The 56,229-nt window shown below is 62.5% G+C and carries 52 protein-coding genes, 2 tRNA genes and 1 pseudogene (1 of these 55 only partly in view); 29 read left to right on the top strand and 26 right to left on the bottom strand.

The window, feature by feature from the left end; translation table 11 throughout:
• On the bottom strand, positions 1-411 hold the 5' end (the start) of the coding sequence (gene ggt, locus AC1Q6J_RS18580) for a gamma-glutamyltransferase (RefSeq protein ID WP_492280680.1). It extends 1,338 nt beyond the left edge of the window; only the first 411 of its 1,749 coding nucleotides appear in the window; its start codon is at positions 409-411; its stop codon lies beyond the left edge, outside the window.
• A 147-nt stretch (positions 412-558) separates the two neighbouring features.
• Between ggt and AC1Q6J_RS18575 the strand changes: the two genes are divergently transcribed.
• Positions 559-1,974 (top strand): MFS transporter, encoded by a 1,416-nt coding sequence (locus AC1Q6J_RS18575; RefSeq protein ID WP_492280679.1) that lies wholly within the window; start codon positions 559-561, stop codon positions 1,972-1,974.
• On the opposite strand, the gene purH is transcribed toward AC1Q6J_RS18575, so the two are convergent.
• The 3 genes from purH to AC1Q6J_RS18560 form a co-directional block, all read right to left on the bottom strand.
• Entirely contained in the window at positions 1,971-3,563 is a 1,593-nt protein-coding gene (purH, locus tag AC1Q6J_RS18570; RefSeq protein WP_492280678.1) for a bifunctional phosphoribosylaminoimidazolecarboxamide formyltransferase/IMP cyclohydrolase, read from the bottom strand. The genes AC1Q6J_RS18575 and purH overlap by 4 nt on opposite strands.
• Positions 3,564-3,714: 151 nt before the next feature.
• Positions 3,715-5,469: a heparinase II/III family protein gene (locus AC1Q6J_RS18565; protein ID WP_492280677.1), complete on the bottom strand. Its 1,755-nt coding sequence runs from the start codon at positions 5,467-5,469 to the stop codon at positions 3,715-3,717.
• Positions 5,470-5,726: 257 nt separating this feature from the next.
• Positions 5,727-7,076: an RsmB/NOP family class I SAM-dependent RNA methyltransferase gene (locus tag AC1Q6J_RS18560; RefSeq protein ID WP_492280676.1), complete on the bottom strand. Its 1,350-nt coding sequence runs from the start codon at positions 7,074-7,076 to the stop codon at positions 5,727-5,729.
• Positions 7,077-7,328: 252 nt separating this feature from the next.
• On the opposite strand from AC1Q6J_RS18560, the gene AC1Q6J_RS18555 reads away from it, so the two are divergent.
• On the top strand, positions 7,329-7,550 hold the full coding sequence (locus AC1Q6J_RS18555) for a DUF1674 domain-containing protein (protein ID WP_492280675.1): 222 nt from the start codon (positions 7,329-7,331) through the stop codon (positions 7,548-7,550).
• Between the two features lie 71 nt (positions 7,551-7,621).
• The gene (locus AC1Q6J_RS18550) at positions 7,622-8,209 is read left to right on the top strand and encodes a thermonuclease family protein (RefSeq protein ID WP_492280674.1); all 588 of its coding nucleotides are present in this window, start codon (positions 7,622-7,624) and stop codon (positions 8,207-8,209) included.
• Between the two features lie 59 nt (positions 8,210-8,268).
• Here the strand turns inward: AC1Q6J_RS18550 and AC1Q6J_RS18545 are convergent, their stop codons facing one another.
• The 6 genes from AC1Q6J_RS18545 to tsaD form a co-directional block, all read right to left on the bottom strand.
• Complete coding sequence (locus AC1Q6J_RS18545) at positions 8,269-8,781, bottom strand: L,D-transpeptidase (RefSeq protein WP_492280673.1); 513 nt, start codon at positions 8,779-8,781, stop codon at positions 8,269-8,271.
• Between the two features lie 389 nt (positions 8,782-9,170).
• Positions 9,171-11,123: an acetate--CoA ligase gene (gene acs, locus AC1Q6J_RS18540; protein WP_492280672.1), complete on the bottom strand. Its 1,953-nt coding sequence runs from the start codon at positions 11,121-11,123 to the stop codon at positions 9,171-9,173.
• A gap of 167 nt (positions 11,124-11,290) precedes the next feature.
• Complete coding sequence (locus AC1Q6J_RS18535) at positions 11,291-11,962, bottom strand: class I SAM-dependent methyltransferase (RefSeq protein WP_492280671.1); 672 nt, start codon at positions 11,960-11,962, stop codon at positions 11,291-11,293.
• Positions 11,959-12,372 (bottom strand): EVE domain-containing protein, encoded by a 414-nt coding sequence (locus tag AC1Q6J_RS18530; protein WP_492280670.1) that lies wholly within the window; start codon positions 12,370-12,372, stop codon positions 11,959-11,961. The genes AC1Q6J_RS18535 and AC1Q6J_RS18530 overlap by 4 nt, the downstream gene beginning before the upstream one ends.
• Positions 12,373-12,383: 11 nt before the next feature.
• On the bottom strand, positions 12,384-13,364 hold the full coding sequence (locus AC1Q6J_RS18525; RefSeq protein WP_492280669.1) for an NAD(P)H-dependent glycerol-3-phosphate dehydrogenase: 981 nt from the start codon (positions 13,362-13,364) through the stop codon (positions 12,384-12,386).
• Between the two features lie 62 nt (positions 13,365-13,426).
• Complete coding sequence (gene tsaD / locus AC1Q6J_RS18520) at positions 13,427-14,509, bottom strand: tRNA (adenosine(37)-N6)-threonylcarbamoyltransferase complex transferase subunit TsaD (RefSeq protein ID WP_492280668.1); 1,083 nt, start codon at positions 14,507-14,509, stop codon at positions 13,427-13,429.
• Between the two features lie 354 nt (positions 14,510-14,863).
• Here tsaD and AC1Q6J_RS18515 point away from each other — a divergent pair, with 354 nt between their 5' ends.
• From AC1Q6J_RS18515 to AC1Q6J_RS18500, 4 genes are all read left to right on the top strand, one after another.
• Positions 14,864-15,595 (top strand): uroporphyrinogen-III synthase, encoded by a 732-nt coding sequence (locus AC1Q6J_RS18515; RefSeq protein WP_492280667.1) that lies wholly within the window; start codon positions 14,864-14,866, stop codon positions 15,593-15,595.
• 102 nt (positions 15,596-15,697) lie between these two features.
• Entirely contained in the window at positions 15,698-16,945 is a 1,248-nt protein-coding gene (locus tag AC1Q6J_RS18510) for a COG4223 family protein (protein ID WP_492280666.1), read from the top strand.
• 8 nt (positions 16,946-16,953) lie between these two features.
• A complete protein-coding gene (locus tag AC1Q6J_RS18505) occupies positions 16,954-18,639 on the top strand; it encodes a heme biosynthesis protein HemY (protein ID WP_492280665.1) in 1,686 nt (561 codons plus the stop codon).
• Between the two features lie 129 nt (positions 18,640-18,768).
• Positions 18,769-18,844, top strand: a tRNA-Thr gene (locus AC1Q6J_RS18500).
• A gap of 46 nt (positions 18,845-18,890) precedes the next feature.
• On the opposite strand, the gene AC1Q6J_RS18495 is transcribed toward AC1Q6J_RS18500, so the two are convergent.
• The 4 genes from AC1Q6J_RS18495 to AC1Q6J_RS18480 all read right to left on the bottom strand — a co-directional run bounded on the left by AC1Q6J_RS18495 (position 18,891) and on the right by AC1Q6J_RS18480 (position 22,074).
• Positions 18,891-20,189, bottom strand: a complete 1,299-nt coding sequence (locus tag AC1Q6J_RS18495) for a glycosyltransferase family 2 protein (RefSeq protein ID WP_492280664.1) — start codon at positions 20,187-20,189, stop codon at positions 18,891-18,893.
• Positions 20,183-20,719 (bottom strand): dTDP-4-dehydrorhamnose 3,5-epimerase family protein, encoded by a 537-nt coding sequence (locus tag AC1Q6J_RS18490; RefSeq protein ID WP_492280663.1) that lies wholly within the window; start codon positions 20,717-20,719, stop codon positions 20,183-20,185. Before AC1Q6J_RS18490 ends, AC1Q6J_RS18495 begins: the two co-directional genes overlap by 7 nt.
• Before the next feature lie 121 nt (positions 20,720-20,840).
• Positions 20,841-21,611: an enoyl-CoA hydratase gene (locus AC1Q6J_RS18485; RefSeq protein ID WP_492280662.1), complete on the bottom strand. Its 771-nt coding sequence runs from the start codon at positions 21,609-21,611 to the stop codon at positions 20,841-20,843.
• Positions 21,612-21,639: 28 nt separating this feature from the next.
• Positions 21,640-22,074: a MarR family winged helix-turn-helix transcriptional regulator gene (locus AC1Q6J_RS18480; protein WP_492280661.1), complete on the bottom strand. Its 435-nt coding sequence runs from the start codon at positions 22,072-22,074 to the stop codon at positions 21,640-21,642.
• Between the two features lie 173 nt (positions 22,075-22,247).
• Here AC1Q6J_RS18480 and AC1Q6J_RS18475 point away from each other — a divergent pair, with 173 nt between their 5' ends.
• The 9 genes from AC1Q6J_RS18475 to AC1Q6J_RS18435 all read left to right on the top strand — a co-directional run bounded on the left by AC1Q6J_RS18475 (position 22,248) and on the right by AC1Q6J_RS18435 (position 32,263).
• A complete protein-coding gene (locus tag AC1Q6J_RS18475) occupies positions 22,248-23,639 on the top strand; it encodes a cytochrome P450 (RefSeq protein ID WP_492280660.1) in 1,392 nt (463 codons plus the stop codon).
• A 233-nt stretch (positions 23,640-23,872) separates the two neighbouring features.
• Positions 23,873-25,009, top strand: coding sequence for a TRAP transporter substrate-binding protein (locus tag AC1Q6J_RS18470; protein WP_492280659.1), 1,137 nt, complete (start codon positions 23,873-23,875; stop codon positions 25,007-25,009).
• Positions 25,010-25,117: 108 nt separating this feature from the next.
• Positions 25,118-25,786: a TRAP transporter small permease subunit gene (locus AC1Q6J_RS18465; protein ID WP_492280658.1), complete on the top strand. Its 669-nt coding sequence runs from the start codon at positions 25,118-25,120 to the stop codon at positions 25,784-25,786.
• Positions 25,783-27,642, top strand: a complete 1,860-nt coding sequence (locus AC1Q6J_RS18460) for a TRAP transporter large permease (RefSeq protein ID WP_492280657.1) — start codon at positions 25,783-25,785, stop codon at positions 27,640-27,642. Before AC1Q6J_RS18465 ends, AC1Q6J_RS18460 begins: the two co-directional genes overlap by 4 nt.
• A 133-nt stretch (positions 27,643-27,775) precedes the next feature.
• Positions 27,776-29,185 carry an adenylate/guanylate cyclase domain-containing protein gene (locus AC1Q6J_RS18455; protein ID WP_492280656.1) on the top strand — a complete coding sequence of 470 codons (1,410 nt, stop codon included), beginning with the start codon at positions 27,776-27,778 and terminating at the stop codon, positions 29,183-29,185.
• A gap of 234 nt (positions 29,186-29,419) precedes the next feature.
• Positions 29,420-29,899, top strand: coding sequence for a tellurite resistance TerB family protein (locus AC1Q6J_RS18450; RefSeq protein ID WP_492280655.1), 480 nt, complete (start codon positions 29,420-29,422; stop codon positions 29,897-29,899).
• A gap of 70 nt (positions 29,900-29,969) precedes the next feature.
• The gene (locus AC1Q6J_RS18445) at positions 29,970-30,746 is read left to right on the top strand and encodes an SDR family NAD(P)-dependent oxidoreductase (RefSeq protein WP_492280654.1); all 777 of its coding nucleotides are present in this window, start codon (positions 29,970-29,972) and stop codon (positions 30,744-30,746) included.
• 199 nt (positions 30,747-30,945) lie between these two features.
• The gene (locus AC1Q6J_RS18440; protein ID WP_492280653.1) at positions 30,946-31,734 is read left to right on the top strand and encodes a glutamine amidotransferase; all 789 of its coding nucleotides are present in this window, start codon (positions 30,946-30,948) and stop codon (positions 31,732-31,734) included.
• 1 nt (position 31,735) lies between these two features.
• Positions 31,736-32,263 carry a nuclear transport factor 2 family protein gene (locus tag AC1Q6J_RS18435; RefSeq protein ID WP_492280652.1) on the top strand — a complete coding sequence of 176 codons (528 nt, stop codon included), beginning with the start codon at positions 31,736-31,738 and terminating at the stop codon, positions 32,261-32,263.
• On the opposite strand, the gene AC1Q6J_RS18430 is transcribed toward AC1Q6J_RS18435, so the two are convergent.
• Together AC1Q6J_RS18430 and AC1Q6J_RS18425 are read right to left on the bottom strand one after the other, a co-directional pair.
• On the bottom strand, positions 32,235-33,458 hold the full coding sequence (locus tag AC1Q6J_RS18430; protein ID WP_492280651.1) for a bifunctional alpha/beta hydrolase/OsmC family protein: 1,224 nt from the start codon (positions 33,456-33,458) through the stop codon (positions 32,235-32,237). The genes AC1Q6J_RS18435 and AC1Q6J_RS18430 overlap by 29 nt on opposite strands.
• Before the next feature lie 215 nt (positions 33,459-33,673).
• A tRNA-Ala gene (locus AC1Q6J_RS18425) sits at positions 33,674-33,749 on the bottom strand.
• 344 nt (positions 33,750-34,093) lie between these two features.
• Here AC1Q6J_RS18425 and AC1Q6J_RS18420 point away from each other — a divergent pair.
• Genes AC1Q6J_RS18420 through folD form a run of 3 tightly spaced genes read left to right on the top strand, consistent with a single transcriptional unit; the run spans position 34,094 to position 35,646 of the window.
• Complete coding sequence (locus AC1Q6J_RS18420) at positions 34,094-34,384, top strand: YggT family protein (RefSeq protein ID WP_492280650.1); 291 nt, start codon at positions 34,094-34,096, stop codon at positions 34,382-34,384.
• A gap of 40 nt (positions 34,385-34,424) precedes the next feature.
• A complete protein-coding gene (locus AC1Q6J_RS18415) occupies positions 34,425-34,748 on the top strand; it encodes a DUF167 domain-containing protein (protein WP_492280649.1) in 324 nt (107 codons plus the stop codon).
• A 13-nt stretch (positions 34,749-34,761) separates the two neighbouring features.
• Positions 34,762-35,646, top strand: a complete 885-nt coding sequence (folD, locus tag AC1Q6J_RS18410) for a bifunctional methylenetetrahydrofolate dehydrogenase/methenyltetrahydrofolate cyclohydrolase FolD (protein WP_492280648.1) — start codon at positions 34,762-34,764, stop codon at positions 35,644-35,646.
• A 166-nt stretch (positions 35,647-35,812) separates the two neighbouring features.
• On the opposite strand, the gene AC1Q6J_RS18405 is transcribed toward folD, so the two are convergent.
• The 3 genes from AC1Q6J_RS18405 to AC1Q6J_RS18395 all read right to left on the bottom strand — a co-directional run bounded on the left by AC1Q6J_RS18405 (position 35,813) and on the right by AC1Q6J_RS18395 (position 38,645).
• Positions 35,813-37,294, bottom strand: coding sequence for a M20 family peptidase (locus tag AC1Q6J_RS18405; RefSeq protein WP_492280647.1), 1,482 nt, complete (start codon positions 37,292-37,294; stop codon positions 35,813-35,815).
• Positions 37,295-37,324: 30 nt separating this feature from the next.
• Positions 37,325-37,855 (bottom strand): inorganic diphosphatase, encoded by a 531-nt coding sequence (ppa, locus tag AC1Q6J_RS18400; RefSeq protein ID WP_492280646.1) that lies wholly within the window; start codon positions 37,853-37,855, stop codon positions 37,325-37,327.
• A gap of 280 nt (positions 37,856-38,135) precedes the next feature.
• The gene (locus AC1Q6J_RS18395) at positions 38,136-38,645 is read right to left on the bottom strand and encodes a GNAT family N-acetyltransferase (RefSeq protein ID WP_492280645.1); all 510 of its coding nucleotides are present in this window, start codon (positions 38,643-38,645) and stop codon (positions 38,136-38,138) included.
• A gap of 168 nt (positions 38,646-38,813) precedes the next feature.
• On the opposite strand from AC1Q6J_RS18395, the gene AC1Q6J_RS18390 reads away from it, so the two are divergent.
• Together AC1Q6J_RS18390 and AC1Q6J_RS18385 are read left to right on the top strand one after the other, a co-directional pair.
• Positions 38,814-39,743: an alpha/beta hydrolase family protein gene (locus tag AC1Q6J_RS18390; protein ID WP_492280644.1), complete on the top strand. Its 930-nt coding sequence runs from the start codon at positions 38,814-38,816 to the stop codon at positions 39,741-39,743.
• A gap of 77 nt (positions 39,744-39,820) precedes the next feature.
• Positions 39,821-40,723 carry an HNH endonuclease gene (locus AC1Q6J_RS18385; protein WP_492280643.1) on the top strand — a complete coding sequence of 301 codons (903 nt, stop codon included), beginning with the start codon at positions 39,821-39,823 and terminating at the stop codon, positions 40,721-40,723.
• Positions 40,724-40,737: 14 nt separating this feature from the next.
• Here the strand turns inward: AC1Q6J_RS18385 and AC1Q6J_RS18380 are convergent, their stop codons facing one another.
• The 4 genes from AC1Q6J_RS18380 to AC1Q6J_RS18365 form a co-directional block, all read right to left on the bottom strand.
• On the bottom strand, positions 40,738-40,935 hold the full coding sequence (locus AC1Q6J_RS18380; protein WP_492280642.1) for a hypothetical protein: 198 nt from the start codon (positions 40,933-40,935) through the stop codon (positions 40,738-40,740).
• Positions 40,936-40,992: 57 nt separating this feature from the next.
• Complete coding sequence (locus tag AC1Q6J_RS18375; protein ID WP_492280641.1) at positions 40,993-42,234, bottom strand: flavin monoamine oxidase family protein; 1,242 nt, start codon at positions 42,232-42,234, stop codon at positions 40,993-40,995.
• Positions 42,235-42,357: 123 nt separating this feature from the next.
• Complete coding sequence (gene typA, locus AC1Q6J_RS18370; RefSeq protein WP_492280640.1) at positions 42,358-44,181, bottom strand: translational GTPase TypA; 1,824 nt, start codon at positions 44,179-44,181, stop codon at positions 42,358-42,360.
• Between the two features lie 330 nt (positions 44,182-44,511).
• Positions 44,512-45,972, bottom strand: a complete 1,461-nt coding sequence (locus tag AC1Q6J_RS18365) for a TAXI family TRAP transporter solute-binding subunit (protein ID WP_492280639.1) — start codon at positions 45,970-45,972, stop codon at positions 44,512-44,514.
• 178 nt (positions 45,973-46,150) lie between these two features.
• On the opposite strand from AC1Q6J_RS18365, the pseudogene AC1Q6J_RS18360 reads away from it, so the two are divergent.
• Positions 46,151-46,450 (top strand): annotated as a pseudogene (locus tag AC1Q6J_RS18360) (4a-hydroxytetrahydrobiopterin dehydratase); the annotation flags it as partial.
• A 120-nt stretch (positions 46,451-46,570) separates the two neighbouring features.
• Positions 46,571-46,948, top strand: a complete 378-nt coding sequence (locus AC1Q6J_RS18355) for a YkvA family protein (protein WP_492280638.1) — start codon at positions 46,571-46,573, stop codon at positions 46,946-46,948.
• Positions 46,949-47,153: 205 nt separating this feature from the next.
• On the opposite strand, the gene AC1Q6J_RS18350 is transcribed toward AC1Q6J_RS18355, so the two are convergent.
• Positions 47,154-48,128: an NADPH:quinone oxidoreductase family protein gene (locus AC1Q6J_RS18350; protein ID WP_492280713.1), complete on the bottom strand. Its 975-nt coding sequence runs from the start codon at positions 48,126-48,128 to the stop codon at positions 47,154-47,156.
• Positions 48,129-48,449: 321 nt separating this feature from the next.
• On the opposite strand from AC1Q6J_RS18350, the gene AC1Q6J_RS18345 reads away from it, so the two are divergent.
• The 3 genes from AC1Q6J_RS18345 to AC1Q6J_RS18335 all read left to right on the top strand — a co-directional run bounded on the left by AC1Q6J_RS18345 (position 48,450) and on the right by AC1Q6J_RS18335 (position 51,186).
• Positions 48,450-49,067 carry an invasion associated locus B family protein gene (locus tag AC1Q6J_RS18345; RefSeq protein WP_492280712.1) on the top strand — a complete coding sequence of 206 codons (618 nt, stop codon included), beginning with the start codon at positions 48,450-48,452 and terminating at the stop codon, positions 49,065-49,067.
• A 174-nt stretch (positions 49,068-49,241) separates the two neighbouring features.
• A complete protein-coding gene (gene rlmN / locus AC1Q6J_RS18340; protein ID WP_492280637.1) occupies positions 49,242-50,540 on the top strand; it encodes a 23S rRNA (adenine(2503)-C(2))-methyltransferase RlmN in 1,299 nt (432 codons plus the stop codon).
• A gap of 175 nt (positions 50,541-50,715) precedes the next feature.
• Positions 50,716-51,186, top strand: a complete 471-nt coding sequence (locus AC1Q6J_RS18335) for a hypothetical protein (RefSeq protein WP_492280636.1) — start codon at positions 50,716-50,718, stop codon at positions 51,184-51,186.
• On the opposite strand, the gene AC1Q6J_RS18330 is transcribed toward AC1Q6J_RS18335, so the two are convergent.
• Positions 51,187-51,798 carry a 2-hydroxychromene-2-carboxylate isomerase gene (locus AC1Q6J_RS18330; protein ID WP_492280635.1) on the bottom strand — a complete coding sequence of 204 codons (612 nt, stop codon included), beginning with the start codon at positions 51,796-51,798 and terminating at the stop codon, positions 51,187-51,189. It lies immediately after the preceding gene.
• A 131-nt stretch (positions 51,799-51,929) separates the two neighbouring features.
• Between AC1Q6J_RS18330 and AC1Q6J_RS18325 the strand changes: the two genes are divergently transcribed.
• From AC1Q6J_RS18325 to AC1Q6J_RS18315, 3 genes are all read left to right on the top strand, one after another.
• Positions 51,930-52,766: a phosphatase PAP2 family protein gene (locus AC1Q6J_RS18325; protein ID WP_492280634.1), complete on the top strand. Its 837-nt coding sequence runs from the start codon at positions 51,930-51,932 to the stop codon at positions 52,764-52,766.
• A gap of 226 nt (positions 52,767-52,992) precedes the next feature.
• On the top strand, positions 52,993-54,330 hold the full coding sequence (gene argG / locus AC1Q6J_RS18320; protein ID WP_492280633.1) for an argininosuccinate synthase: 1,338 nt from the start codon (positions 52,993-52,995) through the stop codon (positions 54,328-54,330).
• A gap of 1 nt (position 54,331) precedes the next feature.
• Positions 54,332-54,607, top strand: coding sequence for a hypothetical protein (locus AC1Q6J_RS18315; protein ID WP_492280632.1), 276 nt, complete (start codon positions 54,332-54,334; stop codon positions 54,605-54,607).
• A 254-nt stretch (positions 54,608-54,861) separates the two neighbouring features.
• On the opposite strand, the gene AC1Q6J_RS18310 is transcribed toward AC1Q6J_RS18315, so the two are convergent.
• Entirely contained in the window at positions 54,862-55,872 is a 1,011-nt protein-coding gene (locus tag AC1Q6J_RS18310) for an OmpA family protein (RefSeq protein WP_492280711.1), read from the bottom strand.
• Positions 55,873-56,229: the final 357 nt, after the last annotated feature.

The following is a 56,229-nucleotide window of genomic DNA, read 5'->3' as shown; positions in this document are numbered from 1 at the left end:
GTCCGGTTTGCCGTCGTCGCCCAGAAACATGTCGCGCGTGGCGGCGGCCGGGGCGCTTTCGCGATAGTCGATGGCGACATCTTCGTTGCTGCTTGCCAGATGAATCATCATGAAGCCGCCGCCGCCGAGATTGCCCGCGCGCGGATAGGTGACCGCCATGGCGAAGCCGGTGGCGACAGCGGCATCGACCGCGTTGCCGCCGCGCGCCAGAACATCGCGCCCGATAGCGGCCGCGATGCGCTCCTGTGCGACGACCATGCCGTTTTTCGCGGCAACCGGACGAACAGCTTCGAGCGCGGGCGGCGCATAGTATCCATGCCGCGAGTCCTGCGCGAACAACGGCAGCGTATGCGACAGGCCGATGACGCCGAGAGCAAGGGCGAGTACGCGGCGTTTGGTAAACAGGGCCATAAGCTTCTCCGGCAAACCGCGTCCATACGAGGCAAACTTCGGATTCAGGACACCAGGTAAAAACGCGGTGGCAATTGAACCGTCGCACTATATGGTTTTGCGGCGACGGCGGACAATGTCCGCGTTGATTCGGCAGGAAATTCGATCATGTCTCAAGCTGTTCCGGCGCATGACAGTCACGCAAACGTGTCGCCGCGGACTTATCCGCCGCGCTCGGCGGTTTTCGGCTGGATTTTGTTCGACTGGGCCGCGCAGCCTTACTTCACCCTGATCACCACATTCGTGTTCGCGCCCTACTTTGCCTCGCGCGTCGCCTCCGATCCGGTCTCGGGACAGGCGAGCTGGGGATATGCAACCGCAGCGGCGGGCCTCGTCATTGCCATGCTGTCGCCGGTACTCGGCGCAATTGCGGATGCCGGCGGCCGCCGCAAGCCGTGGATCGCGGCGTTCGGCGCGCTGCTTGTGATCGGTTCGTCGCTGATGTGGATCGGAAAACCAGGCGATCCATCGATCATCCTGCCGCTGCTGATTGCTTACGGGATCGCGACCATCGGCGTCGAGTTCGCAACGGTCTTCAACAACGCGATGATGCCGACACTGGTGCCGCCGGAACGGATTGGGCGGCTGTCAGGCACTGGATGGGCTACCGGCTATATCGGCGGAATTCTCAGTTTGGTTCTCGTACTCGGCTTCTTGGCGGCGAATCCGGTCACGGGCAAAACGCTGTTCGGCCTCACGCCGATCTTCGGTCTCGATCCTGCGACGTTTCAGGGTGACAGACTCACCGGGCCGCTGACGGCGGTATGGTTCATGATCTTCGTGTTGCCGATGTTTCTGTTCACGCCCGATCATGCGGCGAAGACGCCGGCGCGCGGTGCGGTGCGCGAAGGCCTGCGCGAACTGCGTGAGACACTGGCGCGATTGCCGAAAACACCGTCCATGCTGGCGTTTCTGATCGCCAACATGATCTACATGGATGGCCTCGTGTCGTTGTTCGCGTTCGGCGGCATCTACGCCGCAGGCACCTTCGGCTGGAACACGATCCAGATCGGCACCTTCGGCATTCTGCTGGCGATCTCCGGCACCATCGGTGCGTGGCTTGGAGGCCGGCTCGATGACAGGCTCGGACCGAAAACCGTCGTCGCGGGCAGCCTGGTCATTCTTCTGGGAGCGCTTGCCGCGATTCTGCTGATTGATCGCGATGCGATCTTCTTTATCCCGGTCACGCCGCCGGTGCCCAACGGTCCGCTCTTTGCTGCTCCCGCGGAGAAGGCATATCTCGCGCTCGGGTTTCTGATCGGCCTTGCCGCGGGTCCGATGCAGGCAGCCTCGCGCACCATGCTGATCAGGCTCGCTCCGAAGGATCGCATCACGCAATGCTTCGGACTGTTTGCCCTGACGGGAAAAGTCACATCGTTCTTTGGGCCGCTGCTGATCGGAATCGTGACGGATGTAGCCGACAGCCAGAAGGCCGGAATGGCCGTTCTGGTGCTGTTTTTCGTGAGCGGTCTGGCTCTTCTGATGCGGGTGAAGGCCCAGTCGGTTCGCGCGCTTCCGGCCTAGTGCTTGAAGTGCCGCGTGCCGGTGAAGACCATGGCGATACCATGGGCATCGGCGGCCTCGATCACCTCGTTGTCGCGCATCGAGCCGCCCGGCTGAACCACGGCCGTCGCACCGGCCTCGATTGCCACCAGCAAGCCGTCGGCGAACGGGAAGAACGCGTCGGACGCCACCACCGAGCCCTTGGTCATCGGCGCGGCCAATCCCAATTCCTTCGCGGCATCCTCAGCCTTGCGGGCTGCGATGCGCGCCGAATCCACCCGGCTCATCTGTCCCGCGCCGATGCCGACGGTCGCGAGATCCTTCGCGTAAATAATCGTGTTCGACTTGACATGCTTGGCGACCCGGAAGGCGAAGCGCAGATCGTTCAGCTCGGCGTCGGTTGGCGCTCGCTTGGTGACGGTCTTGAAGGTCATGTCATCAACCACCGCGTTGTCGCGGGTCTGAACCAGAAGACCACCCGCGACCGTCTTGGTGGTCAATCCCGCCGCGCGCGGATCGGGCAGGCCGCCAGCCAGCAGCAGACGCAGGTTCTTCCGCTTGCCGATGATGGCGATGGCTTCTTCGGTGGCGTCGGGCGCGATGATGACCTCGGTGAAGATTCCTGCGACGGCATTGGCTGCGTCGGCATCAAGCCTGCGGTTGAATGCGATGATCCCGCCGTAGGCCGAGGTTGAGTCACAAGCCAGCGCCTTGCGATAAGCTTCGGCGAGATCCTTGCCCTCCGCGACGCCGCACGGATTGGCGTGCTTGACGATGACGCAGGCCGCGGTGCGCTTCGCGTCGAACTCACCAATAGCCTCATAGGCAGCGTCGGTGTCGTTGATGTTGTTGTAGGACAGCTCCTTGCCCTGCAACTGGCGCGCGGTGGCGACGCCGAAGCGGCGATCGGGGGTTTTGTAGAATGACGCCTGCTGATGCGGGTTCTCGCCGTAGCGCAGCGCCTGGATCAGCTTGCCGCCGAAAGCGCGGAAGTCAGGTGCCTCGATCCTGAGCTGATCGGCGAACCAGTTCGAGATCGCTGCGTCATAGGCTGCGGTTCGTGCGTAGGCTTTCTGCGCGAGCTTTTTACGCAGGGTGAGCGTGGTCGCACCCTTGTTGGCGCTGAGTTCATCCAGCACCGCCTTATAGTCGGACACTTCGACGACAACGGCGACATCATGATGGTTTTTCGCCGCGGCGCGAATCATTGCCGGACCGCCGATGTCGATGTTTTCGATGCAATCGTCCTCGGAGGCACCTTTGTCCACCGTCGCTTCGAACGGATAGAGGTTGACCACCAGAAGATCGATCGGCGCGATGCCGTGGTCCTTCATGCTGCGGGCGTGATCGGCATTGTCGCGGATCGCGAGCAATCCGCCGTGGACGTTCGGATGCAGTGTCTTGACCCGCCCATCCATCATCTCGGGGAAACCCGTCAGGTCCGACACGTCCCGCACCTTGAGGCCGGCATCCGCAATGGCCTTGGCGGTGCCGCCGGTGGAGACGAGTTCGATCCCGTGACCGGCGAGCGCCCGGGCGAATTCGATCAGGCCGGATTTGTCGGAAACGGAGAGAAGTGCGCGCGCAACGCGGCGCGGGTGGTCAGCCATAAGGTGCGTCCTGGTTCGGATAGATGTTGTCCGCCGGGTAGCATGGTTTGCTGTCCGGCAAAACCTCCAATCCACGCACTTTTCGCAACGATTCTGCCGCTTTTACGTAACGTCCCGGCCCCGCCGAGACGACGTCACAGGGTTGGCGATCCTAGAGCGGCAATTCCGGCTCGCGTCTGGCGTCGCGGCGGGCATTGGTCACCGTGGCTGAGGCAGATGAGCGGGTGAAGCTCCAGCGGACGGTTGGCGAGTCCTTCCGGTTCTGGCGAATCACGATCTGGGCGGTGCGGCGCGGCCCGTCGGAGCCCGCCAGGAACACGCTGTCTTCAAGGTCGACCTTGTCGTTGACCGCCTCGAACGTCCACACGTCGCGGTTGGGTAAAACGAGCATCACGCCGCGGGCATCGGAAAGGCGGCTGGCCTTCACCGCCGGATGCAGATGAAACCGCAGCACGTAATCGTCGGGCTTGTTGCGTGTCGAGGAGCCGGATGCATTCAGCAGGGTGTCCTCGCCCTCGAGCCGGCTGCCGTCGTTGGACAGCGTCAGGCTGCGTTGATGTACAACGCCGAATTGACGCGCGTAAGCGTCATGAGACGTCGTCAATACAATCCCGTCATTGGCCGCCTCGCGAAACACGCCGACATTGGAAGGTCCGCTGACGATCGGTGCGCCTTGCAGCATCCGCTTCATCGCGGGCAATTCAATGAACTGGCACGACGAGGTCTCGTGACAGATCAGCGTCGAATGTGCCGCCGTCGAACGCGCGAAGGCGCGCCAGTTGTCGCGGCCGGTTGAGGGAATGCCGCAGTTGACGACGATGCGCCCGGTGCCGGACGACAGCTCGAACGACAGGCAGCCCGCATGGGCGTCGCGGCTCACCGCGGGCGGCGGCGGCGCGCCGGTGTCCATGATGACGGCGGTATTGCCGGCATCGAGGCGCTGGAAGCCCGAATGCGGCATGTTCGACATCGGAATGCCGTGGGTGTCGTCGTAGGCGAGCAATGTCGCGAGCAGGCCGGACGGCGCGCTGCTCATGCCGTTGAACAAAGCAAAACTGCCGTCGCCGTGCCGGAAGAAACGCAGCATCGGCATCATGCGGTCGATGGCGTTCAGCAATGCCGGCGGCGGGGCAATGTTGCGGGCGGCGAAAGTCTGGCGCAGCGGCAAGAGATCGGGCAGCAGTTCGATCAGCGCGCCGGGGTTACGTGAAATATGCCCGCCGTCGGGCAACAATTGCCGCTGCAATTCTTCCGACAGTTTGCGCGACGATGTGCGGATGTGCTTGGCCTGGTTGGCGAGACACAGCGACGCGTAACACAGCGCGATCAGCACCTGCAGGCGTGGCACGCCGTCCGGGATATCGACCATGGTGTAGCGCAGATAGCGAATCTCGCGGGTGAGACTGCGCAGGAAGCGGCGATAGAATTTTCCGTCGGCGTCGTTCAGCACCAGGGGCGCTTGCGACAGCAGCGAGATCACCCGCCGCGCCAGCACATCGGCGCGCCAGCCTACGCCGCGCTTGCGGATCGGCTTTGAAATCCAGTCGTCGATCAGGGCGCGGGCATTGGCGCGGGTGATGGCGGAATCCGCGGCGCGCAGATGGCGCAGCCAGCCGAATCCAAGCAGGTTGGCTTCCCAGTCTTCCGACGGCGGGTCGAGTTCGAAAATCGATCGGCCGTGCGACGTGACGATCTTTCCTGCGAAGACGAAACGCCCGGCGTAGATTTCGGAGGCGCGGGTGGCGTCGACGGTGCGAAGATCATTCGGCGCGATCAGCAGGCGATCGGTGCGGCCAGGCCAGAAGCGCGACAGTGCAACCGACTTGCCGCTGGCGCGTGCGAGTACGTTCCGCGCCGCGCGGCCAAGCAAAAGAGACGAGATGCGTCGTCGGTAAGCGACAGCCACGTGCGCCCTTGTCCTGAATCACGCCGGTCGCCCGATTAAAGGCCGCTGCCGAACGTGACCGTTCCCCACAAACGGAGCATTCCTCCCCGAAACTCACGCCGGCGATGAACACGCCATACCGTGAGGGAATCTCCGCGACTCTTTGTAGTCCGGAAATGCCTGTAAGGCACCCCCGGTGCAACCCCGGGATGCCCATTGACCCAGGCATGTGGATCAAGGCCGGTTTGCCGCGAATCAGATGCGGGTCAGGATTTGAATCAGGACTTGATGAGACGGGCTGCGTAGAAGCCGTCGAGGCCGCCGAGCCGCGAATCGGCATGGGCGAGATGCGAGGGCAGGGTGCGGATGTCGCCGTCCGCCGTAAGAATTTCGTCCAGTCCCGCCACTTCATCCCGCTCGACCGGCGCACGGCGCAGGCTTGATCCGGCTGCAAGGACGCTTGCGACGGCCTGTTCGCCTTCCTCGGGCTCAAGCGAACAGGTGCAATAAACCAGAGTTCCACCGGGCTTCAGCAGCGTGACCGCCTTTTGCAGCATGCGTTTTTGCACGGCGGCGAGCGCGCCGATGTCGGCTTCCTGTTTCAGCCATGCGACATCGGGATGACGCCGGATCGTCCCGGTCGCGGCGCAGGGCGCATCGATCAGCACGCCGTCGAACAGCTCGCCTGCCGGCGGCTGCCATTCGATCGCGTCCGCCACCGCGGTACCGGCCTCGAGGGAGAGCCGCGACAGATTCTCGCGCAGGCGCGCAATTCGGTTGGGCGACCGGTCGACCGCTGTGACCCGCGCGCCGGCATGGACCAGTTGCGCGGTCTTGCCGCCGGGCGCCGCGCACAGATCGGCGATGGTCTTGTCTTTAACGTCACCGAACAGCCGGGCCGGCAAGGCGGCAGCGGCATCCTGCACCCACCACTGGCCTTCGTTGAAACCGGGAAGCATGGTGACCGACCCATGCAGCAGCGTGCGCACGGTGCCGGTGGCCAGCGTCTCGCCATGCAGCCGCGTCGCCCAGCCGCCGGGATCGGATTTAACCGTGAGATCCAGCGCCGGTTCGACGCTGATGGCGGCAGCCATCGCGCGCGTCGTATCCTCGCCATAGGTTGCGATCCAGCGTGCGATCAGCCAGGGCGGCAGATCGAGCATCTGCGATTTGACTTCGTCGATCAGCGGCTGGCCTTCGCGCGCGCAGCGCCGCAGCACGGCGTTGACGAGGCCGGCATATTTCGCGGCGCGCCGGTCCGCCTGCACGAGTCGCACCGACAGATCGACGGCGGCGTGATCGGGAACATCCATCCACAGGATTTGCGTTGCGCCGATCAGCAATGCGCTCTGCACGCGCGGCGCATCGCTGGGGATACCGCGATCGAGCAGCCGCGAGAGGATGTGGCCAAGCGTGCCGAGCCGCCGCAGAATCGTTGCAACCAGCCGGCGCATCAGTGCGCGGTCACGATCGGCCAGCGTCTTCAATCCGGGATGGGCACCGGGGCCATCGAGCTGATCGTCGAGCATACGATGCTTGTGCAGCACACCGTCGAGAATATCGGCTGCGATCCTGCGCGCTGCGAGGCCGGGCACCTCGGTGGGCGGGACAAATCTCGAAGGCTTCATGCGTGAAAAAACATTCGCTGGCAGGAGGAACGCGACAAACGCCGCACCGGAGGTTATGTCGTGGCATCGGAATATGCCAAATGTAAGAATTGGTCCGTCTCTGAATCGTCTTGTCTGAAACATCCTGGGATAATGTGAGCTGGCTCACGGACAGGCCGCACAGCTGCGTCAGACTGCATCGGCCGCAGGGTCTTGATCGGATGCGTTGTCGGTTTAGATTGATTTCGGCCCTGACCACCGGGAGTGTCAGCCATGACCCATGATCCAATTCGTTCCGAACCTGTTGCTGCCGATCCGGTCGCTCCGCGTAAACCGTTGTCCCCACAGGCGCAGCGGGCACTCGCGGAAGCCGAGGAGCGGCGAACCAGGGCGCAGGACAGCAGCCCTCGCGCGAAAGAGGTTCAGGGCCCCAAGGGGCTGGAGCCGACCCGATACGGGGACTGGGAACACAAGGGACTTTGTTCGGATTTCTGACCGTAAGCAGGATTACGGATGCGCCGGTTCCGCTCTTGCGGACGAGGGTCTTTTGATCCTATTCTAGGCATATGTTCCTAGATCGATCGTTTCATCGAGCATCCCGGCATCCGCTCCACGGTTCACCGCCCTGGCTGCTTGGCTTGATCTTTGTCACCGGGATTGCGGCTGGAACCGTGATTCCCGTGCGAGACCATTTGCCATGGCACAGAGCGTCCACCGCGTCCGTGAATTCACCTGCGCCGAGTCCGGCGCCGCCGCCGGTGCCCTGGAGCCGTAACGGCAGTCCCGGCATGCGTCATTTCGTCGACGTGGTGCGCGTGATCGACGGCGACACGTTCGAGGCGCGAGTCCATCTGTGGCCGGGGCTGGAGATGATGACACGCGTCCGGCTTCGCGGCATCGATGCGCCGGAGATGAAGGGCGCGTGCGCCGAAGAATTCCGGATGGCGGAAGCGTCCAGCGAAGCGCTTCGCACGCTGCTCGCCGACGGCGATATTACGATCTTCAATATCGGCCCCGACAAGTACAACGGCCGCGTTGTCGCCGACGCCGCCACGCGGCGAACGCCAAGCGTGTCGGGAGCGTTGCTCACTTCAGGCCATGCGCGGCAATATCAGGGCGGCAAGCGCGGCGGCTGGTGCGCAGCGGCGAAATGACAGCAACAAAAAAGCCGCGTCATAACGCGGCTTTTTTGCATTTGTTGAAAACGAAAATCTCAGCGCGAGGTCACCACCACCGGCGTGCCGACCTCGACGCGCTCGAACAGATCGCTGATGTCCTGATTGTACATCCGCACGCAGCCGTAAGAGACATAACCGCCGACGGAGTTCGGACGATTGGTGCCGTGGATCGCGTATTCACCGCCGGCCAGCGTCATGGCGGCGACGCCCATCGGGTTCGACGGTGAGCCGCCGGGAATGACGTCCGGAATGCTCGGGTTGTCGCGCTTCACGTCCGCGGGCGGCGACCATGCCGGCTGACGATACTTTCCATCGATGCGGGTGGCGCCGGCCCACTGTTTGCCGGCCTTGCCGACGCCGACCGGATAGCGCAGCGCGCGTCCTTCACCAAGCACCAGATAGAGTTTGCGCTCGTTGGTCTTCACCACGATGGTGCCCGGCGCGTAGCCGTTGGGAGAAGCCACCACCGACGGTGCGGCTTGGGCCACAGTTCCTGACAGGCCGAAGGCCATGGCGACGGTGAGAGCCACCGCGAGTTGACGCAGCATTACAACCTCCAAAACACTTCCGAACGGCGCAGGCATCCGGGCATGGCCTCGGAACCCTCATGGAATTCGCCAGCTTGGGGCAGAGGCTTCAACAGGCGGTTTCCACGAACCCCACCGGCGGAACGAACGCGGCCTTAAGAAGAAAATTCCGGCGGCAAAGTAAATGCCCGGGAAACAACACCTGCACCCAAAGGCGCTGGGGACGGGTGACATTTTTGTGAGCGCGGCTTTTGATCGCCCAGCCAAGGGGGAAAGTCTCGCCCGCCGGTGACGGCGCCAGGAGTGCGGACGCGCCATGGCGCGCATGGGACGAAAAATTCGAGGCCGGCCCTGCGCGCCAGGAACGGCCTCGAATCAAATCATCGTCAAACGCGATACTCGCTGGCGGATCAGGCGCTGGCCTTCTTGTTCTGCCGATTGTGTACGAGATCATCGACCACCATCGGATCGGCCAGTGTCGAGGTGTCGCCGAGCGCGCCGGATTCATCTTCGGCGATCTTGCGCAGGATGCGGCGCATGATCTTGCCCGAGCGTGTTTTCGGCAGGCCCGGTGCGAACTGGATCAGGTCCGGCGATGCGATCGGTCCGATGTCCTTGCGCACCCATGCCACCAGCTCCTTGCGCAGCGTCTCGGTGGGCTCGACGCCTCTCATCAGCGTCACATAAGCGTAGATGCCCTGACCCTTGATGTCGTGCGGATAGCCGACAACGGCGGCTTCCGACACCGCGTCATGCGCGACCAGCGAGCTTTCGACTTCCGCCGTACCCATGCGGTGACCCGACACGTTGATGACGTCGTCGACGCGGCCGGTGATCCAGTAATAGCCGTCGGCATCGCGGCGGCAGCCGTCACCGGTGAAGTATTTGTTCTTGTAGGTCGAGAAGTAGGTCTGCTCGAAGCGCGCATGATCGCCGTAGACCGTGCGCATCTGGCCGGGCCACGACTTCGCGATGCAGAGATTGCCTTGCGCTTCGCCCTCGAGAACCTTGCCGTCGGCATCGACGATTTCCGGCACCACGCCGAAGAACGGCTTGGTCGCCGAACCCGGCTTCTGCGCGATGGCGCCCGGCAGCGGCGTGATCAGGATGCCGCCGGTCTCGGTCTGCCACCAGGTATCGACGATCGGACAGCGCGAGTTGCCGACCACGCGATAGTACCACTCCCACGCTTCCGGATTGATCGGCTCGCCCACCGAACCCAGCAGCCGCAAGCTTGCGCGCGAAGTCTTCTTCACCGGATCGTCGCCGGATTGCATCAATGCGCGGATTGCCGTCGGGGCGGTGTAGAAGATGTTGACCTTGTGCTTGTCGATGACATTCCAGAACCGGGAGTTGTCCGGATAGTTCGGAACGCCTTCGAACATCAGCGTGGTCGCGCCGTTGGCGAGCGGCCCGTAGAGGATGTAGCTGTGGCCGGTCACCCAGCCGACGTCGGCGGTACACCAGTAGATGTCGCCCTCGTGATAATCGAAGACGTATTGATGCGTCATCGATGCGAATGTGAGATAGCCGCCGGTGGTGTGCAGCACGCCCTTGGGCTGGCCGGTGGAACCCGATGTGTAGAGAATGAACAGCGGGTCTTCCGCGTTCATCGGCTCCACCGGACAATCGCTATCGACCATCGCAGCGGCTTCATGGTGCCAGACGTCGCGCACCGGATCCATATCGACCTTGCCGCCGGTGCGTTTCACGACGACGACCCAGTCGACGCCGCCGACCTTTGCGATGGCCTCGTCGAGGTTGGCCTTGAGCGGCACCTTCTTGCCGCCGCGCAAACCTTCGTCAGCGGTAATCACGACGTTGGATTTGCAGTCCTTGATACGCTGCGCGAGCGAGTCGGGCGAAAATCCGCCAAAGACAACCGAGTGGATCGCGCCGATCCGCGCGCAGGCCAGCATGGCGTAGGCCGCTTCCGGAATCATCGGCAGATAGATGGTGACACGGTCACCTTTCTTGACATTCCGCAGCCGCAGGATGTTCGCCATCTTGCAGACTTCGTCGTGCAGCTCACGATAGGTGATTTTCCTGGATTCAGACGGATCGTCGCCTTCCCAGATGATCGCGGTCTGGTCGCCGCGTGTCTCGAGATGGCGGTCGATGCAATTCCATGCGGCGTTCAGCACGCCGTCCTCGAACCATTTGATCGAGATATTGCCCGGCGCGAACGAGACGTTTTCGACCTTGGTGAAAGGCTCGATCCAGCCGAGGCGCTTCGAGGCTTCGTCAGCCCAGAAGCCGTTCGGGTCTTTCACCGAGCGCGCATACATCTCCCGGTACTTGGCGTCGTCGACAAAGGCGCGCTTCGCCCATTCCGGGGATACATCATAAATTTTCTCGGACATGATTTCCTCGTTCCCTCCAGGCCTGCGCCGGCGTCACGACATGCGCGCGGCTTGTTCTTGTTTTTTATATTATGCGCCTGTGCATACATCAGCGACAAGCCGCGGCAACTAGGACTTTTGTCGGACCTCCGATTTCCCGTGACATATGAAGGGGATGAAGAGCGTTTTTACACCGGTTGCAGCAAGGCCCATACGGAGGTTTGCTTGATTTCGGCGTCCTCGAGGTCGCGGGTGACCGGCACGCTGTAATCGGCGATCCGGCGCAATTTATCGCGGGGCAGGTAGCTGCGGCCCGGATCGCCGATCAGCACGGTTGCGCCGCGGGCGACGTGGCCGAGCAGAAAATCGAACGCGCGCTGCGCGGTGTCGCGTTCGTAAAAAATGTCACCGGCCAGGACGACATCCCAACCACCGCTATGCGGTGCCGCCAGCAGATCATCCTGACATGTCGACAGCGTGACGCCGTTCTCCGCAGCGTTCAGGGTTGCCGCCGCGCAGGCAAACGCATCGATGTCGGCGACGGTCACTGACGTCGCGCCGGCCTTCATGGCCGCGATGCCGACCAAGCCCGATCCGCTGGCGAGATCGAGCACCGCCTTGCCGCGCACCAGAGCTGCGTTGTCGAGCACATGGCGCGCCAGCGCCTGACCGCCGGCCCATGCGAAGGCCCAGAATGGCGGCGGCAGCCCGGCCTCGCCGATTTCTTCTTCGGTCTTATGCCAGAGGGGCACGGCTTCATCGGCCAAAAGCAGGGAAATCTCGGGCGTCAGCGGTACCGTGCGCAGCCGGGTGTTGGCGCGGATGAACGCGTCCTTGTCAGCGATGACGGGCGCGTTCACATTCCGCCCATCTTGCAGATCAGTTTCCACTCGTCGGGCTTCACGCTCTGTACCGACAGCCGTGAGTATTTGACGAGGTCCATGTCGGCGAGCTTCTTGTCGGCCTTGATGGTTTCCAGTGTCACCGGCTCTTTCAGCGGCTTGTCGGCCTTGATATCCACGCAGACGAACTTGGCGGTCTTGTCGGTCGGGTCGGGGTAGTGCTCGCGGATGACCTCGACGATGCCGACGATCTCCTTGCCCTCATTGGAGTGATAGTAAAAGGCGAGGTCGCCCTTCTTCATCTTCATGAGATTGGCTTTTGCGGTGTGGTTGCGCACGCCGGTCCAGGCTTCGCCCTTGGCGCCCTTGGCGACCTGCTGATCCCACGACCATGTGGAAGGTTCGGATTTTACGAGCCAGTACGCCATCACCGTTTCCTCTATCCCTCGGCCCTGAACGGCCGCGTCAGCAGCATCTCGATCGCTTCATCGATGGTCAGGGCGCCGCCGAGAACTGCCGCCACTGCACTGGCTACCGGCATTTCAACATTCTTTTCATTGGCGAGTTCAATCAGCACCGGCGCGGTGAATGCGCCTTCGGCAAGCTTGCCGCGCGGCGGCGTCTCGCCGCGTCCGAGCGCGATGCCATACGAAAAGTTGCGCGATTGAGCACTCGAACAGGACAGCAGCAGGTCTCCGAGCCCCGACAATCCGGCGATGGTTTCAGGCTTGGCGCCGCAGGCCAGCCCGAGCCGCATCAGTTCCGCGAAACCGCGTGTGGTCAGCGCCGCCAGCGCCGATGCGCCGAGCTTCTTGCCGGCGACAATGCCGGCGGCGATCGCCAGCACATTCTTGGCCGCGCCGCCGATCTCGACACCACGCACATCCGTCGAATGATAGGGGCGGAACGTCGCCGATCCGAGCGCCTGAACCAGCGCCCTTGCCAGCTGCTCGTCTCTTGTCGCGAGGGTTACGGCTGTCGGCAGTCCGCGCGCAACATCGACGTCGAAGCTCGGCCCCGACAGAATTGCGGGCACTGCCCTGGGCAGAACCTCCGCGACGATCTCCGTCATGAACTGATGCGTGCCGCGCTCGATGCCCTTAGCGCAGACGATCACCGGCGTGTTCGGCGCAAGATGGGACGCGAGCGCCGTCGCTGCCTGCCGCAGGCTTTGCGCAGGCGTGACCAGCAGGGTGGCATCGGCTTTCCCTGCTTCGGCAAGGTTACTGGTGACAGAGATCGTCTTCGCAAGCTGGATGCCCGGCAATTTCGGATTCTCGCGGGTCCGCGAAATTGCATCGGCAGCGGCTGTGTCGCGGGCGTAGAGAATGACATCGCGTCCGGCGCGTGCCGCGGCGTTCGCAAGGGCTGTGCCCCATGCGCCGGCGCCGACAATCGAAATGCTTTGATGTGCGATCATAACTTTTTCTTTGAAGGCATGATCCGATCCGGAAACCGGTGCTCACTTTTCGGGATCATGCCTTAATGCCTCGCACGCGTGTTGGCGAATTTCGCCGGGGTCGATGCGGTTTCATCGAGCCGCCAGCGGGCGCGCGGCGCGGCTTCCATGGTGTCCACCATCCGGAGCGCAAGACGTTCCGCGCCGGCCCAGGCGATCATCGCGCCGTTGTCGGTGCAGAGCGCCGGCGGCGGAATAATCAGCATGGTCTGGGCGCGTGCCGCGATGTCATGCAGCGCGCTGCGGATCGCGAGATTCGACGCGACGCCGCCGGCGGCGACCAGCGCGCGGGGCGGGCCGAACTTTTCCTGAAACAGCCGCAGCCCGACACTGATCCGGTCCGCGGTGAGATCCAGCACGGCAGCCTGAAATCCAGCGCAGAGATCGGCCACATCCTGCGGCTCGAGCGGCATCAGGCGTGTCGCTTCATTGCGCACCGCGGTTTTCAACCCAGACAGCGAGAAATTCGCATCTGGTCGCCCCACCATCGGACGCGGAAATACGAAGCGGTCAGGATTGCCATGAGCGGCTGCGCGCTCGACCTGCGGCCCGCCGGGATAGGGCAGGTCCAGCATCTTCGCGACCTTGTCGAAGGCTTCGCCCATGGCGTCATCGACCGTGGTGCCGAGCCGGACATATTTCCCGACGCCGAGTACCGCGACGATCTGGGTGTGTCCGCCCGACGCCAGGAACAGGCAATAGGGAAACATCAGCGGCACGGTGAGGCGCGGCGTCAGCGCATGCGCCTCGAGATGATTGACCGCGATCAGCGGCGTGTTGTGAACCAGCGCGATCGCCTTCGCCGTGGTCAGCCCGACGATCACGCCGCCGATCAGGCCGGGACCCGCCGCCGCGGCAACGGCGCTGAGATCGCCAAAGCCGACATTCGCCTCTTTCATCGCGGAGCGGATAATACCGTCGAGCATGTCGACATGGGCGCGGGCGGCAATCTCCGGCACCACGCCGCCGAATGGCGCATGTTCATCGATCTGCGAGCGCACGATGTTGGACAGAATCCGCCCCGACCCGTCGCGCTGCCGTTCGATCACGGCGGCGGCGGTTTCGTCGCAGGTGGTTTCGATCCCCAACACCAGCTTGCCTGCCAATTTGTGTCCCTGCTTTCTTCAAGCTCTTGCTTTGACCGCCGATCCGGCGTTTCCCTTCACATAGGCATCGGCCTTGCGCAGGGCAAAAAAACGTCATCCGCCATCTGGTGATCCAATTCTAACATTCGCATCCCGTTTCAGCAGGCATTCTTGCGAATGTTGGAATTGGACCACTAGCAAAATATAGGTTTCTGGTGGAGTTTTGGATTTGACATTCGCTTTGCGATTTCGCTGCCTGTTGGTCGCGAATGTCAAATCCACTCCACCGGGCGTCATTCAAGGGGTTCATAACGTGGAATCGTCAGGCGGGCTATCGTGATTCAGCACAGCATCGACCCGCGCGGAGCATCCTGAATGTCCATTCTTGTGACCCGTCCCGTCCCGGATAACGAGAAAACGGCGGCGGCCCTGCGGGCGCGGGGCTATGACGCACTGTTGTCGCCGATGCTGCGGTTCGAGGAAATCCCGTTTCATGACGAAGACGATGCGGCCTATGACGCCGTCATCGTGACCAGTGCCAATGCGATCCGCGCCATCCTGAGTCATCCCTCCCGGACGCATCTGTTCGGATTGCCCGCATTCGCGGTCGGCGAGCACACCGCGGACGCGGCGCGCGGGGCGGGTTTTCGCGATGTCGCCAGCGCGCAGGGCAACGCGCGATCGCTTGCCGATCTTGTCGCAAAAAAACTGAAGAAAGGCGCGGCGCTCTGCTATCTCGCCGGGGCGGACCTCGCGCACGATCTCGCCGCCGATCTCGGCGCGCGGGGACTGACGGTGGTGACGCATACGACCTACCGGATGATTCCGGTCATCGGATTTGCCGCGAGCGTCGGCGAAGCATTCCGCGCGGGCGGGATCGATGCGGTGCTGCACTATTCCCGGCGCAGCGCGCGCGCTTATCTCGACGCGGCGCGGGCGGACGGTGTCGAAATTTCCGCCCTGGCCCTGCCGCAATGCTGCATCTCCGAGACGGTGGCGGGCCTTCTTCGCGAAGCCGGCGCGATGCAGGTGGCGGTGGCGCGCACGCCGGACGAGAATGCCATATTCGATGTGCTGGACAGGACGCTCAAAGCATCGTCCAACTGACATTCAGGTAACCGGCAGCTAACCTTACAGATGGCTTCTGAACGCGAGCGGCGTTCGCAGAATCTGCTAAAGTCCGCGCGAGCGTGACAGGAGTGAGTTCCGATGGACGAGGACAAGCAGGACAGGGCCGGTATCTCGCCAGGTGGCGATGCCACAAAACGGCCGCCGCCCACCATCGAACTGACAGCTTCCGAGGTATCGGAAAGTCCGTCTGAACCGGAAGCGCCGGACGCAGATGCGGATGCGGATGCCGGCGCGCCGAAGCCGGATCAGTCCGGGCCGTCTTCCGATGCGTCTGCTGAATCCGTTGTTGTGCCGTCGCCAAACCCATCACGAGCCTCGTCGGTATTTCTGTCCGCTTTGGCGGGCGCGGTGGCCGCATTGCTTGCGATCGGCGCGGCCACGCTCGCAGGCTGGCCACCGAAACCCGCAGCGATCTCCACCGCGCCGCTCGCGGACGGTATCGCGGCGAACAGGGCCGACATTACCGCTCTGGGCGCGCGGATCGCGAAAGTTGAATCGGACGCGGCAAAACCTGCGCCGCGTCCAAGCATCGATCCTGCGGTCATCGCGCGCATTGACGCAGTTGAGAAATCGCTGACATCATTGCGCAGCGATATCGCCGCCGTGCGTGGACAAAACGAAAAGACCGCTGCGGCGATCAGCGAGATCAGGTCTGTATCGCCGCAAGGTGTCATGAGCGGCGAATCGAAAACATCCGCCGCCGATACGTCAGCCATCGAGGATCGCATTGCCAAGATCGAACGCGCGACCGCGGCGCTGAGCGCTGCTGCTGCGGCACCTCCGCCTGCACCGCAGCCGCCGGCCGATGATACAAAGGTGCGCAGGCTGGACGCGCTTATCAATCTCGAAAAGGCGGTGCGCCGTGGTTCGCCTTATGTCACCGAGCTTGCGGCTGCGCGCTCGGTTGCCGGCGATACCGATGCGCTCAAGGCGCTCGATCCATTCGCGCAGACCGGCATTCCTGATACCGATGCTCTAAGCAAGGAACTGCTTGCGCTGCTGCCGCAACTCGCGCCGAAGCCTGAAGCGCAGCCTGCGCCGTCCGGTATCATCGAGCGCCTTCAGCAAAGTTTCGCGAAGCTGGTGCGCATTCAGCGCACCGACGCGCTGGCCAGCGGCGCTGCGGGCATTATCGCGCGTGCAACGGCCGCCGCGCAGCGAAATGATCCGAGCGAGGCGAAGCGGGAGCTCCTGCTGCTGCCGCCGCCGGATCGCGTCGTGGTGCGGCCATGGATCGCAAAGGTCGAGGGCCGCGACAAGGCTCTGGCGGCATCCGAGCAGTTTATGATGGACACGCTGACGGCGATTTCGAAATCGGCGCGATAGGCAGTTTCATGATCCGTATCATTCTCTTTCTGTTTCTGGTCGGTGTCGTCGCGCTCGGCGCCGCCGTGATCGCCGATCAAACCGGCGATGTGACGCTCTCATGGAACATGTGGCGGATCGATACGTCGCTGCCGGTGCTTGTGCTGGCGCTGGTGCTGATCGTGTTTGCCGCGATGCTGATCTGGGCGATCATTCGCAGCTTCCTGAACGCACCGGAGCGGCTTCGCAAATTGCGCCGCGAGCGGCGTCACGCCAAGGGACGCAACGCCATCACCCAGGGGCTGATCGCAATCGGCACCGGCGATCATTTCGCCGCGCGCCGCCACGCCGATGTCGCCAAGCGACTCGCGCATCAGGATCCTCTCGCGATGTTGCTGCATGCACAGTCGGCACAGCTCGATGGCGATCGCGAAGGCGCGCAGCGCGCGTTTCACGCCATGGCGGAACGCAAGGACACAAGGCTGCTCGGCTTGCGCGGATTGTTCGTCGAGGCGCAGCGCCGTGATGACGCCTATGCAGCCGTGGCGCTGGCCGAGGAGGCGCTGAAAACCGCGCCGGCCTCCGCATGGGCCTCGCACGCGGTGCTTGGCTTCCGTTGCAGCAAGGGCGACTGGGACGGTGCGCTGAGGATTCTCGAAAACAATCTGGCGGCGGGATTGATCGACCCCGCGCCCTACAAGCGTCAGCGCGGCGTTCTTTTGACCGCGCGGGCGCTCGATCTTGAAACCTCCGATCGCGACCGTGCGCGCGCCAGCATCACTGAAGCGGTGAAGCTCGCACCGACACTGGTGCCCGCCGCGACACTCGCCGCAAAGTTTCTCAGCGAGAACAATCAGACCCGCCGCGCCATGCAGGTGATCGAGACGGCATGGGCCGCGCAGCCGCATCCCGATCTCGCGGATGCCTACGCGCATGTGCGGCTCGGCGACTCCGCCGTGCAGCGGTTGGCACGGGTGGAGAAGCTTGCGGCCAGATCGCCCGGCAACATCGAAGGCGCGCTTGCGGTGGCGCGTGCCGCTATCGATTCCAGCGATTTCACCCGCGCGCGGGAAGCGCTGCAACCTTTCATCGATGCGCCGACCCAGCGGGTCGCCATTCTCATGGCCGAGCTTGAACGGGCCGAGCATGGCGACGGCGGCAGTGCGCGTGTCTGGATGCAGCGCGCGGTGCGGGCCGCGCTCGATCCGGCATGGACCGCCGACGGCTACGTGTCCGAGTACTGGCGCCCGGTGTCGCCTGTGACCGGACGCCTCGACGCGTTTCAGTGGCTCACCCCGGTCGCGGCTCTTCCGTCGGCGAAAGCGCCGGTGCTCGAGGCCGAGGTCGCCGATGAGCCCACTTTGCCGCCAGCGCTGGAAGCGGGCCCGGCGGTGAAGCTGCCGCCACCGGCTGTCACATTGCAGGATAACGAGCCTGCGCCGGCGCCTTCAGCTCCTGCGCCTGCCGTTTTGCCGGCGGCTCCGCCTCCCGCCGAGCCGGTTGTCGCCAATGTGCCGCCGCCGGTGTTTCGCCCCCGCCGCGACATTGAGAAGCCGGACGCTGCGCGAATCCCCGCCGTCATCCCGATTGTGCGAGCCCCGGACGATCCCGGCGTCGCCGATGAGGCGCGGGACGAGGGATTCGACGATCCGGTGCAACCGGAACCGGCGCAGCCCGGTGGTTGGAAGGGCTTTTTGTCCCGTCTTGTCAGTTGATTAGGAGTTGGCTGGCATGGTCCGTGCCGGACCTGATTGGATTTCAGAAAAGCGCCTCGCGGATGCCACTGATGTTGCAAAGCGAGGCTCCGGCCAGTATCAGGTGCGGATATAAATCTCGCGCGTTTCGCCGCCTTAGCTCAGCTGGTAGAGCACCTCATTCGTAATGAGGGGGTCGTAGGTTCGAATCCTATAGGCGGCACCACTTTCCCTCAGCACCACATCGAATCCGCCTGGCGATGTTGCGACGGCTAGCTCGCCGCCGCCAGTCTCTCGAGTTCGACGCGCGCGACAGCCACGCCGAGCCACCGGCCGTCGTCGCCCATGCCGAGATCGCGCGGACGGCGCGTCGCATCGACCTCGAGGGTAATTCCAAAATCGCGATCGGATGGCGGGACGTCTGCAACACGCGCCACGGCTTCAATGACGAAACCGCCGAGCAGGTTTTTCCTGATCCGGCTTTGTAGCGGTTTGTCCCGCAGCAGAACTCGAATGGTCTCAGGCGGCGCCAGTGAATTGACCACAACGATGCGGATCAGCAGGTCGGTCTCGAAGTGAATCGGCAGGTCGATGGTGGAGCGGCGGCTTGGGCCGCTCCAGCGGAAGGTGCGGTAACGGAGGTGCCTTTCGATGGCGTGCCATTCAAATGGCATGTTCTGACGGTGGAGATTGAATGCGGCCTTTCGGTCGACGCGCTGCATCTCCGCGGCAACAAACCGGCTATCGGCTCCTTTGTTCTTGCGGCTCAAGCGCACCGCTGAACCGGGCTCAACTCCCTGCGCGGGCATTTCAATATTCAGGAATTTGCCTTTGACGACGGCATCCATGATGTCGATGAATTCCTGAGATCGGAAATCAGCCTGCGATTGAATCCGCTCGAGCAGACGCTGTTGCTCGTCGGTGGACTTGATCTTGTAGGAATCCCGCCGCCATGCGGCGTTGAATTTGAACGAGGTCAATTCGCGGGTGGAGGCGAAGCGCTTCGCGGCCATGGTGGCCTGGCTCATGAACAGGGCATCCATTGGAATCGTCACCGAGGCCGGGTCCTGCCATTTGATGCCATTGCCGTAAATCGATGTCTTGTGAGCGAATGCGGACGGCGGCACGAAATCGCTTGCCGAGTACCGCCCGGATGCGAACAGACCGGCCATTCCGCGGATGCCCGAATCCGGCGGGCCGTAGAGCGCCATTACGCTGGTAACGACCTCGGCGTCGTTCTCGCGCGCCGTGCGCAGGATCGCCTCGAGATGCGTCGGATACCAGATGTCGTCGTGGCCGAGATAGGCAATCCAGTCCGACGCGGCATGTTCGATGGCGTAATTGTTCGCGGCCCATTGTGAGCCGTAGTTGCGGTCCAGATTGTGCCAGTGGATGCGGGCATCGCCGAACGACGCGACGACGTCGGCGGAATCGTCGGTGCAGCCGTCGCCGACCACCATGATCTCGAAATTCTGTTCGGTTTGCAGCAGCACCGAGCGGATGGCGCAGCGAAGTGCCGCGCTCCAGTTATAGGTCGGGATGACGACTGAAATTGCGGGCCGGGTTACCAATGGTAGGGGACCGTTGCGGCAGCGGCTGCGGAATCCCACGGCAGATCGAGGGCATCCGGGCTTTCATAATTGTACATCTTGTCGGGCATGTTGATGATAACGGCCTCGGTTGTCCCGATATTCTTCCAGCCATGATACAGATTGGGTGCAATCGTCAGAAGACCCGGATTGCGCTCGCTAACCGTAAGCTCGTTGAATTTGCCGAATGTCGCAGATTCTTTTCGTCCGTCGAAGACGACGATTTTCACGAGGCCTGTCGCGACAAACAGCCGGTCGGTTGTTTGCTGATGCAGGCCCCAGGCACGGACGCGGCCGGGCAGCGTCGTGGTGACGTGAACCTGAACGATCGGTGACTTGATGATGTCCCAGCTCGCCCGCGCGACCTCAGACATGTGGCCGTCGTCATGCGGAACCGGCCGGGACGGACGAAACTCCACGCCATCGATTAATGCATCCCGCAGGCTTCCCTGCGCGTTAACGGCGGACTGCTTGGCGAGCAGCAGGTCCATTCCGATGATGGCGTTTGTCATTGTCCCCCGGCGCGGCTGTTAAAACGCGTTCCGGGTGGACACTATTACGGACTTGCTGGCCGCGCCATCGGCCAAGTCTGACAAATCCGGGCTGACCACGATGCGGTCAGCCCGTGAGCGCCTAACCCGCGATTCGGGTGAAGTCCGGCTGTCGCCGCTCGGCGAAGGCGGTAAGAGCTTCGCGCGCCTCCGCGCCCTTGAGGCGCTCCTGCAAAATGGTGCCTTCGCGGTCCATTTGTGCGGCGATGGCCTCGGGGTTTCGCATCAGCGCCTTGGTGTGCGACAGCGACCCGGCCGGACGTTTCGCCAGCTTGAGCGCGGCCTCCCGCGCTTTCGCGCGCAGCTCTTCGGCGGGGACGAGCGCATTGGCAAGGCCGATCGAGACAGCGGTCGGCCCATCCACCGGTTCGCCGAAAGCGAACATCGCGTAGGCACGGGCGTAACCGACCCGCGCCGGCAGCAAGTGAGTCGAAGCCGCCTCCGGCACCAGCGCGATATTGACGAAGGGCGTGATCAGGCGTGCCGTCGGCGCGACATACACCAGATCGCAATGAAGCAGCATGGTCGTGCCGATGCCCACGGCATTGCCCTGCACGGCAGCGATCAGCGGCTTGGTCGACACAGCAAGGTTTTTCAGAAAACGGCCGACATGGCTTTTGATCGTCGGATCTTTTGACTGCGCGGCAAAATCGGCCATGTCGTTGCCGGCCGTAAAGCTGTCGCCGTCGCCCTGGAAGACGACCGCGCGAATCGCGGAATCGGTTTCCGCGCGTTCGAGAGCATCCGCGAGCGCGCCGTACATGGCGTTGGTGATCGCGTTCTTCTTCTCCGCACGCGCCATGGTGACGGTCAGAACGCCGGAATCGAGTTCACTTTTTACGAATTCAGTCATGGAGCGCCTTTTCCTTTCACATTGAAATCTAGGAGCTGTCCTTCGGGAACTTTGTCTGCAGGCTCACAAGCCAGCGCGAAACCACATCGATTTCCTTGTCCGTGAAGCCTTCCATCAGCGTGTTGTTAATGGCTTGCGCCCGTGTCACTGCGCGTTTGCGTATCTTCTCTCCGGCCTCCGTCAGATAAACGCGTTGCGCGCGGCCATCCGCGCCGTCACGCTTTCGCTTGATCAGTCCCGCCCGTTCCATCCGGTCGGCAAGACCTGTGATGGCGGACGGCACGAGGTCGAGAGCATCGGAGATATCGCCGATCAGCGCGCCATCGTTGCGCCCGAGGAAGAACAGCACCCCGGATTGCGCCGAGGTCAGGCCGTCTTCCGCGAGCATGTGCTGTTCGATACCTCGCTGTAGCCTGCGATAACCCACGGTCATCAGAAAAATCAGCCGACGATCTGTCGTCATGTTGTCCTCATGATATATTTCACATGCGAAATATCAAGTCCGGCGTGCGCCGGACGAAGTTTTTCATGTCAGCTCTGCGTAAGCCGCGCGCGGTTGTCCAGCGCCTGGGCTGCGCTTTGCGCTGTTCCGGCTACGCGTGATAGGCTCCCGCGCGGTGTCGGAGCCAAAGCGTTATGAGCATTGCCGAAGTCATTGACGCACCGATGCAGCGGCCGCCGCTGGTTCCGCCGCGGCCTCCGCTCGCGCCGGACGATCTGTCGCCGCTCGGCCGGCTTGCCCTGATCCGGCAAAACGCCATCGCCAGCTGGGGCCCGCGCGCCTACGAAGAGGATATTGTTCAAGGCCGGTTCTTCGGGCGCAGCAGTTTCATTTTCAACACGCCGGACGCGATCAGGCATGTACTCGTCGAGAATTACGAGAATTACACGCGTACCCCGGCCAGCATCCGGGTGCTGCGGCCGATTCTCGGAGAAGGACTGCTGCTGGCGGAAGGCCGCGCCTGGAAGAACCAGCGCCGCACGCTGGCGCCAGCCTTCGCGCCGCGCGCCATTCCTCTTCTCGTTCCGCACATGCTGGCGGCGACCGACGATGCTATCGCCACTCTGAACGGCCAATGCGGCAAGCCGGTCGATCTGCGCGAGGCCATGCAGCGTCTGGCGCTCGACATCGCCGGCCGCACGATGTTTTCGTTCGAGATCGACAGGCACGGCCCGGCGCTGCGCGGTTTCGTCAACGACTACGGCGAGCGCCTCGCGCAGCCGCGTTTCTTCGATCTGCTGCTGCCGCTGGGCTGGCCGAGCCCAAGCGATATATCCCGCGCGCTGTTCCGGCGGCGATGGACGCGCTTCATGCGCGGGCTGATTACCGAGCGCCGTGCGATGAGCGCGGGCGACGGCGGTGCGCCGCGCGATCTGTTCGATCTGATGGTGGCGGCGCGCGATCCGGAGACCAACGAGGCCTTCTCCGACGAACAACTCGGCGATCAGGTGTCCACCATGATCCTCGCCGGCCATGAGACCACAGCGACGGCGCTGTTCTGGTCGCTCTACCTGCTGGCGCTTGATCCGGCGACACAGGACGAATTGGCAAAGGAGGCGAAGGGCGCGCTTGCGTCCGGCGCGCCCGATGCTGCGCGGCTCACCTTCACCCGCGCCGTACTCGACGAGACCATGCGGCTTTATCCGCCAGCGTTCCTGATCGTGCGGGCGGCTTCCGGCCCCGATACCGTGCCCGGCGCGAATATCGCGGCGAAAGATATCGTGCTGATTTCGCCATGGCTGTTGCACCGGCATGAAAAGCTCTGGGATCAGCCGAACGCTTTTCGGCCGTCGCGTTTCCTCCCCGGCAGCCCGCCGCCGGATCGCTTCGCCTATCTGCCGTTCGGTGTCGGACCGCGCGTCTGCATCGGCGCGCAGTTCGCGCTGACCGAGGCCACCCTTGCGCTGGCGAAGCTGATCGGCACTTTCAAGGTCGAACTGCTCGACCGCGAGCCGGTAACGCCGGTCGGCGTGGTGACGACGCAGCCGGACCGGTCACCGATGTTCAGGATTGTGCGGCGCGATTGAACGTCGGCGTCATTCGCGCTTGTCGAAAGCATGCTGCGGCGCGACGAAGCAATCGCGGCATTAACAAGCGAGCGGCGGCCTTATTCCAAAGTCGTAGACGGAATCGTCAGCGGGCCGCGTCGAAGAGTCGCATTCATCCGATCATTCTTGCCAAATCTCCCCGCAAGCCCTTGTCTTGCAATCAATCAATAACGTCCGGCCCATCAAGGACCGGCTCATCAGGGGAGAGAGTCATGACGATACGCAAGAAAGACAAGGTTACGACACGCCGTCGCTTCCTCGAAGTAGCGGCAGCGGGCGCAGCCGCGACGGTCGCGGCGCCGGCTATTGCGCAGACGCAAGGGCCAATCAGCATGCGCTGGCAGAGCACCTGGCCGGCCAAGGATATTTTCCACGAGTATGCTCTCGACTTCGCCAAGAAGGTCAACGACATGACCGGCGGCGATCTCAAGATCGAAGTGCTTCCCGCTGGCGCGGTTGTCCCCGCCTTCGGCCTGCTCGACGCGGTCTCCAAGGGCACGCTCGACGGCGGCCACGGCGTGCTGGTCTATCACTACGGCAAGCAGACGGCTTTGGCGCTGTGGGGCTCGGGTCCGGGCTATGCGATGGACGCCAACATGCTGCTCGCCTGGCATAAGTACGGCGGCGGCAAGGAACTCCTTGCAAAACTCTATGCATCGATCGGCGCCAACGTCGTCTCGTTCCCGTATGGTCCGATGCCGACGCAGCCGCTCGGCTGGTTCAAGAAGCCGGTGACCAAGGCCGACGACCTCAAGGGCGTCAAGTTCCGCACCGTCGGCATCTCGATCGACGTGTTCACCGGCATGGGTGCCGCGGTGAACGCGCTGCCCGGCGGCGAAATCGTCTCGGCGATGGATCGTGGCCTGCTCGACGCGGCGGAATTCAACAACGCCACGTCGGATCGCGTACTCGGCTTCCCGGATGTGTCCAAGGTCTGCATGCTGCAGAGCTACCACCAGAACGCCGAGCAGTTCGAGATCATGTTCAACAAGACCAAGTATGATTCGCTGCCCGAAAAGATGAAGGCGATCATCGCCAATGCCACCGAGGCGGCCGGTCAGGACATGGCCTGGAAAGCGATCGACCGGTATTCGAAAGACTACGAGGAGATGCAGACCAAGGATAAGGTCAAGTTCTACAAGACCCCGGACTCGATCTTGCAGAAGCAGCTCGATATCTACGACACCGTCGTGGCGAAGAAGTCGGCGGAAAATCCGTTGTTCAAGGAAATCGTCGAATCGCAACTCGCTTTCGCCAAGCGCGCGACCCAGTGGGAGCAGGACACGGTCGTTAACCGGCGCATGGCCTACAATCACTACTTTGGGCCGAACGCCAAGAAGAAGACCTGACGCAATAATCAGCACGGGCAAAGCATCATCCGGGATGGCAATCCCGGATGATGCTTTGTATCGTTTCCGGAATTGCTTGACCTTTTTTCGTAACAAGTGACGGCCATTATGAGCGCGCAACGTGTTCTGCATACGATTGACGGCATCAGCACATGGACCGGGAAGGTCGCGGCGTGGCTGATCGTAGGACTGATGACGCTTGTCTGCGTCGAAGTATTCAAGCGCTACATCATCAACATGCCGACGGCGTGGATTTTCGACGCCTCGAACATGCTGTACGGAACGCTGTTCATGCTCTGCGGCGCCTATACGCTGGCGCAGAATGCACATGTCCGCGGCGACTTCCTGTACAGTTCGATGCGGCCTCGCACCCAGGCGCTGCTCGATTTCGTACTCTACATCGTGTTTTTCCTGCCCGGTATCGCGGCGCTGGTTTATGCGGGGTGGGACTTCGCGTCTGATTCCTGGCGTATCAACGAACACTCCAACGTCACCGCCGACGGCCCTCCGGTTTATCATTTCAAGTTCATGATTCCGCTGGCGGGCGCGCTGCTGTTGCTGCAGGGCGCGGCCGAAATCATGCGCTGTGTCATCTGTCTCAAGACCGGCGTGTGGCCGAGCCGTCTCAAGGATGTGTCCGAAATCGACGTGGTCGAAGAGCAACTCGCCAACAGCGAATATGTCGACGAGGCATCACGCAAGCTCGCCATCGAGCGCGCACAGGATATTGAGGAAAGCGCGCGTCAGCGCGGCATGGGCGGAGACCTGTCGAAATGAGCGATCCGGCACTTGGTCTCTTGATGCTCGGCCTGATCGTGGTCGTCATCATTATGGGATTTCCGACGGCCTTCACCCTGATGGGCCTCGGCATGTTTTTCGGCCTGTTCGCCTATCACCGCTCCGGCGACTCGTGGGCTGACAACCAGATCTTCGATCTGATGGTCCAGCGCACCTACGGCGCGATGACCAACGATGTCCTGATCTCCATCCCGCTGTTCGTCCTCATGGGTTATGTGATGGAGCGCGGCGCGCTGGTGGACAAGATGTTCTACTCGATCCAGCTGGCGTTCCGCCGCGTGCCTGCGTCGCTGGCGGTGGCGACGCTGATCGTCTGCACGTTCTGGGGCATTGCCTCGGGTCTGGTCGGTGCTGTCGTGGTGCTGATGGGCGTCATCGCCTTCAATCCGATGCTGAAGGCCGGTTACGACGTGAAACTCGCGTCCGGCGTCATCACGGCCGGCGGCACGCTCGGCATTCTGATTCCGCCCTCTGTCATGATCATCGTTTACGCGGCGGTCGCCGGCCAATCGGTGGTGAAACTCTACGCTGCGACGATGTTTCCCGGCTTCTTCCTGTCGTTGCTTTACCTTGTCTACATCATCGGTTGGGCGCTTTTGAATCCAAAGATCGCGCCAAAATTGTCCGAGGAAGAAACGCGCGTGCCGGTGCGGCCATGGGTCGGCGAGTTACAGACGGCTTATTCGAACAAGATGCTGCTGGCGCTCCTGGCTGCCGTTGTGTCTCCCGCGAGAGCCACGGCCATCACTGCCGACGGCGTGCGTGTCAGTTATGGCATGCTGGTCAAGAGTCTCGGTTACGCGCTGGTGCCGTTAGTGCTTACGCTGGGTACGCTGTGGGGCGCCTGGTGGTATGTGGTGATTCACCAGCAGCCGGATGCGCCTGCGCCATCCGCTGCCGTGTCGCAGCAGCTCGGCGCGGGCTCGCAGTCCGCGGAGCCTGTCGAAGAAAAACTGCAGGAACTCGGAAGCGCCACCGCCGACGAGACCAGGAGCGAGCCTGAAACCTTGCAGGAAATGGGCAATGTTGAACTGCGCGGCAAGGGCGCGGCAGCGCCGGCCGAGGCTGGGCCACCGCAGGAGTTTTACACTTATTTCGCGTTCACATGCGGAATCTTCGGACTGATCCTGCTCTATTATTACTGGACCATGGGCGCGGAGCAGTTCGAGGTTTTGCGGCTGCTGATCTCGTCGGTGATGCCTCTTGGGATTCTCACGGTCGTGGTGCTCGCGGTCATTCTGCTTGGCATCACGACGGCGACGGAATCCGCGGCTGTGGGCGCGGCGGGTGCATTCCTGCTTGCGTTCCAGGCGCGCACCCTCGACTGGAAGCGCACCAAGGAAGCGGTGTTTCTCACCGCGAAAACCACCTCGATGGTGTGCTGGCTTTTTGTCGGCTCGGCGCTGTTCTCGGCGGTGTTCGCGATCCTCGGCGGTCAGGCGCTGCTCGAGAGCTGGGTGCTGTCGCTGAATCTGACGCCGGTTCAGTTCATGATCCTGTCGCAGGCGATTATCTTCGTGCTCGGCTGGCCGCTGGAATGGACCGAGATCATCGTGATCTTCGTGCCCATCTTCCTGCCGATGCTGAAGCACTTCGGCATCGATCCGATCCTGTGGGGCGTGCTGGTGTTCGTGAACTTGCAGGCGGCGTTCCTGTCGCCGCCGGTGGCGATGTCGGCCTTCTATCTGAAGGGTGTTGCGCCACCGCATGTGACGCTCAACCAGATTTTCGGCGGCATGATGCCCTACATGCTGATCGTCATCATCTGCATGGTGCTGATGTATCTGTGGCCGGCCCTGACCCTGTGGCTGCCGGATTATCTCTACGGCAGTTGATGGCATCGCAGGCAGGCGGGCGCGCGGACGGCGCCGAATAATGCAAAAATATGACTGGCCGGGTGCTTTTGTACCGGCCGGTCAGCCCCACGCATTACTTGGATACCCGCTCATTCTGCCGTAAACTTCCGGTATGAGCGATTTCAATTCCCTCTATTCAGTTCTGAAGCAGACCGCTGATCCGCAGGTCGCCGATGCGATCCAGAACCTTGTCGAGACCGGCACGGACCCCGAACTGAACCGGATCAATCTGATCGACTTCGCCGCGAAGAGGAATCTCGATGAGGAGCGGGTGATCGCGGGATTTCTGCACGCATCGCGGCTCGGCATCTTCGATCTGACTTGGAACGTGCTGTGCCCCGGATGCAGCGGTGTACTCGGCGCGCATGACACGCTGAAGCAGCTGCGGCCTGAGGACTATCACTGCGGCCTCTGCGCGGCGGGCTATCAGGCGTCGGTCGACGACCAGGTCGAAGTTGCTTTCACGGTCAGCCCCAAGGTCCGGCGCATTGCGGCGCATGATCCTCATACGCTGCCGAGCTGGGACTACTGGCGGCAGATTTTCTGGAGTTCGGGAATCGATATCAACGAAGACTCGTTTTCCCGTCTCGTGAACGAGGCGACGCTGGAAGCGGTGGAACTGGCTGCCGGCGAGAAGGCGGTTGTATCGCTGCAATTGCCGGCGGAGTTCGTGATCGTGTTCGAGCCGGTCACCCACTCCGCGCTGTTTATCGACGTCAAGGGTGAGCCGACCAAAGAGAAGCAAAACGCGTCGCTGATCTTCGATGGCGTGCATGCGCCGACCGGCACCATCGAGATGCGTCCCGGGCCGTTGCGGTTGGCGCTTGAAAATCGATCAAAGAACCGCGTGCTGCCCTCGGTGTGGATCGCCGGTGATGCGCTCCACGATCTGCTCGGCAAGCGCAAACCTATCGTCACCGCGAAACGGATTCTTGCAAACCAGACCTTCCGCGATGTCTACAAGGCGGACAATCTCAACATCGACCAGCGTCTCAAGATCACGTCGCTGACGTTCCTGTTCACCGATCTCAAGGGATCGACCGCGCTCTACGAGCGGGTTGGCGATCTGGCCGCCTTCGATCTGGTGCGCGCGCATTTCCGGGCGCTGCTCGAGATCATCGCGTCCGAGGCGGGTGCGGTGGTCAAGACGATCGGTGACGCGGTGATGGCGACCTTCGTCCGGCCGGAGCAGGCGGTCGCGGCGGGCCTGCGGATGCGCAAGGCGATGGACGCCCTGAACGATCAGCGGGGCACCAAGGATCTGCTGGTCAAGATCGGTATTCATGAAGGCGCGTGTCTGGCGGTGATGCTGAACGATCGCCAGGATTATTTCGGTCAGACCGTCAATATCGCGGCGCGGGTGCAGGGTCAGGCGACCGAACGGGCGATCAACGCCACCGGCCCGGTGGTCAAATCGCCGGCGGTCATCGAGCTTCTCGACAAGGCGGGGCTCACCCCGGCGCAGAAAAGCGTCGAACTGCGCGGAATCGCCGACAAAGTGGTGATTTATGAGATTCCGTGACAATGCGGTGTCAAAAGCCGCCTGTTGCCCGGCGACGACGCGCCTTTTACGGACAATCCATCGAGAATGCCGACCGGGAACCGGGCCAAGATTGCCAGAGTTTCATTTTCAGGCCATAGAACCTGATCATTTAGTGCCTTACGTTTGGTTCGGGCATGCTCTATTCGAGAACCGGGTCACCGCTTTTCGGGGGCGTGTCTTAAGTCAGGGTTCCGTTTTCGGCAGCAGAGATTGATGCTCGATAAATTACGCCACTTCATTTCGGACGTCGTTTCCCCCGCCGGGCATGAGAATCGCACCTTCGCCGATAATGATTACCGTCTGGCGGCTACCGCGCTTCTGATTCACGTCATCTCCCTCGATGGCGAACCGTCGGAGACCGAGAAGCGGAAACTTCACGCGCTGCTCGAATACCGGTTCGATCTCGATCCCGGAATGGCCGACAAACTGATCGCAGATGCGACACTGGTCGAAGGCGAGGCGGTTGACCTCTATCACTTCACCAGCGTCATCATGCGCTCGGTCAACGAGGAAGGCCGGCTTCGCATCATCGAGATGATGTGGGAGCTTGTCTTCGCAGATGGCAACGTCTCCGAATTCGAGGATAATATTGTCTGGCGGGCGGCGGATTTGCTCGGCATTTCCTCGCGCGACCGTCTTAATCTCAAGCACCGCGTCTCCGACAGCCGGCTTACGCCGGACGCGGCGACATAGCATTTATTCTTTGTGCGATTTTTCATCTCTCTCTTTGTCCCCCTTAAACCCAAGACAACTGAATGCATTCATGACTAAACGTGTCACGGTGATCACGGGTGCCTCGTCGGGCATCGGCGCGGAGCTGGCGCGCATCTTCGCGTCGAACGGCTACAACACCGTGCTGGTCGCGCGCCGCGACGATCGGCTCAAACTGCTCGCCGATGAGATTGCCGCGGCCGGACATCCGCGGCCGGCCGTCATCGTCTGTGATCTCGGCGCGCCCGGCGCCTGCGATCGGATCGCGGCGGAGCTGAAGGCCATGGAGGCCGAGGTCGACACCGTGGTCAACAATGCGGGCTATGGCCTGTTCGGTGAAGCCCTCGAGCTTGATCGCGAGCAGCAGCTTGCGATGGTCGATCTGAATGTCCGCGTGCTGACCGATCTGACGCTGCGCTTTGCCGACAGTCTGGTCCGGTATCGCGGCGGCATTCTCAACGTCGCCTCGATCGCTTCGTTTCTGCCCGGTCCGCGCATGGCGGTCTATTACGCGACCAAGGCCTATGTCCTGTCGTTTACCGAGGCGATGCGCGGCGAGCTTGGCCCCAGGGGTGTGCGGGTCACGGCATTGTGTCCGGGGCCGGTGCCGACCGAGTTTCAGGGTATCGCCGGCTTCAATCCGGGCCTGGATTCGGCGGTTCTGAATGTCTCCGCCGCCGCAGTGGCGCGGGCCGGCTACCGCGGGCTGATGTCGAACAAGCGGCTGGTGCTTCCGGGCGTCGGGGTCCGCATGATCCCGTTTATGCTCCGTTTCGCGCCCCGCAGCCTGGTGCTGGCCTCGGTCGCCCGGGTGCAGCAGAAGCGTTAGGGCATAACCCCGGAAAGTGGACCCCGGTTTTTGGACAAGGCCATGCCCTCAAAAAGGCCTGCTCAAATCAGGCTTAGCCGCCGCGCAGATCACATCCGCGAAATCCCGGCTCGACGCAGCCGCGGCAACACAATATTTTCAATTTCGGCGTTCAATAGCGACGCTTGTCCTCCGCCGGGGATTGAAGAAGACTGAATCCATGCTGCGGCCTGATGGTGATCGACCAGGCGATTTCGGCCTGACAACTTGCGGCCGGTTCACCGCGCTTCCGGTGCTCATCATTCTGCACGGGCCGATGTCCACACCGGGACGTGTCGGCAACGCGCTCCGCGCCATGGGCCATCCGCTCGATGTTCGCCGCCCGGTGTTCGGCGATTCCCTGCCCGATACGCTCGACAATTATGCTGGCGCGATCACCTTCGGCGGGCCGATGAGCGCCAATGACAACGAGGATTTCATCCGCCGCGAAATCGACTGGCTCGCGGTGCCGCTGAAAGAGAAACGTCCGTATCTTGGAATTTGCCTTGGCGCTCAGATGCTCGCCAAACATCTTGGTGCAAAGGTCGCGCCGCATCCCGAAGGCCGCGCCGAAGTCGGCTATTATCCGATCCGGCCGACCGACGCGGGCCGGAAGATTTGCTCGCACTGGCCCGATCATGTCTATCAATGGCACCGTGAAGGCTTCGAGCTTCCCGCCGGCACCGAGCTGCTGGCCGAGGGCGACGATTTTCCGGTGCAGGCGTTCCGAACCGGGCGATGCTTCGGCATCCAGTTTCATCCCGACGTGACTCACGCGATGCTGCATCGCTGGACCACACGCGGCCATGAGCGCATGTCGTTGCCTGGAGCGCGGTCGCGCGCCGAACACTTCAACGGGCGCCTGGTTCACGATCTTGCGGAGCGTGCCTGGCTGACGGCCTTTCTCGATGGCTGGCTGCATCGTCCGCCGCCAGCGCAATCGCCGGTCGCATCGCTTGCGGCCGAATGACATGGATCAGACAAGCTTCGCGCGCCTGCTGAACGATTTCACGCTGTCCGCGGAATCCGGCGACGGCATGCGGTTCGCTGGGCATTTCACCGAGGACGCCGTCTACTACGACTACATCTACGGCGCACACAAAGGCCGCGCCGAGATCGCGCACATGATGGAGCATCTGTTTCATCGCGATGCCGGCGACGACTATCGCTGGGAGATGTTCAATCCGGTTTGTCATGGCGACATGGGCTATGCATGGTCGTTGTCGAGTTTTACCTCAACGGTGCCGCAGTTCGCCGGGCAGTTCGTGGTGATCGACGGCATGAGCCGTTTCGTTCTGCGCGACGGGCTGATCGCGGAATACCGCGAGTCGGTAAACGGCGGCGTCGCCATGGCCCAACTCGGTGTCGAGCCGGAGCGGATGGTGAAAGTCCTTAAACGCTGGTCCGGCTGGCTCAGGGACCGGCCGGAAACCGTCGATTATCTGTCGCGGTCGCGGCGCGCCAAGGTGCCTAGCTCTCGGCCTGTGTCACGATCTTGATTTCCGATGTCAGTGTGCGGTGAACCGGGCACTTGTCGGCAATTTCCATCAGCTTCTTGCGCTGCTCGGCATCGAGATCGCCTTCCATCGCAATCGTTCGATCGATCCGGCTGATCATGCCATCCCTGGTTTCGCATTCCTCGCAATCCTGGGCATGGATACGGCTGTGCTTCAGCGTCACGGTGGTGCGCGCGAGCGGAATCGACTTGCGCTCGGCATATAGCCGCATCGTCATCGAGGTGCAGGCGCCAAGAGCCCCGAGCAGGAAGTCGTAAGGGCCGGGACCGCTATCCATGCCGCCGACATCGAGCGGCTCATCGGCGAGAACGCGGTGCTTGCCGGCCGCAATCACGTTCTGGAGCTTGCTCGCGCCGGTTTCGCTGACCACGACGACGCCTGCGGGAGGGTTCGCAGAGGCCGCGTCCGCCGGAGCTGCCGCGTCGAGATAGCGCATCGCCCAGGCCGCGATCATGTCGGCGACATAGACCGCGTCGCGCTTCTGCGTCAGCAGATGGTCCGCGCCGGTCAGCGAAATGAAGCTCTTGGGATGCTTCGCCGCGACGAACAGGCGGGTCGCGTTGTCGATGCCGACATAGTCGTCGGTGGGTGAATGAAAGATCAGCAGCGGCTTGTGAAGTCTGGCGACGGTGTCGGTCAGCCTGTGTTCGGCGACGTCATCGAGGAATTCGCGCTTGATGCGGAACGGCCGGCCGGCCAGCGACACTTCGACCTCACCCTGTTCGCGGATCGCGGGAATGTGATCCTTGAACAGATGGGTGACGTGCGACGGGTCCGATGGCGCGGCGACGGTGGCGACGCATTTGGCTTCGGGAATCAGTGACGCTGCCGCAAGAATGGCCGCGCCGCCGAGGCTGTGACCGATCAGGATCGACGGCGCGCGCCGGGTCTTGCGCAGATGATCCGCCGCCAGCACCAGATCGGCGATGTTCGACGAAAACGTCGTATTGGCGAATTCTCCCTCGCTGGCGCCGATGCCGGTGAAATCGAACCGCAGCGTGGCGATGCCGTGCTTCGCCAGCCCCTCCGCGATCCGCTTGGCGGCCAGCACGTCCTTGCCGCAGGTAAAGCAGTGCGCCAGCAGCGCATAAGCGACGGGTTCGCCGTCCGGAAAATCCAGCGAGGCGGCCAGCATCTGTCCCTCTGAGCCCGGAAACTGAAATTTTTCGGTTGTCATGGTTCAGCCTCTCGTCGTGATCGATGCCGCACGGCAGATGCATGCTCGGTGACTTCGATCCTAGCATCGTCATGGCCGGGCGTCGTCCCGGCCATCCACGGCTTGCCTGGGTTGATCCGGGAGAGGCATGGATGCGCGGGTCAAGCCCGGGCATGACGGATTCAGGACGTCATGCCCTGATCGGGACTATGCCTGTTGCCTGTAAGCGAAGGTGTTGGTGGAGCCAGGCGGGATCGAACCGCCGACCTCGTCATTGCGAACGACGCGCTCTCCCAGCTGAGCTATGGCCCCTTGATCGGCCGGGGCCGGTGACGGCGGCGGCGGACAAGAGCGGCCATTTACAATCCCGATCATGGCCAAGTCAAGAACGGCTGAAAGGGCTGTTTTCGCGGGCTTTGGGCCGGAAACCTCCCTTGTTTGCGCCGCCGCGAACCGGTATTGAGGCGGAGGTCCACGGAAGCGAGCGAGTGATCCGGTTCTGACATTCGTGTCATATCCTTCGCGAGCATTTTTACGAATGTCAGAACCAAAGGATCACTCGAATCATAGGTTTGCTAGTGTCCTTTCGTATCCGACGTTTGCTCGGAAGGCGCTGCGGAATGAAGCAAACGTCGGATACAGGACACTAGCTAGCCATGCGCGCCATTCTCGACATCGTCATCATCATTCTGGACCTGTATGTCTGGCTGCTGATCGCCTCGGCCATCCTGTCCTGGCTGATCGCCTTCAATGTTGTGAACACCCGCAACCAGTTCGTCGCATCGGTGGCGGAGTTCCTCTACAAAATCACCGAGCCGGTGCTGCGGCCCATCCGGAACATCATGCCGAATTTCGGCGGTCTCGACATTTCGCCGATCATCGTCATTCTTATCATCATGTTCATTCGGCGCGTGATTTCCTACTACATCTACCCGAACGTGATCTGATCGCGAGACCGCCCCGTTCCTTCTCTCGCATGAGCCCTCCTTGAGTCTTCCTTGGCGTTTCTCAGTTCAAGGCATCAGCATCGCATTGCGCGTCACGCCGCGCGGCGGACGGGACGCGATCGACGGCATTGAAACACTGGCCAATGGCCGCAGCGTTGTGAAAGTCCGGGTGCGCGTCATCGCCGAGGGCGGCGAAGCCAATCGCGCAGTGATCGAATTGCTCGCCAAGGCGCTTCATGTGCCGAAAAGCCATGTGCGTGTGCTGTCCGGCGTGACCTCGCGTCTCAAGCAGATCGCGGTCGACGGCGATCCGAAAAAACTGGGCGATGCCCTGCAAGTTCTGACGAAAACAACCGACTCTTGACGAAAGACACCTGATGACGGCCAAGGTTATCGATGGAAAAATCATCGCCGCAGATCTGCGCGCCCGTGTCGCGGATGAAGTGGCGCGCGTCAAACGCGATCATGGCCTCACACCGGGGCTCGCCGTTGTGCTGGTCGGCAACGATCCTGCCTCCGAGGTCTATGTCCGTAACAAGGCCAGGCAGACCGAGGCCGCGGGCATGGCGTCGTTCGAGCACAGGCTGCCCGCGGACACGCCGCAGAAGGACCTGCTGGCGCTGATCGCGAAACTCAATGCCGATCCGGCCGTTCATGGCATTCTGGTGCAGCTTCCGTTGCCGAAGGGACTGGACACGCAGACGGTGATCAACGCCATCGATCCGGCGAAAGACGTGGACGGTCTGCATCCGATCAATGCCGGGCGGCTGGCCAACGGCCTGCCCGCGCTGACACCATGTACGCCGCTCGGCTGCATCATTCTCGCCAAGACGGTTCACGCTTCGCTGGAAGGCATGAACGCCGTGATTATCGGGCGCTCCAATCTGGTGGGGCGTCCGCTGGTGCAACTGCTGCTCAATGAAAATGCCACGGTGACCATCGCCCATTCGCGCACGCGCGACCTCGCGGACATCTGCAAGCGCGCCGATCTGGTGCTCGCCGCAGTCGGACAGCCCGAAATGGTCAAGGGCAACTGGATCAAGCCTGGCGCAACGGTGATCGATGTCGGCATCAACCGCATCCCGGGGACCGACGGCAAAAACAAGCTGGTCGGCGACGTCGCCTATCAGGAAGCGCTCGGCGTTGCCGGCGCCATCACGCCGGTGCCGGGCGGCGTCGGCCAGATGACGGTGGCGTGCCTGCTGGTGAACACGCTGCGTGCGGCCAGCGCGATCAAGGGGCTCAAGCAGCCGGCGGTGTAAACGGGAAGTGGTGGCGATGAGTTCGTCACATTTTCGATGTCGTCCCCGCGCAGGCGGGGACCCATACTCCCTGTCGTTGCGGTCTAATCGGGAGGGCTGAGATTTATACTTGCCAGATGGGCCGGTGGTTATGGGTCCCCGCCTGCGCGGGGACGACGGCAGGGGGTTACTGCGCCGTGTTCTGCACCAGCCGCCGGTAGAACCGGATCATGTCCGCGTAATTTGTCACGCTCAGACGCTCATCGGTGCCGTGAAAGCGCTTCAGGTCTTCGGCCGTGGCGCGCACTGGCGAGAAACGGAAGATGCTGTCGGTAACATCGAGGTAATTGCGCGAGTCCGTCGCCGCGACCATCAGGCCGGGCACCACCATCGCATCTGGAAAAATCTCGCGGATAGTCCGGTTCACCGCCTGATAGCTCGGGCCGGCGGTGGATGTGACCGGCGGCGGATTGGTGTTGCCGGGTTTCGACGTCACCTTGACGCGATCGTCAGCGATGACGGATTTGACGCGCGCGATCACGCTTTCCTCGGTCTCGCCCGGCAGCAGGCGGAAATTCACCGTCGCCTCGGCGCGGCCGGGCAGCACGTTTTCCTTGTTGCCCGCGTTGAATATCGTCAGCGCGGTCGTGGTGCGGATGGCCGCCGCGGTCTGCGCGGTCTTTTCCATCTGACGGCGCACGAGCGGTTCGAGCAGCCACAGATTCGACAGCGCAACGCGGCTGCCGAAATCCATCTCGGGTGCCGCGGTTTCCAGCGTCTCGCGCATCGCGCCCTTGATGGCGGCCGGGAACGGTCTGGCTTCGAGCCGTGCGAGCGCCTTGCTCAGCTTGCCGATGGCGGTGTCGCGCGGCGGCAATGACGAATGGCCCGGCGTTGCGGTGGTGGACAGATCGAGCGTGACGTAACCCTTTTCGGCGACGCCGATCAGGGCCACGGGGCGATCCGCGCCCTTGAGAATTCCCTCGGTAATCAGCAGGCCTTCATCGAAAACGAAATCGAGGCGCACGCCGCGCGATTGCAGCAGCTTCGAGATCGCCATTGCGCCGCGCTTGCCAGAGACTTCCTCGTCGTGTCCGAACGCGAAATAAACCGTTCGCTTCGGACGGAAGTTTTCTTTCGCCAGTTGCTCGACCGCCTCGAGCATCGAAAACAGGTTGCCCTTGTCGTCCCACGACCCGCGGCCCCAGATGAAACCATCCTTCACGGCGCCGCTGAACGGCGGCGCCTGCCAGTCGCCCTCGGTGCCCGGCGCGATCGGCACCACGTCCTGATGCGCCAGCAGCGCGATCGGCGCAGCTTTCGGATCACTGCCTTCCCATGTGTAGAGCAGGCTGTAACTGGCGACGATCTCGCGCCTGGCGGCGGCATGAAATGCCGGAAAGCTCGCGGCGATCAGGTCATGCAGCGCGCGGAAAGCGTCCGCGCTTTGATCGGCGTCAGTGGCGCTGGCGATGGTTTGCAGCCGGACCGCCGCGCCGAGCCGCTGCGCCGCCGCCTGCGCGTCGACGGTCACGGGCGCCACCGGGGCGACCGCGATCTGCTGCGAGGATTTCCGCCAGGCGTTCGCGACCAGAACGGCTGCGAGAATGACAACGGCCGCGATCAGGAGCAGGACGATGTTGCGGAGGATTCTGATTGCACGGCGCATTGGTTGAATCCCCGGACCTGGTCGACGTGACTATTTTTTCTTGGCGCGCTCGATGCCTTCGACGATCAGCTTGCGGGCGTCGTCCGCGTTGCCCCAGCGCAGCACCTTGACCCACTTGTTGGGTTCGAGGTCCTTGTAGTGTTCAAAGAAATGCTGAATTTGTTGCAGGGTGATGTCAGGCAGATCGCTGTAGTTGGCCACCTTGTCATAGCGCTGCGTCAGTTTCGACGTCGGCACCGCGATGATCTTCTCGTCACCGCCGGCCTCGTCCTCCATGAACAGCACGCCGACCGGGCGCACCGCGATCACGGCGCCCGGTACGATGGCGCGGGTGTTGGCGACGAGAACGTCGCATGGATCGCCATCGTCGGAGAGGGTATGCGGGATGAAGCCGTAATTCCCCGGATAGCGCATGGCGGTGTAGAGGAAGCGGTCCACCACCAGCGTGCCGGCCTCCTTGTCCATCTCGTACTTGATCGGTTCGCCGCCGACCGGCACTTCGATGATGACGTTTACTTCGTGGGGCGGATTTTTACCGAGGGAAATCGCGTCGATACGCATGACAAGCCTTGTGTTTGTTCGGTCGAATGCGCGGACGAATGTCCCCGTATCCGACGTTCGCTTCACCCCGCGCCTTCCGGGCGAACGCCGGATACGAACGGACACGAGCAGACGATAATTCGAGTGATCCTTCGGTTCTGACATTCGCAAATGTGCCGCGAAGGGTACGATACGGATGTCAGAACCGGATCACTGGTTAGCCAATCGGGAGCGGGGCTGGAAGCCCGAAAAAATAGCCAAAAGGATGAGACGGGAGGGCCTCAGGCCATCCAGGCGAAAATCACGCCGTCCAGGCAAACGCGACCTTGTCGAGCGACTTGCCGCCGAACCGCTCCGAGGAGCGTGCGACCATGCGGCCGCCGAGGGTGCGGTAGAATTCGACCGCCGGCTCGTTGTCGGAAAGCGCCCAGATCACCATGCTTTTCAGCCCGCTCTGGACCAGATCGCGCTTGGCGGCGGTGAACAGGCGGCGGCCGAAGCCGAGGCCCTGGAATTCCGGCCGCAGGTAGAGCTCGTAGATCTCGCCTTCAAAATGCAGGCTGCGGGCGCGGTTGCGGCCATAATTGGCATAGCCCGCGATCCTGTCGCCGAACGACAACACGCTGACGCGGCTGCCTTTTCGGATCGCGGAATCCCACCACTGCGGGCCGCGGCGATTGATCAGCTTCTCGAGTTCGGCGCCGGGAATGATTCCCTGGTAGGCCGCGCGCCACGCCTCATCGTGCGTCGCAGCGACTGCGGACGCATCGGAGGCCTTGGCTGGCCGGACTTCGATAAGGATCGTGCTCATGGTGCAATCAAAGCAACTCGCGGCCCCGCCTTCAAGGTCCATCGTTAATTATCGGTTAATATGTGGGCTTTTTGCATCAGGTCAAAGGCGGGGTTGTCCCGAAAGAGGACAGGAAGACGCTGCAAACCGCTTGGCTTGGCTGTCGGCGGCGGGCAATGATCGTCGCAGATGACAAAAAACGCATTGTTCAAGATGGCCATCCTGCTTCTTGCGGTTGGTCTTTTGCCGCAAACACCCGTCTGGGGCGAGAATCAGTTGGGCGCGCGAGGCGGCGAAGCAGCGCCGAATCGGCGTCAGGACTGGCTGGTGCCGACGCAGGACCAGATCACACCTTCGCGAGCCGTTCTGTTTCGCCCCGCCGGCAAGGGCCCGTTCCGTCTCGCCGTGATCGCCCATGCTTCGACGCAGAACCGGCTGGCGCGCGCGCAGATGCCGCAGCCGGAATATCCGGCGCTCGCGGCGGCGCTGGTGGCGCGCGGCTTCGCGGTGCTGGTGCCGCAGCGGCTCGGCCACGGCAAGACCGGCGGACCCTATCTCGAAGACCAGGAAGGCTGCGACAACGCCGAATACGCGATGTCGGCGCGCTCGACCGGCGAAGCGATCATGGCCGCGCTCGCCTTCATGCGCACGCAGCCGTTCATCCGCAAGGACGCGTCGGTGATCGTCGGGCATTCGGCGGGAGGCTGGGGCGCGCTGGCGCTGGCGGATCAGGGTCCGAAAAGCATTTCGTCGATCGTGGTGTTCGCGCCGGGGCGCGGTGGCCGCAAGGATGATCGCGCGAACAACATCTGCGCGCCGGAGAAACTCATCGCCGCGGCGAAGGAATTCGGCGAGGACGCGAAAGTGCCGGTGACGTGGCTGGTGGCGGAAAACGATTCATATTTTCCGCCGGAGTTCTCGAAGAAGCTGGCCGATGCCTTCATCGAGGCCGGCGACGACAAGGTGGATTTTCAGGTGCTGCCGCCGTTCGGCAAGGAAGGACACTGGCTGGCGGAAGCGCGGGAGGAGGGGGTGATGGAATCGATTCTTGCCAATGCTGCGGAATTGAATGTTCAGGCGCCGGTCGCGCAGGGAACGAGCGCGAAGAAGAAGCAATGATCGACGACACAAGTATACTCGCGTATTAAATGTCACCTTCTGTATCACGTTCGTAAGGCCGATTCGGTCGACAGTTTATGGCAAAAGCAGTTTTTACCACGAAGGTGACGTCAAGCTATGATGACCTACCTGAGGTCCGGTATCATTTTCCGAAGACATACCTCAACTACGCCAGACAAGCAGTCGGCGATCATGTCGTTTACTACGAACCGCGTCGATCAAGCCTAGATCTATCGAGTATTGGGGGGCGCCAGTCGTACTTCGGCGTTGCGCGCGTCAAATCAATTGTTGAGGACGAAAAGCAGCCAGATCACTACTATGCGCTTGTGGGCGACTATCTAGACTTCGACAGGCCGGTGCCGTTTTCCGAAAGCTCGGTCTATTATGAAAGTGCTCTACAGAAGGAAGATGGCAGCACCAATAAAGGGGCATTTGGACGCGCTGTACGCCTCGTCCCCGACGATGAGTTTGATCGCATTCTGAAAGCGGGCTTCGCGCCAATCTTGGCAGAACAATCAGCCGTCTCAGAAAATCCTGCACAAGGCTTCTCTGAACCGCCTGAGCCGTTTATTCGGCCGATTGTTGAAATGACCATATCTCGCCCGTTTCGAGAAAAGTCATTTATGCACAATGTCCGTGCGGCTTATGCAAATCGATGTGCGATCACGGGCCTGAGATTGATAAACGGGGGCGGTCGACCCGAAGTTCAAGCAGCTCACATCCAACCTGTCGCATCAAATGGACCAGATTCTGTAAGGAACGGATTGGCGCTGTCTGGCACGGTTCATTGGATGTTCGACCGAGGACTGGTGTCGGTTGGCGACGATTATCGCATTCTCATCGCCAAAAACTATGTCCCAGACGATGCGTTGCGCCTAATAAATCAAGATCGCACGCTTAGTCTTCCAAATGATCAAACTCTTCATCCAAATACGCATTTTTTGAAGTTTCACCGCGATAACATCTTCAAAGGCGCGTAAGTTTCAGCCACATCTCATTTTGAGTCGAGATCGTACTTGGTTCCGAACCACTTTACGAATTCGCTGGGCGTGTCGTGCGATGTCCAATGGCTAGCTAGTCGCTCATCGTCGATTCCGGCATCGACGATTGTTATGCAGTAAATATCCTGAAGGTAGTGATCGACAGCGCTGCGCCAGTCCTTGAATGAGAAGAGTGTTTCGTTCAGGCTCATGGTGGACTCGTGCTGTTGGACGATCAGCGCCCATCACAAGATAGAGTCGTAAGTCTGTCAAGTAATCGCAATATCCACCACTTCCCCCGCCGCGCGCACGCCGGTTTCCTGTGCCCCGTGGGCCGTCGTGAAGAAGTTCGGCGAGGTTGCTTCGCCCGCAAAGAACAGCCGGTCGTCGACGGGTGCGGCGAGAACCGCGCGGTCGTCGGCGTGGCCCGGCAATGCGTGTGAGTACGATCCGAGTGCGAACGGATCGTGCGCCCAGCGGGTTTCCGCAAGCGGCGTCAGCTTGCGGCGGAAATCCGATCCCAGCAGCATGACCAGTTCGTCGATGGCTTGCGCCGCCAGCGCGCCGTCTCCGGCGTTCTCCAGTTCGCGTGCGAATGTGCCGCCGAAAAATCCCGAGATGCAGGGCTGGCCCATCGGACGCAGGTGATAACTGCCGGTGCCGACGCGATCGAGCGCGCCATAGAGATGCCCGTCGCTCGGCAGCGCGTCGGGATCGTCCAGCGCCAGCATGACCTTGTCCGCGAGGCCGAGCGGCAGCCCGGCCGCAGCACTCACCTTGTCCGGCAGCGGCGGATGAAAGCGGATCGATTCATTGGCGATCAGGTCGGTCGGTGCGGTAACGATCACTTTGCGCGCGGAGATTGTCCCCTGCGAGGTCTCGATCCTGACGCGCGCGCCGGAATGATCGACCAGCGTGACTTTCGCGTTCAGCGCCACCGGACACGGCGCGCCATAGGCCGCGATCAATGCGCCATAGCCACGGCGGACCCGCCAGTTGATGCCGGTGTCTTCATACGCGTCGAAGTCATAGGTCGAGACGCGATCGAGCTCGGTGCCGTTGATGTAGGTGCTGATCGCATCGATCTGTGCGTTCCAGCGATTGCCGGGTTCGAGCCATTTGCTGGCGGGTGTATCCTGCGGCAGATCGGACGCGGCGCCGACACGGGCGTCGAACGCGTCCATCGCCGCGAGGAATTCCTCGCGGGCCTGCGGTGGAAACCCGGCATTGAGGCTTTGCTCGCGCCAGCGCGGGCGCGTCTCGTTGATCGCGAAGCCGAGATCGCGCGCGATCGCCACGAACGAATTCTTGTCGGCGGAATGCAGCCACTCGCAGCCGACATCGAACACGATGCCGCCGGGCAGAATCGCGGTCTGGCTGCGGCCGCCGATGCGCTCGCGCGCTTCGAGGATGAGGACGGACAGTCCTGAATTTTCCAGCGCACGCGCGGCAGCGAGGCCGGCGGCGCCGGCGCCGATGATCGCAACATCGATGTCGGAAGGAAGGGGCATAAGGCGAATAGTAAGTAGCGAATGGCGAATAGAGAAGGGCAAACAAGGAAAGGCTCGATAGCAAAATAGCGAGAGCCTTCCAGCTACTCGCTATTCGCTACTCGCCATTCGCTTATCTCTCTCTCAGCCGACCAGCGCTTCCTTGGACTTCTCGGCGCGCTTGCGCTCGTTCGGATCGAGATGCCGCTTGCGCAGGCGGATCGACTTCGGCGTGATTTCGACCAGCTCGTCGTCCTCGATATAGGCCAGCGCCTTTTCCAGCGTCATGCGGATCGGCGGCGTCAGGCGAACCGCTTCGTCCTTCGAGGTGGTGCGGATGTTGGTGAGCTGCTTGCCCTTGAGCACGTTGATCTCGAGATCGTTCTCGCGGGTGTGTTCGCCGACGATCATGCCGCGATAGACGCGCCAACCCGGCTCGATCATCATCGGGCCGCGATCTTCCAGCTTGAACATGGCGTAGGCAACGGCTTCGCCCTGCTCGTTGGAGATCAGCACGCCATTGCGGCGGCCCTGAATTTCGCCCTTGTAGGGCAGGTAGTCGTGGAACAGGCGGTTCATGATCGCCGTGCCGCGCGTGTCGGTCATCAGTTCACCCTGATAGCCGATCAGGCCGCGGGTCGGCGCGTAGAACACCAGCCGCAGGCGGTTGCCGCCGGACGGGCGCATCTCGATCATCTCGGCCTTGCGCTCGCTCATCTTCTGCACGACCACGCCGGAGAATTCCTCGTCGACGTCGACGACGACTTCCTCGACCGGCTCCAGAATCTTGCCGTCGTCATCCTTGGTCAGAACGACGCGTGGACGCGACACGGACAGTTCAAAGCCTTCGCGGCGCATGTTCTCGATCAGGATCGCGAGCTGCAATTCGCCGCGGCCCGAGACTTCCATCGAATCCTTGTCGGCGGCTTCGACCACGCGCAGCGCGACGTTGCCTTCGGCTTCGCGCAGCAGGCGGTCGCGGATCAGGCGGCTGGTGACCTTGTCGCCTTCGGTGCCGGCGAGCGGCGAGTTGTTGACGATGAACGACATCGACACGGTCGGCGGATCGATCGGCTGCGCCTGGATCGGCGTTTCAACAGTAGGATCGCAGAACGTGTCGGCGACGGTGCCCTTGGTGAGGCCCGCGATGGCGACGATGTCGCCGGCTTCGGCGAGTTCGACCGGCTGGCGCTCGAGACCGCGGAACGCGAGAATCTTGGTGATGCGGCCGGTTTCAACGACCTTGCCGTCGCGCGACAACACCTTCACCGCCTGGTTCGGCTTCACCGAACCCGACGCGACGCGGCCGGTGATGATGCGGCCGAGATAGGGGTTGGCTTCGAGGATGGTGCCGAGCAGGCGGAACGGACCTTCTTCCACCACCGGCGGGGCGACATGCTTGATGACGAGATCGAACAGCGGCTTCATGCCCTTGTCGTTCTCGGTCTCGCTGTTGCCCATCCAGCCGTTCTTGCCGGAGCCGTAGAGAATCGGGAAGTCGAGCTGATCGTCGGTGGCATCCAGCGCAGCGAACAGGTCGAACACTTCGTTGACGACTTCGGTGACGCGCGCGTCGGGGCGGTCCACCTTGTTGATCGCGACGATCGGCTTGAGGCCGAGCTTGAGCGCCTTGCCGACCACGAACTTGGTCTGCGGCATCGGGCCTTCGGCGGCGTCGACGAGAACGATCACGCCGTCGACCATCGACAGGATGCGCTCGACCTCACCGCCGAAGTCGGCGTGGCCCGGCGTATCGACGATGTTGATGCGGGTGTCTTCCCACTCGACCGAGGTGCATTTGGCGAGAATCGTAATACCGCGCTCGCGCTCGATGTCGTTGCTATCCATCGCGCGCTCGACCTGCCGCTGGTTCTCGCGATAGGTGCCGGATTGCTGGAGCAGCTTGTCGACGAGCGTGGTCTTGCCGTGGTCGACGTGGGCGATGATGGCGATGTTTCGCAAATTCATGTGTCTTAAGTCTTCCAGCTATGGGGCGCGGCGCCGCAGATGCGGCTGAGTGCATGTCCGATGTCGTCATGCGCGCAAGGCCCAAAAAACGCGGTGCCCGGTCCAAAAGAACCGGGCACACGGGCACTCATTGCGGCGCAATATAGTCAGAATTCGCCGAAAAACAACGGCCCGGACGGCATTTTATCGGTCCATTTTGGGGCCGAGATGACGGCCCAAAGGGCCACATCGGCCCTATTTCAAAATGTCATATGGGCCGAATGTGCCGGCCGGTCAGGGGGCGTCCTGCCCGTCTGGATAAACCTCGCGCAAAACGTCCTCGAATCGCGCTCAGGCCACCTGGCTGCGCGCATGGCGCGTGTCCTTCGGTACCGGGTCCTTCGGCGCCGGGTCCTTCGATGCCGAGTCCTTCGATGCCATGTCGAGCAGGAACGTCTTGCGATCCGCCACCGCGTTGTGGAACTGCTCGAGTGCGATGCTGAACGCCGTCAGCGATCCTTCCTCGATCGCTCCGTCCTCGAAACAATGCAGCGTCTCGCGCATGATCTCGTCGGCCTCCGCCTGCATGGCGTCAAGCTCGTCGATGGATGTGGTCTTGCGCGCCGCCGTCAGCATTTCCAGCAAACGCTCGCGCAAATTGGAGTTGGTGACACGCTCGTCCTTGCGCAGATAACTTGCGAACCACGCACCGGCAGAGCCGAGCGCGGACAGCGCCATCAGGCTGCCCCAGATGTAATCGCTGTACCTGTCGAGGAAGGTCTTTTCCTCGCCATCGACATAGGCAGCGGCGCCAGGGTGCGCGGGGATCGCGGCGTCCTTGTCGGTATCGGGCGTTTCCAGCTTCGCGGTCTGCGGGAATTCGCTCTGGATGGTCTGGCGGATTGAAAACAGTTGCCGCGTCAGTGCGCCCGCGGTGGCTTCCGACAGCGACTTTCGCGCGACGATGTGGTGCGCGAATGTGATGGTGTCGATCTTGTCATCGGGCCGGGGAGGCTTCGCGCCGAACGATCCGGCGGGAATTTCGCCCGATTCATAAACCGGATATTTTTGCGCGATGGCGTCCGCCGTATCCAGCGACAGGAACGTGGCTTCCTTGCCGCCGCGCGTGGTCGCTGCGACGGCGTCGGCCGTGATCTTGCTGTTGAGCGGACCGACGGCGAGGAATGCATCGAGCTTTTCGTTCTTGATCGCTTCGGCGAAGCCGGTGGTGGTGAACTGGACGATCTGAACCTTGTCGGGATCCACGCCAGACTGCGTGAGAATGACTTTCAGCAGATTGACGTTGGCCTGGGTACGGCCGATGACGCCGATGCGCTTGCCGGCAAGCTGTTCGATTTTCTTGATGGCGCCTTTCTTACTGCTTCCGTTCAGTGCCCACAGCACTGCGAAATTCTTGCGGATGCTGGCGATCGCCTGAGCGTCCTTCGGCAGCGCGATATCGCCGCGAATGACGGCGAGATCGGTGGTGCCTGCGTTCAGGCTCGCGGCACTCGAGGACGTCCCGTCGGTGACGATCGGGCGCAGCCGGATATACTTCCGGTCCCGCGAGAAGATCTGCGCGATCGACTGAACGACCTTGACGTCATCGCTGTAGGGAGGCCCGACCGCGATCCGCAGATTGACCGGGCGGTTCAGGTAGTAGGTCACGGCGCCAACGGCGGCGACGGTCGCCAGCACCGCGGCAAGAACGACCAGAACGGCCTTCATCTTGTGCGGCCTGGGCGCAGATGAGCCCGCCGGCCGGGGCGCCTCCGAAGCCATCGATCGGGTAAACATGTCGCTGAAGCCCATGGGTTACCACGCCTCCCGGCGTCTGTCCGCAATCATACCAGATTGCGGGCCTATTCGCAGGTTCCAAGTTCGCCATGGTTAGCGGCCCGAGAGCGGCTTTTCCGTGACCGGGTGAACCCATTGCTGTTGGGATTTGTTTGGGAAGGCAAGGGGGCGGCTGTAAAGTTCAGGTGATAGGGAGGCCAACATGGTGGAGCGGTTATCGGCGGAGACGCGGCGCGCGGCGCTTTTGAGGCTCAAGGGCTGGTCGGAGGTGCCCGGCCGCGACGCCATCGCGAAGACGTTCACATTCAGGGATTTCAACGAGGCGTTCGGCTTCATGACCCGCGCCGCGCTGGTGGCCGAGAAGAGCGATCACCATCCGGAGTGGCGCAATGTCTACAGGACCGTCGAGGTGGTGCTCTCCACCCACGATGCGGGCGGCGTGACCGCGCGCGATATCGCGCTGGCTGAGGCGATGGACAGGATCGCGGGATGAGCATGTCCGGGGGCGGGCTTCGCGATGGGCGGCTTGCGATGTTTCATCATCTTGCGATGACGTGAGCGATCCCTACGTAAAGGCTGCGGCGCTGACAGGCCGCCCGAGGGGAAATTCACCATGGCCTCCGACGACACGGCGCATTTTGAACGGGCTGAAAAGCTCGCGGAAGATCCTGAGCACGTGCGCCGGAATTTCTGGCTCAAGATCAAGCGCGTCGCGACCAGGCTTCCGTTCGCCGAGGACCTGCTCGCTGCGTATTACTGCGCGTTCGACCGCGAGACGCCGCGCCATGTGCAGGCGGCGCTGCTCGGCGCCATCGCCTATTTCGTGCTGCCGTTCGATTTCCTTCCCGACATGCTGCCGGTGCTCGGCTTCACCGACGATGCCGCGGTGCTGGCGACCGCGATCCGCATGGTGGCGAGCCACATCACGCCGGAGCACCGCGAGGCCGCGCATGCGGCGCTGACGCGCGGGCTGGATGAGAGCGCCGGCTAAGTCTGGCGGATCTCAACTCGTCATGCCAGGCCATAGCAGTCGCAGACTGCATAAACTTGTCGGCGGTGCCGGGCATCCACGCCGTCTTCCTGATTGAACTCTCCTAAAAACGTGGATGGCCGGGACATAGGCGAGCGAAAGCGACGCCGTTCTTCGAACGGCTATGCCCGGCCATGACGTCGAGAGGTCAATTGTTCGCTTCACATCACGGATGCAGGATCACCTTGCCCATGGCCTTGCGTTCGGCAAGCACCTTGAGCGCTTCGGTGGTCTTGTCCAGCGGGAACGTGCTGTCGACATGGGATGAAATCTTGCCCTCGGCGGCCCACTTCATCAGCTTCTCGAGGGCGGCGCGGCCCTGCTTCGGCTCGCGCTTCATGTGCGCGCCCCAGAACACGCCGCGAATGTCGCAGCCCTTGAGCAGCGCGAGATTGAGCGGGATCTTCGGAATGTCGCCGGCGGCGAAGCCGATCACCAGGAAACGTCCCTTCCATCCGAGCGAGCGCACGCCGACTTCAGCGTAGCTGCCGCCGACCGGATCGAACACGATGTCGATGCCTTTCTCGCCGCCGACCCGCTTGAGCGCTTCCTTCAGATCTTCCTTGGCGTAGTTGATGGTCAGATCAGCGCCGTGCTTTTTGGCGAATTCAAGTTTCTCATCCGACGAAGCACACGCGATCACCTTCAGTCCCAGCACCTTGCCAAGTTCGCAGGCTGCGAGTCCCACGCCGCCCGCTGCGCCGAACACCACGAGCGTCTCGCCGGGCTTCGGATCGGCGCGATCCTCCAGCGCATGCAGCGCCGTGCCGTAGATCACGATGACGCCTGCGGCGCGGTCGAAGTCGAGATTGTCCGGAATCTTCACGGCCTGCGATGCAGGGATCGCGATTTTCTGCCGCGCGCCGTTGAAGCCGCACGACGCCGCGACGCGATCGCCCGGCTTGAGATCGGTGACGCCTGCGCCGACGCTTTCGACCACGCCGGCGATTTCCGCGGCGGGAGAAAACGGAAACGGCGGCTTGATCTGGTACTTGCCCTGAATCATCAAGAGGTCGAAGAAATTCAGCGCCGCCGCCTTGATGGCGATCACGGCTTCGCCGGGTCCCGCGACCGGATCGGGAATATCGCTCAGGACGAGATCGTCGGGGCCGCAGTATTCCGAGCAGAGAATGGCTTTCATCGAGACACCTGAAGAGTTCATGGAAACAGGTGGACTTCTTGCCGGATTTGGCGCGGCCCTACAATCTGAATCGCGGACTGGCGATGATGCTTGCGGGATGTAACTATGTTTGAAACACTGCGCTTTCGGAAAGACACCTGCGCGGTCCGCCGCCATTCCGGCTGTGGCTCACTTCCGGACGGATGCGGCAAAGCGCAGCGGTGGTGGGTTAACTTTCCAACAAGCGGTTTGGGGTCTATTGCACGTCCGCGCGGAAGCGCGAGCCATCTTGCAGTCACAATATTGAAGGAACCAGTTTTGGTGATGTCCTTGCAGCGAGCGATGGTAATTCTGGTGGCGGCATTGCCGGTTGTCGGCTTTGCAAATGTTGCATCCGCCCAAACTGCGCAATCCAAGGCAGCCAAGCCTGCGCCGAAAGCCGCGCCCGCCAAGCCCGCGCCGAAGAGTGCCGCGCCCGCGAAACCGGCAACGCCTGCCGCGGCCGGAAATGCCGAGCCGTCGCTGATCGGCCAATTCGGCACCTGGGGCGCCTACACCGCGACGCCGAACGGCAAGAAGGTCTGTTTCGCGCTTGCCAAGCCGGCGTCGTCGAAAACCAATCCGCCGAACCGCCCGCGCGATCCGTCCTACGCATTCATCTCGACGCGTCCCGCCGAGAAAGTGTCGAATGAAGTTTCGATCATGATCGGTTATTCGCTGAAGCCGGGCTCCGAGGGGTCCGTGGAAGTCGGCGGTTCGCGCTTTGCGATGTACTCGCAGGGCGACGGGCTCTGGATCAAGAACGCGGCCGAGGAAGACCGGCTGGTGGACGCGCTGCGCAAAGGCGCGGATGCGACGGTGAAGGGCGTCTCCGCCAAGGGCACCGAGACCACCGACACGTTCCCGTTAAAGGGCCTCGCCCAGGCGCTGGACAAGCTGGCGCAGGAATGCCGCCGCTAAGTTTTCCTTCCCCTCTCCCACAAGGGGAGAGGGTCGTGCGCCGCGCGCGGGACATACGGCGTTAAAGACGGTCGCAATTGCCCGGTATTGGCTCTATATAGCGGGTTGCGGGACTTAAGGGTTCCATCACGCCCGGCCTTGTGCCGCCGCAATCTTCCCGAGACACATATCGATATGACTAAGACCGAAACGTCCGGCGTTCTCGAAAAGACAGCCCTCGAAACCTACGTGCCACCGGCGAAGCCCTCGCTGGTGGGGCTGTCGCGCGAGGAACTGGCGCAGCGTCTCGGCGAAATCGGCGTCGCTTCAGGCCAGCGCAAGATGCGCGTGCAGCAGCTCTGGCACTGGATGTATGTGCGCGGCGCGCAGAGCTTCGCCGACATGACCAATGTGTCGAAGGACATGCGTGCCGAGCTTGAGCAGCATTTCACCGTCGACAGGCCTGAAGTCGTCGCCGAACAGATCTCCAATGACGGCACCCGCAAGTGGCTGCTGCGTCTGCCGAGCGGTCACGCCTCCGAGCGTCCGCACGAAGTCGAGTGCGTCTACATTCCCGAAACCGACCGCGGCACGCTCTGCGTGTCATCGCAGGTCGGCTGCACGCTGAACTGCTCGTTCTGTCACACCGGCACGCAGCGACTGGTGCGCAATCTCACCGCCGGTGAAATCGCAGGCCAGGTGATGGTGGCGCGCGATCGCCTCGGCGACTGGCCTTCTTCTTTCCCTCCCCCCTTGCGGGGGAGGGTCGGGGAGGGGGGTAACTCCAGTCAGGATTCTGGCGTTCGTGGCTCTACCCCCACCCCCGCCCCACAGGGGGGAGGGGAGAATAGAGGTAACCGCCTTGTCACCAACGTGGTGATGATGGGTATGGGCGAGCCGCTGTACAATTTCGACGCGGTGCGCGACGCGCTGCTGATCGTGTCCGACAACGAAGGCATCGGCATTTCCCGCCGTCGCATCACGCTCTCGACCTCCGGCGTGGTGCCGAACATCGCGCGCACCGGCGACGAGATCGGCGTGATGCTTGCGATCTCGCTGCATGCGGTGCGCGACGAGCTGCGCAACGAACTGGTGCCGTTGAACAAGAAATATCCGATCAAGGAATTGCTGGACGCCTGCCGCGCCTATCCCGGATCGTCCAACTCGCGCCGCATCACCTTCGAGTATGTGATGCTGAAGGGCGTCAACGACTCGCTGGACGATGCCAGGCTGTTGGTGAAGCTGCTCAAGGGCATTCCGGCCAAGATCAATCTCATTCCGTTCAATCCATGGCCCGGCACCAAGTACGAGTGCTCGGACTGGGATCAGATCGAGAAATTCTCCGAATACGTTTTCAACGCGGGCTATTCGTCGCCGGTGCGCACGCCGCGCGGCCGCGACATTCTCGCCGCCTGCGGACAGCTCAAGTCGGAAACCGAGAAACTGTCCGCGCGCGAACGTCAGGCGCTGCGCGCCATGGCAATGACGGATTGAGAGCAATGGCGCAATCTCTCCGCCGTCATTCCGGGATGCGCCCGAAGGGAGCAGGCCCGGAATCCAGCTTGGAACGCAGGCGTGGATTCCGGGTTCGCCGCAACGCGGCGCCCCGGAATGACGGTGAAGATCGGACGAATCCAACTGACGACCGAAACAAGGGGCCGAACTTCCCATGGCAGTGATCGGACGGCTGTTCGCGATCTTCTTTGGATTTCTCGCCGCATGTTTCGTTGCCGGTGCGGTGGTGATCTACGCGATCTTCTTTCCGGAGATGAACGACGTGTCGCTCGATTTCGATCAGGGCGCGATCAATCTCATTCTCGGATTCGGCTTTGTCCTTGTCAGCGGTTTCGCGCTGATGCCCGCGCTGATCATGGCTCTGGTCACCGAAGCGTTCTCGATCCGGCACATTCTCGCCTACGCCGTCGCGGGCGGGCTCGCGGGCCTGTGCTGCTATCTCGCGTTCATTCCGTTCGATACCGTGAACATGACCTTCAACGGCATCATCCGGCGGCATCTCGAAGTGATGGTCGGTGCGGGGATTCTCGGCGGCGTGATCTACTGGATGATCGCGGGTCGCAATGCCGGCGCGTGGCGTATAGCGCCGCCGCCTCCGCCATCGTTGCCGCCGTTGCCCAAATAACTATTTCGTCGCCCAGCGCAGCGCCTGCTCGAGGCGGTCGTTGCCCCAGAACAGTTCGCCGTCCTGCGTGGTGAAGGTCGGTGCGCCGAAAAATTCGCGCCGCTGGGCTTCCGCCGTCAGCTCGCGCAGCTCCGTCTTGATCTCGTCGGCCTGCGCGCCGGCGAATGTCGCATCCACCGGCACCTTCAGTTTTGTCAGGATCTCGGCGATCACATGCGGCTCCGAGATCACCCGGTTCTCGGCATACTCGGCGTGGAACACCGCGCGGCTGAAATCCTCGCCCCAGGAATTCTTGAAGGTGTCCTTCAGTCCCACCAGCGCGACGCGGCTCGCCAGCACCGCCGATTGCGGAAACACATCCGGCCACTGGAAGCCGACGCCGATTTCATCCGCCGTGCGCTTCACGTCGCGGATCATGTGCCGGCCCCTCAAGGGAAACAGATTGAACGGCGAATCCTTCATTCCTTGCGTGGCAAAAATCGGCCCGAGCAGAAACGGCCGCCACCGCACCTGAACACCCGCGGCATCGGCCAGCGGCGCAATGCGCGTCGCGGACAGGAACGAATAGACCGAGGCGAAATCGAACCAGAAATCCAGAACGGGCTTGGGCATGGTCTTGGGAAGCTCCCGCTTTCAAATCTTGTTTTGCGGTGTTGTTTGCATCCTAGCACGGATCGGGCAGGCCGCCGGAATGCGGCGTGTGGCCACTTTTATTCTCCTGCCGGCTCGGCTAAACCCCCGCCATGAACCGGACCGGCCTCTTCATCGCGCTCGCGATCTCGGTGGTCTTCGGGTTGCTGTTCGGCCTTTATCCCGAACTCGATCTGAAGGTCGCCGCATTCTTTTACGACGCGACCACCAAAACCTTTCCGCTGAAATCCAGCACCTGGGCTGCGATCGCCCGTGACGGCGCGATGTGGATCGCATGGGGTCTCGTCATGCCCGCGCTGGTGTCGCTGGTGGTCAAGCTGATCCGTCCGGTGAAGCCGCTGATGATCTCCGGGCGCGCCATGGTGTTCCTGACCGTGACCATGCTGCTGACGGCGATCGTGCTGTCGAACGTCGTCTTCAAGGGCTACTGGGGCCGCCCGCGCCCCGTGGTGGTGACGGAGTTCAACGGCAAGCTCGATTTCAAGCCGTGGTGGGACCCGCGCGGCGCTTGTCAGAAGAACTGTTCGTTCTTCTCCGGCGAAGGCGCCACCGCATTCTGGACCTATGCGCCCGCCGCGTTGACGCCGCCGGCATGGCGTCCTTTGGCCTACGTCGCCGCCACCGCCTTCGGCGTGCTCACCGGCGGTCTTCGTATGTCCTTCGGCGGACATTTCCTGACCGATGTGTTGTTCTCCGGCACGGTGTCGTTCATCGTGATCTGGCTGGCGTATGCCTTCATCTACCGCTGGCCGTCGACGCGGCTGACGGACTACGGCATCGACGCCTGGCTGACGCGCTTCGCCTGGCCGGGTTATCGCTGGCGGCAGAAGCGGCTTGGCCGCGATGTCGGCGGTTCGCCGCGTATCAGGCCGGGTGCTGACAACACAATCGATGTCGTCCCGGCGAAGGCCGGGACCCATAACCCCTAACTCCTCGGTTTGGCTCGAAATATCGAATCACCATTTCGCTCAAGTGGCCTTGACAGGGAGGATGGGTCTCGGCCTGCGCCGGGACGACGAAAGTGTCTGCTAGCTGGCCTTCCCATTGCCCGCCGATCTTTCTATAGAAGGCCGATCTGGAAGCGCGTTCCCGTCCGCGCGAGGTTGTTCATCGCGCATCCAGACCGCCCAATGAAATTGCCTGAATGGACGTTCCATGAGTACGATTCTGAAGAGCCTTCCCAAGGGGGAAAATGTCGGCATCGCTTTCTCGGGCGGGCTCGACACCAGCGCGGCGCTGCTTTGGATGAAGCAAAAAGGCGCCCGCGTCTTTGCGTACACTGCGAATCTGGGCCAACCTGACGAGGCCGATTACGACGAGATTCCGCGCAAGGCGATGGAGTTTGGCGCCGAGAAGGCGCGCCTCGTGGATTGCCGGACGCAACTGGTTCACGAAGGCATTGCCGCCATTCAATCCGGCGCCTTCCACGTCTCGACCGGCGGCATCGCGTACTTCAACACCACGCCGCTCGGCCGCGCCGTGACCGGCACGATGCTGGTTGCGGCCATGAAGGAAGACGGCGTCAACATCTGGGGCGACGGCTCGACATACAAAGGCAACGATATCGAGCGGTTCTACCGCTACGGACTGCTGACCAATCCGGAGTTGCGGATCTACAAGCCCTGGCTTGACCAGCAGTTCATCGACGAACTGGGCGGCCGCGCGGAAATGTCGGCGTTCATGACCGCCCACGGGTTCGCCTACAAGATGAGCGCCGAGAAGGCGTACTCGACCGACAGCAATATCCTCGGCGCCACCCATGAAGCGAAGGATCTCGAACACCTCGACAGCGGCATCAAGATCGTCAATCCGATCATGGGCGTTCCGTTCTGGCGTGACGACTGCGCCGTCAAGGCTGAGAAGGTCGCGATCCGATTTGTGGAAGGTCAGCCCGTTGCGCTGAACGGCAAGACGTTCGCAGATCCTGTCGCGCTGTTTTATGAGGCCAATGCCATCGGCGGACGGCACGGCCTCGGCATGAGCGACCAGATCGAGAACCGGATCATCGAGGCGAAGAGCCGCGGTATCTACGAGGCGCCAGGCATGGCGCTGCTTCACATCGCCTATGAACGTCTCGTCACCGGCATCCATAACGAAGACACCATCGAGCAATACCGGATCAGCGGCATGCGGCTTGGCCGGTTGCTCTATCAGGGCCGGTGGTTCGATTCACAGGCCCTGATGCTGCGCGAGACGGCGCAGCGCTGGGTGGCGCGCGCGATCACCGGCGAGGTGACGCTCGAACTGCGCCGCGGCAACGACTACTCGATCCTGAACACCGAAAGCCCCAATCTGACCTATGCGCCGGAGCGGCTGAGCATGGAGAAGGTCGAGGACGCGCCGTTCACGCCGGGCGACCGCATCGGTCAGCTGACCATGCGCAACCTCGATATTTCCGATACGCGCCGCAAGCTGGATCTCTACACAAAGACGGGCTTGCTGTCGGCCGGCGAAGGCTCTCACATTCCCAAACTCGACAGCGACAAGAGCTGAAATGCACTGGGGCGCCCAACCGGAAGCGGGATTGCATATGGGCTGGGAGCACATCGCGCCGGATGGAGAGATATTCTCTCCTCATCGCTATCCCAACGGGCTTTACCGGGTTGCTGATCCCGCTCTTGGCGATGTGAAGCATCACGCCAAGAATCAGCTGTCGGTCCGGGAAGACCAGATCGAAGGTTATCTGCAGCGCGGGTTTTCGCTGCGCATGAAGGGCGATGTTGCGGGAAAGGTTATTCTGATCGCGCCGTCGGAGATCAGGCGGACCTGAATAATCCTCCGTGTCGTCCCCGCGAAAGCGGGGACCCATACTCCTTGTCGCGGGAGTTTGCGCGAGATGGTTCAACATTCGCGCTACAATGTGAAGCCTGTGGTGATGGGTCCCCGCTTTCGCGGGGACGACATTGGGGGTGGAGCGAGTGCATTGCTTCGTCGCTTCGCTCGCAATGACGATCTTGTGAACGCTGTATCAACAAAAACGGCCGGGATATTTTCCCGGCCGTTTCTTTTTCAATTCGCCCTGTGTTAGCGGCGCGGCGGCGCGGTGCCCGCCGGCGGTGCCGGCAGGGAGGCCTGACCGCCGTTGAGCAGCGGCGTGATATTGCGGACGGTGACGCGGCGGTTGCGCCGTTCCGGTCCATCCGTCGGCACCTTCAGGTACTGCTCGCCGTAGCCCTGCGACGTGAGGTTTTCGGCAGGCACGTTGAACTGCTGGGTGAGCAGCGTGGCCGCCGATTCAGCGCGGCGATCCGACAGCGACAGGTTGTCGACGTCGCTGCCGACCGCGTCGGTATGTCCCTCGATCAGGAACACGGTCTGCGGATTGCGCTGGATCGCGCGGTTGATGCCGTCGGCGATGGCCTGCAACTTCGCAGCCTGATCCGGCGGAATCTCCCACGACCCCGTCTCGAAGTTGATGCTGTCGACATCGATGCTCGGCATGCGCTGGCGCACCGAGGGGCTGTAGCGGATTTCATCGAGCGAGTATGGCCGCTCGATGCGCTCCACCGGAGGCGCCATCAGCGTGTCGTAGATCAGCTCGGGCGGCGCATCTTCCGCCTCGACGATGTAGCGGTTCTCCGGAATGCGCAGGACCGGCGGCGGCAGCGAGACGAAGTAGCCGCCGATGGCGCCGGCAACCACACCGGCGGCGAGGCCCGCGCCGAAGCCGGGTCCGCGCCGGTTGTCGATGATGATCACCTCGCGGCCGCGTTCGTCGCGGCGGATGCGCCTGAGCAGTCTGCCATCGCGATCGTTGACCGTGATGATCTGCGTGCCGTCGGGCCGCACCACGACCGTGCGGGTGTCGTTGCCATCACGTGTCACGCGCACGTCGCGCGCGCCGTAGCGGAAACGATCGACGTCGTTGTGACGGACGAAGGACTGTCCGTTCGGGTCCTGAACGATGACGCGTCCCGGCTCGCGAATAACCGTGCGGCCGCCTTCCGTGGTCTGCTGACGCTGGCCGCGGAAGTCATCGATACGTCCGGCCGGGCGCGCGCCCGGCTGCTGGACCGGGATCGGCGTTGCCTGAATCGCCGGTGCCGGAGGCAGCGGCGCGGCAACAGGAGCCGTGGCCGGTGCTGTCGGCGTGCCGGCAGGAAGACCCGGAGGCGGACCCTGACGCTGGCCGCGGCGATCACCGAAGCCCGGCTGTCCCGGAGCGGGCGGCTGTCCCGGCGCAGGAGGTGTTGCACCAGGCGTTGCAGGAGGTGTCGCGCCGGGGGTTGCCGGAGCCGTGGTGGTTGGCGCTGACGGGGCGGTGGTCGGAGCGGTTCCCGGCTGAGCAGGCGCCGGCGCGACACCCGGTGCAGCCGGACGCGCGCCGTCAGGACGTGGCGGCGTCACGTCACGCACGCCGGGCGCCACCGGAGGCGCACCCGGTGGACGCTG

Source organism: Afipia sp. MLSD5-FHT05B12, from assembly GCF_058793355.1.
This window is presented reverse-complemented; position numbering and strand designations above follow the sequence as displayed.

Coding starts and splice junctions, on each gene's coding strand:
- AC1Q6J_RS18575 (WP_492280679.1), top strand. CDS start 559: ATGTCTCAAGCTGTTCCGGCGCATGACAGTCACGCAAACGTGTCGCCG.
- purH (WP_492280678.1), bottom strand. CDS start 3,563: ATGGCTGACCACCCGCGCCGCGTTGCGCGCGCACTTCTCTCCGTTTCC.
- AC1Q6J_RS18560 (WP_492280676.1), bottom strand. CDS start 7,076: ATGAAGCCTTCGAGATTTGTCCCGCCCACCGAGGTGCCCGGCCTCGCA.
- AC1Q6J_RS18555 (WP_492280675.1), top strand. CDS start 7,329: ATGACCCATGATCCAATTCGTTCCGAACCTGTTGCTGCCGATCCGGTC.
- AC1Q6J_RS18550 (WP_492280674.1), top strand. CDS start 7,622: ATGTTCCTAGATCGATCGTTTCATCGAGCATCCCGGCATCCGCTCCAC.
- AC1Q6J_RS18545 (WP_492280673.1), bottom strand. CDS start 8,781: ATGCTGCGTCAACTCGCGGTGGCTCTCACCGTCGCCATGGCCTTCGGC.
- acs (WP_492280672.1), bottom strand. CDS start 11,123: ATGTCCGAGAAAATTTATGATGTATCCCCGGAATGGGCGAAGCGCGCC.
- AC1Q6J_RS18530 (WP_492280670.1), bottom strand. CDS start 12,372: ATGGCGTACTGGCTCGTAAAATCCGAACCTTCCACATGGTCGTGGGAT.
- AC1Q6J_RS18525 (WP_492280669.1), bottom strand. CDS start 13,364: ATGATCGCACATCAAAGCATTTCGATTGTCGGCGCCGGCGCATGGGGC.
- AC1Q6J_RS18515 (WP_492280667.1), top strand. CDS start 14,864: ATGTCCATTCTTGTGACCCGTCCCGTCCCGGATAACGAGAAAACGGCG.
- AC1Q6J_RS18510 (WP_492280666.1), top strand. CDS start 15,698: ATGGACGAGGACAAGCAGGACAGGGCCGGTATCTCGCCAGGTGGCGAT.
- AC1Q6J_RS18505 (WP_492280665.1), top strand. CDS start 16,954: ATGATCCGTATCATTCTCTTTCTGTTTCTGGTCGGTGTCGTCGCGCTC.
- AC1Q6J_RS18490 (WP_492280663.1), bottom strand. CDS start 20,719: ATGACAAACGCCATCATCGGAATGGACCTGCTGCTCGCCAAGCAGTCC.
- AC1Q6J_RS18485 (WP_492280662.1), bottom strand. CDS start 21,611: ATGACTGAATTCGTAAAAAGTGAACTCGATTCCGGCGTTCTGACCGTC.
- AC1Q6J_RS18480 (WP_492280661.1), bottom strand. CDS start 22,074: ATGACGACAGATCGTCGGCTGATTTTTCTGATGACCGTGGGTTATCGC.
- AC1Q6J_RS18475 (WP_492280660.1), top strand. CDS start 22,248: ATGAGCATTGCCGAAGTCATTGACGCACCGATGCAGCGGCCGCCGCTG.
- AC1Q6J_RS18470 (WP_492280659.1), top strand. CDS start 23,873: ATGACGATACGCAAGAAAGACAAGGTTACGACACGCCGTCGCTTCCTC.
- AC1Q6J_RS18465 (WP_492280658.1), top strand. CDS start 25,118: ATGAGCGCGCAACGTGTTCTGCATACGATTGACGGCATCAGCACATGG.
- AC1Q6J_RS18460 (WP_492280657.1), top strand. CDS start 25,783: ATGAGCGATCCGGCACTTGGTCTCTTGATGCTCGGCCTGATCGTGGTC.
- AC1Q6J_RS18455 (WP_492280656.1), top strand. CDS start 27,776: ATGAGCGATTTCAATTCCCTCTATTCAGTTCTGAAGCAGACCGCTGAT.
- AC1Q6J_RS18450 (WP_492280655.1), top strand. CDS start 29,420: ATGCTCGATAAATTACGCCACTTCATTTCGGACGTCGTTTCCCCCGCC.
- AC1Q6J_RS18445 (WP_492280654.1), top strand. CDS start 29,970: ATGACTAAACGTGTCACGGTGATCACGGGTGCCTCGTCGGGCATCGGC.
- AC1Q6J_RS18440 (WP_492280653.1), top strand. CDS start 30,946: ATGCTGCGGCCTGATGGTGATCGACCAGGCGATTTCGGCCTGACAACT.
- AC1Q6J_RS18435 (WP_492280652.1), top strand. CDS start 31,736: ATGGATCAGACAAGCTTCGCGCGCCTGCTGAACGATTTCACGCTGTCC.
- AC1Q6J_RS18430 (WP_492280651.1), bottom strand. CDS start 33,458: ATGACAACCGAAAAATTTCAGTTTCCGGGCTCAGAGGGACAGATGCTG.
- AC1Q6J_RS18420 (WP_492280650.1), top strand. CDS start 34,094: ATGCGCGCCATTCTCGACATCGTCATCATCATTCTGGACCTGTATGTC.
- folD (WP_492280648.1), top strand. CDS start 34,762: ATGACGGCCAAGGTTATCGATGGAAAAATCATCGCCGCAGATCTGCGC.
- AC1Q6J_RS18405 (WP_492280647.1), bottom strand. CDS start 37,294: ATGCGCCGTGCAATCAGAATCCTCCGCAACATCGTCCTGCTCCTGATC.
- ppa (WP_492280646.1), bottom strand. CDS start 37,855: ATGCGTATCGACGCGATTTCCCTCGGTAAAAATCCGCCCCACGAAGTA.
- AC1Q6J_RS18395 (WP_492280645.1), bottom strand. CDS start 38,645: ATGAGCACGATCCTTATCGAAGTCCGGCCAGCCAAGGCCTCCGATGCG.
- AC1Q6J_RS18390 (WP_492280644.1), top strand. CDS start 38,814: ATGACAAAAAACGCATTGTTCAAGATGGCCATCCTGCTTCTTGCGGTT.
- AC1Q6J_RS18385 (WP_492280643.1), top strand. CDS start 39,821: ATGGCAAAAGCAGTTTTTACCACGAAGGTGACGTCAAGCTATGATGAC.
- AC1Q6J_RS18380 (WP_492280642.1), bottom strand. CDS start 40,935: ATGAGCCTGAACGAAACACTCTTCTCATTCAAGGACTGGCGCAGCGCT.
- AC1Q6J_RS18375 (WP_492280641.1), bottom strand. CDS start 42,234: ATGCCCCTTCCTTCCGACATCGATGTTGCGATCATCGGCGCCGGCGCC.
- typA (WP_492280640.1), bottom strand. CDS start 44,181: ATGAATTTGCGAAACATCGCCATCATCGCCCACGTCGACCACGGCAAG.
- AC1Q6J_RS18365 (WP_492280639.1), bottom strand. CDS start 45,972: ATGGGCTTCAGCGACATGTTTACCCGATCGATGGCTTCGGAGGCGCCC.
- AC1Q6J_RS18355 (WP_492280638.1), top strand. CDS start 46,571: ATGGCCTCCGACGACACGGCGCATTTTGAACGGGCTGAAAAGCTCGCG.
- AC1Q6J_RS18350 (WP_492280713.1), bottom strand. CDS start 48,128: ATGAAAGCCATTCTCTGCTCGGAATACTGCGGCCCCGACGATCTCGTC.
- AC1Q6J_RS18345 (WP_492280712.1), top strand. CDS start 48,450: ATGGTAATTCTGGTGGCGGCATTGCCGGTTGTCGGCTTTGCAAATGTT.
- rlmN (WP_492280637.1), top strand. CDS start 49,242: ATGACTAAGACCGAAACGTCCGGCGTTCTCGAAAAGACAGCCCTCGAA.
- AC1Q6J_RS18335 (WP_492280636.1), top strand. CDS start 50,716: ATGGCAGTGATCGGACGGCTGTTCGCGATCTTCTTTGGATTTCTCGCC.
- AC1Q6J_RS18330 (WP_492280635.1), bottom strand. CDS start 51,798: ATGCCCAAGCCCGTTCTGGATTTCTGGTTCGATTTCGCCTCGGTCTAT.
- AC1Q6J_RS18325 (WP_492280634.1), top strand. CDS start 51,930: ATGAACCGGACCGGCCTCTTCATCGCGCTCGCGATCTCGGTGGTCTTC.
- argG (WP_492280633.1), top strand. CDS start 52,993: ATGAGTACGATTCTGAAGAGCCTTCCCAAGGGGGAAAATGTCGGCATC.
- AC1Q6J_RS18315 (WP_492280632.1), top strand. CDS start 54,332: ATGCACTGGGGCGCCCAACCGGAAGCGGGATTGCATATGGGCTGGGAG.